This is a genomic window from Streptomyces sp. NPDC040622 (assembly GCF_055593965.1).
The window spans coordinates 57672-114289 of sequence record NZ_JBVIXD010000003.1; the positions used below are offsets into that span (position 1 = coordinate 57672).

At 71.8% G+C, this 56618-nt stretch carries 51 protein-coding genes and 2 pseudogenes (1 of these 53 only partly in view); 22 read left to right on the forward strand and 31 right to left on the reverse strand.

Going from position 1 to position 56618, the window contains the following annotated elements:
• The first annotated feature begins 186 nt into the window (after window positions 1-186).
• Window positions 187-1293: a DUF5937 family protein gene (locus ACZ592_RS08640; RefSeq protein ID WP_471580789.1), complete on the forward strand. Its 1107-nt coding sequence runs from the start codon at window positions 187-189 to the stop codon at window positions 1291-1293.
• A gap of 48 nt (window positions 1294-1341) precedes the next feature.
• Here the strand turns inward: ACZ592_RS08640 and ACZ592_RS08645 are convergent, their stop codons facing one another.
• The gene (locus ACZ592_RS08645) at window positions 1342-2013 is read right to left on the reverse strand and encodes a response regulator transcription factor (RefSeq protein ID WP_471580790.1); all 672 of its coding nucleotides are present in this window, start codon (window positions 2011-2013) and stop codon (window positions 1342-1344) included.
• Between the two features lie 52 nt (window positions 2014-2065).
• Window positions 2066-3268: a sensor histidine kinase gene (locus ACZ592_RS08650; RefSeq protein ID WP_471580791.1), complete on the reverse strand. Its 1203-nt coding sequence runs from the start codon at window positions 3266-3268 to the stop codon at window positions 2066-2068.
• Window positions 3269-3374: 106 nt separating this feature from the next.
• Between ACZ592_RS08650 and ACZ592_RS08655 the strand changes: the two genes are divergently transcribed.
• Window positions 3375-4406 carry an SAM-dependent methyltransferase gene (locus ACZ592_RS08655; protein WP_471580792.1) on the forward strand — a complete coding sequence of 344 codons (1032 nt, stop codon included), beginning with the start codon at window positions 3375-3377 and terminating at the stop codon, window positions 4404-4406.
• Here ACZ592_RS08655 and ACZ592_RS08660 read toward each other — a convergent pair.
• Entirely contained in the window at window positions 4371-5534 is a 1164-nt protein-coding gene (locus ACZ592_RS08660; RefSeq protein WP_471580793.1) for an NADH-quinone oxidoreductase subunit D, read from the reverse strand. The two genes, ACZ592_RS08655 and ACZ592_RS08660, sit on opposite strands and share 36 nt — an antisense overlap.
• Before the next feature lie 85 nt (window positions 5535-5619).
• Here ACZ592_RS08660 and ACZ592_RS08665 point away from each other — a divergent pair, with 85 nt between their 5' ends.
• On the forward strand, window positions 5620-6129 hold the full coding sequence (locus ACZ592_RS08665; protein WP_471580794.1) for a PH domain-containing protein: 510 nt from the start codon (window positions 5620-5622) through the stop codon (window positions 6127-6129).
• A complete protein-coding gene (locus ACZ592_RS08670; protein ID WP_471580795.1) occupies window positions 6126-7511 on the forward strand; it encodes a PH domain-containing protein in 1386 nt (461 codons plus the stop codon). The genes ACZ592_RS08665 and ACZ592_RS08670 overlap by 4 nt, the downstream gene beginning before the upstream one ends.
• Before the next feature lie 366 nt (window positions 7512-7877).
• Here the strand turns inward: ACZ592_RS08670 and ACZ592_RS08675 are convergent, their stop codons facing one another.
• The 4 genes from ACZ592_RS08675 to ACZ592_RS08690 form a co-directional block, all read right to left on the reverse strand.
• A complete protein-coding gene (locus tag ACZ592_RS08675; protein ID WP_471580796.1) occupies window positions 7878-8942 on the reverse strand; it encodes a hypothetical protein in 1065 nt (354 codons plus the stop codon).
• 262 nt (window positions 8943-9204) lie between these two features.
• Window positions 9205-10179: an ABC transporter substrate-binding protein gene (locus ACZ592_RS08680; RefSeq protein WP_471580797.1), complete on the reverse strand. Its 975-nt coding sequence runs from the start codon at window positions 10177-10179 to the stop codon at window positions 9205-9207.
• Window positions 10180-10229: 50 nt separating this feature from the next.
• A complete protein-coding gene (locus ACZ592_RS08685) occupies window positions 10230-10898 on the reverse strand; it encodes an ABC transporter permease (protein WP_471580798.1) in 669 nt (222 codons plus the stop codon).
• Window positions 10895-11623 (reverse strand): ABC transporter permease, encoded by a 729-nt coding sequence (locus tag ACZ592_RS08690; protein WP_471580799.1) that lies wholly within the window; start codon window positions 11621-11623, stop codon window positions 10895-10897. The genes ACZ592_RS08685 and ACZ592_RS08690 overlap by 4 nt, the downstream gene beginning before the upstream one ends.
• Before the next feature lie 158 nt (window positions 11624-11781).
• On the opposite strand from ACZ592_RS08690, the gene ACZ592_RS08695 reads away from it, so the two are divergent.
• Complete coding sequence (locus ACZ592_RS08695; RefSeq protein WP_471580800.1) at window positions 11782-12939, forward strand: ABC transporter ATP-binding protein; 1158 nt, start codon at window positions 11782-11784, stop codon at window positions 12937-12939.
• A gap of 95 nt (window positions 12940-13034) precedes the next feature.
• Here ACZ592_RS08695 and ACZ592_RS08700 read toward each other — a convergent pair whose 3' ends face one another.
• Window positions 13035-14153, reverse strand: coding sequence for an alpha/beta hydrolase (locus tag ACZ592_RS08700; RefSeq protein WP_471580801.1), 1119 nt, complete (start codon window positions 14151-14153; stop codon window positions 13035-13037).
• Between the two features lie 251 nt (window positions 14154-14404).
• On the opposite strand from ACZ592_RS08700, the gene ACZ592_RS08705 reads away from it, so the two are divergent.
• The 6 genes from ACZ592_RS08705 (at window position 14405) to ACZ592_RS08730 (ending at window position 19501) form a co-directional block, all read left to right on the forward strand.
• Entirely contained in the window at window positions 14405-16225 is a 1821-nt protein-coding gene (locus ACZ592_RS08705) for a phosphatidylglycerol lysyltransferase domain-containing protein (RefSeq protein WP_471580802.1), read from the forward strand.
• Window positions 16226-16255: 30 nt separating this feature from the next.
• A complete protein-coding gene (gene folP, locus ACZ592_RS08710; RefSeq protein WP_471580803.1) occupies window positions 16256-17128 on the forward strand; it encodes a dihydropteroate synthase in 873 nt (290 codons plus the stop codon).
• Window positions 17125-17766, forward strand: a complete 642-nt coding sequence (locus tag ACZ592_RS08715; protein WP_471580804.1) for a nuclear transport factor 2 family protein — start codon at window positions 17125-17127, stop codon at window positions 17764-17766. The genes folP and ACZ592_RS08715 overlap by 4 nt, the downstream gene beginning before the upstream one ends.
• 224 nt (window positions 17767-17990) lie before the next feature.
• Window positions 17991-18350 (forward strand): dihydroneopterin aldolase, encoded by a 360-nt coding sequence (gene folB, locus ACZ592_RS08720; protein WP_150217102.1) that lies wholly within the window; start codon window positions 17991-17993, stop codon window positions 18348-18350.
• Window positions 18347-18958, forward strand: coding sequence for a 2-amino-4-hydroxy-6-hydroxymethyldihydropteridine diphosphokinase (gene folK / locus ACZ592_RS08725; protein ID WP_471580805.1), 612 nt, complete (start codon window positions 18347-18349; stop codon window positions 18956-18958). The genes folB and folK overlap by 4 nt, the downstream gene beginning before the upstream one ends.
• 57 nt (window positions 18959-19015) lie before the next feature.
• Entirely contained in the window at window positions 19016-19501 is a 486-nt protein-coding gene (locus ACZ592_RS08730; protein WP_471580806.1) for a DUF3180 domain-containing protein, read from the forward strand.
• A 76-nt stretch (window positions 19502-19577) separates the two neighbouring features.
• On the opposite strand, the gene ACZ592_RS08735 is transcribed toward ACZ592_RS08730, so the two are convergent.
• The 7 genes from ACZ592_RS08735 to dacB all read right to left on the reverse strand — a co-directional run bounded on the left by ACZ592_RS08735 (window position 19578) and on the right by dacB (window position 28534).
• Window positions 19578-20600, reverse strand: coding sequence for an aldo/keto reductase (locus ACZ592_RS08735; RefSeq protein WP_471580807.1), 1023 nt, complete (start codon window positions 20598-20600; stop codon window positions 19578-19580).
• Between the two features lie 100 nt (window positions 20601-20700).
• Window positions 20701-21306 carry a GTP cyclohydrolase I FolE gene (folE, locus tag ACZ592_RS08740; protein WP_471580808.1) on the reverse strand — a complete coding sequence of 202 codons (606 nt, stop codon included), beginning with the start codon at window positions 21304-21306 and terminating at the stop codon, window positions 20701-20703.
• 144 nt (window positions 21307-21450) lie between these two features.
• Window positions 21451-23472, reverse strand: a complete 2022-nt coding sequence (gene ftsH / locus ACZ592_RS08745) for an ATP-dependent zinc metalloprotease FtsH (protein ID WP_471580809.1) — start codon at window positions 23470-23472, stop codon at window positions 21451-21453.
• A 184-nt stretch (window positions 23473-23656) separates the two neighbouring features.
• Entirely contained in the window at window positions 23657-24217 is a 561-nt protein-coding gene (gene hpt, locus ACZ592_RS08750) for a hypoxanthine phosphoribosyltransferase (protein ID WP_471581396.1), read from the reverse strand.
• A 54-nt stretch (window positions 24218-24271) separates the two neighbouring features.
• Window positions 24272-25324, reverse strand: a complete 1053-nt coding sequence (tilS, locus tag ACZ592_RS08755; protein ID WP_471580810.1) for a tRNA lysidine(34) synthetase TilS — start codon at window positions 25322-25324, stop codon at window positions 24272-24274.
• A 234-nt stretch (window positions 25325-25558) separates the two neighbouring features.
• Entirely contained in the window at window positions 25559-26683 is a 1125-nt protein-coding gene (locus tag ACZ592_RS08760; protein WP_471580811.1) for a zinc-dependent metalloprotease, read from the reverse strand.
• Window positions 26684-27271: 588 nt separating this feature from the next.
• Window positions 27272-28534, reverse strand: a complete 1263-nt coding sequence (gene dacB, locus ACZ592_RS08765; protein WP_471580812.1) for a D-alanyl-D-alanine carboxypeptidase/D-alanyl-D-alanine endopeptidase — start codon at window positions 28532-28534, stop codon at window positions 27272-27274.
• 355 nt (window positions 28535-28889) lie between these two features.
• Here dacB and ACZ592_RS08770 point away from each other — a divergent pair, with 355 nt between their 5' ends.
• A complete protein-coding gene (locus ACZ592_RS08770) occupies window positions 28890-29381 on the forward strand; it encodes an inorganic diphosphatase (RefSeq protein WP_055701044.1) in 492 nt (163 codons plus the stop codon).
• Between the two features lie 119 nt (window positions 29382-29500).
• Entirely contained in the window at window positions 29501-31174 is a 1674-nt protein-coding gene (locus ACZ592_RS08775; protein WP_471580813.1) for a threonine/serine exporter family protein, read from the forward strand.
• 87 nt (window positions 31175-31261) lie between these two features.
• Here ACZ592_RS08775 and ACZ592_RS08780 read toward each other — a convergent pair whose 3' ends face one another.
• Entirely contained in the window at window positions 31262-31954 is a 693-nt protein-coding gene (locus tag ACZ592_RS08780) for a DedA family protein (protein ID WP_471580814.1), read from the reverse strand.
• Window positions 31955-32116: 162 nt separating this feature from the next.
• Between ACZ592_RS08780 and ACZ592_RS08785 the strand changes: the two genes are divergently transcribed.
• The gene (locus ACZ592_RS08785; RefSeq protein WP_471580815.1) at window positions 32117-32482 is read left to right on the forward strand and encodes a YbjQ family protein; all 366 of its coding nucleotides are present in this window, start codon (window positions 32117-32119) and stop codon (window positions 32480-32482) included.
• 55 nt (window positions 32483-32537) lie between these two features.
• Here ACZ592_RS08785 and ACZ592_RS08790 read toward each other — a convergent pair whose 3' ends face one another.
• From ACZ592_RS08790 to ACZ592_RS08820, 7 genes are all read right to left on the reverse strand, one after another.
• Entirely contained in the window at window positions 32538-33299 is a 762-nt protein-coding gene (locus ACZ592_RS08790; RefSeq protein WP_471580816.1) for a MerR family transcriptional regulator, read from the reverse strand.
• Between the two features lie 116 nt (window positions 33300-33415).
• The gene (locus tag ACZ592_RS08795; RefSeq protein ID WP_471581397.1) at window positions 33416-34195 is read right to left on the reverse strand and encodes an ABC transporter permease; all 780 of its coding nucleotides are present in this window, start codon (window positions 34193-34195) and stop codon (window positions 33416-33418) included.
• Between the two features lie 8 nt (window positions 34196-34203).
• Window positions 34204-35163, reverse strand: coding sequence for an ATP-binding cassette domain-containing protein (locus ACZ592_RS08800; RefSeq protein ID WP_471580817.1), 960 nt, complete (start codon window positions 35161-35163; stop codon window positions 34204-34206).
• A gap of 88 nt (window positions 35164-35251) precedes the next feature.
• The gene (locus tag ACZ592_RS08805; protein ID WP_471580818.1) at window positions 35252-35893 is read right to left on the reverse strand and encodes a PadR family transcriptional regulator; all 642 of its coding nucleotides are present in this window, start codon (window positions 35891-35893) and stop codon (window positions 35252-35254) included.
• A 71-nt stretch (window positions 35894-35964) separates the two neighbouring features.
• Window positions 35965-36513, reverse strand: a complete 549-nt coding sequence (locus ACZ592_RS08810) for a DinB family protein (RefSeq protein WP_471580819.1) — start codon at window positions 36511-36513, stop codon at window positions 35965-35967.
• Window positions 36514-36669: 156 nt separating this feature from the next.
• Window positions 36670-38127: an aldehyde dehydrogenase family protein gene (locus tag ACZ592_RS08815; protein ID WP_471580820.1), complete on the reverse strand. Its 1458-nt coding sequence runs from the start codon at window positions 38125-38127 to the stop codon at window positions 36670-36672.
• 78 nt (window positions 38128-38205) lie between these two features.
• Window positions 38206-39069, reverse strand: a complete 864-nt coding sequence (locus tag ACZ592_RS08820; RefSeq protein WP_471580821.1) for a helix-turn-helix domain-containing protein — start codon at window positions 39067-39069, stop codon at window positions 38206-38208.
• A 302-nt stretch (window positions 39070-39371) separates the two neighbouring features.
• Here ACZ592_RS08820 and ACZ592_RS08825 point away from each other — a divergent pair, with 302 nt between their 5' ends.
• Window positions 39372-39860, forward strand: coding sequence for an ATP-binding protein (locus ACZ592_RS08825; protein WP_471580822.1), 489 nt, complete (start codon window positions 39372-39374; stop codon window positions 39858-39860).
• Between the two features lie 273 nt (window positions 39861-40133).
• On the opposite strand, the gene ACZ592_RS08830 is transcribed toward ACZ592_RS08825, so the two are convergent.
• The 3 genes from ACZ592_RS08830 to rpmG all read right to left on the reverse strand — a co-directional run bounded on the left by ACZ592_RS08830 (window position 40134) and on the right by rpmG (window position 41410).
• Window positions 40134-40373, reverse strand: a complete 240-nt coding sequence (locus tag ACZ592_RS08830) for a DUF397 domain-containing protein (protein WP_471580823.1) — start codon at window positions 40371-40373, stop codon at window positions 40134-40136.
• A gap of 624 nt (window positions 40374-40997) precedes the next feature.
• Entirely contained in the window at window positions 40998-41243 is a 246-nt protein-coding gene (locus tag ACZ592_RS08835; RefSeq protein WP_471580824.1) for a type B 50S ribosomal protein L31, read from the reverse strand.
• A 2-nt stretch (window positions 41244-41245) separates the two neighbouring features.
• Window positions 41246-41410 (reverse strand): 50S ribosomal protein L33, encoded by a 165-nt coding sequence (rpmG, locus tag ACZ592_RS08840; RefSeq protein WP_471580825.1) that lies wholly within the window; start codon window positions 41408-41410, stop codon window positions 41246-41248.
• 94 nt (window positions 41411-41504) lie between these two features.
• Here rpmG and ACZ592_RS08845 point away from each other — a divergent pair.
• The 3 genes and pseudogenes from ACZ592_RS08845 to ACZ592_RS08855 form a co-directional block, all read left to right on the forward strand.
• Window positions 41505-41595, forward strand: a pseudogene (locus tag ACZ592_RS08845) (L28 family ribosomal protein); the annotation flags it as partial.
• Window positions 41571-41766: pseudogene (locus tag ACZ592_RS08850) on the forward strand (uS14 family ribosomal protein); the annotation flags it as partial. The pseudogenes ACZ592_RS08845 and ACZ592_RS08850, both read left to right, overlap by 25 nt.
• A gap of 384 nt (window positions 41767-42150) precedes the next feature.
• A complete protein-coding gene (locus tag ACZ592_RS08855; protein WP_471580826.1) occupies window positions 42151-42456 on the forward strand; it encodes a hypothetical protein in 306 nt (101 codons plus the stop codon).
• A 387-nt stretch (window positions 42457-42843) separates the two neighbouring features.
• On the opposite strand, the gene ACZ592_RS08860 is transcribed toward ACZ592_RS08855, so the two are convergent.
• Window positions 42844-45720, reverse strand: coding sequence for an FUSC family protein (locus ACZ592_RS08860; protein WP_471580827.1), 2877 nt, complete (start codon window positions 45718-45720; stop codon window positions 42844-42846).
• A 207-nt stretch (window positions 45721-45927) separates the two neighbouring features.
• On the reverse strand, window positions 45928-47079 hold the full coding sequence (locus ACZ592_RS08865; RefSeq protein WP_471580828.1) for a DUF2786 domain-containing protein: 1152 nt from the start codon (window positions 47077-47079) through the stop codon (window positions 45928-45930).
• A 277-nt stretch (window positions 47080-47356) separates the two neighbouring features.
• On the opposite strand from ACZ592_RS08865, the gene ACZ592_RS08870 reads away from it, so the two are divergent.
• Together ACZ592_RS08870 and ACZ592_RS08875 are read left to right on the forward strand one after the other, a co-directional pair.
• The gene (locus tag ACZ592_RS08870; RefSeq protein ID WP_471580829.1) at window positions 47357-48145 is read left to right on the forward strand and encodes an ABC transporter ATP-binding protein; all 789 of its coding nucleotides are present in this window, start codon (window positions 47357-47359) and stop codon (window positions 48143-48145) included.
• Complete coding sequence (locus ACZ592_RS08875) at window positions 48145-50394, forward strand: FtsX-like permease family protein (RefSeq protein WP_471581398.1); 2250 nt, start codon at window positions 48145-48147, stop codon at window positions 50392-50394. The genes ACZ592_RS08870 and ACZ592_RS08875 overlap by 1 nt, the downstream gene beginning before the upstream one ends.
• A gap of 931 nt (window positions 50395-51325) precedes the next feature.
• Here the strand turns inward: ACZ592_RS08875 and ACZ592_RS08880 are convergent.
• On the reverse strand, window positions 51326-52315 hold the full coding sequence (locus tag ACZ592_RS08880; RefSeq protein ID WP_471580830.1) for an EamA family transporter: 990 nt from the start codon (window positions 52313-52315) through the stop codon (window positions 51326-51328).
• 39 nt (window positions 52316-52354) lie between these two features.
• On the opposite strand from ACZ592_RS08880, the gene ACZ592_RS08885 reads away from it, so the two are divergent.
• The gene (locus tag ACZ592_RS08885) at window positions 52355-52891 is read left to right on the forward strand and encodes a MarR family winged helix-turn-helix transcriptional regulator (RefSeq protein ID WP_471580831.1); all 537 of its coding nucleotides are present in this window, start codon (window positions 52355-52357) and stop codon (window positions 52889-52891) included.
• Window positions 52892-52903: 12 nt separating this feature from the next.
• Here the strand turns inward: ACZ592_RS08885 and ACZ592_RS08890 are convergent, their stop codons facing one another.
• Window positions 52904-53746, reverse strand: coding sequence for a nitrilase-related carbon-nitrogen hydrolase (locus ACZ592_RS08890; RefSeq protein ID WP_471580832.1), 843 nt, complete (start codon window positions 53744-53746; stop codon window positions 52904-52906).
• Between the two features lie 623 nt (window positions 53747-54369).
• Between ACZ592_RS08890 and ACZ592_RS08895 the strand changes: the two genes are divergently transcribed.
• Window positions 54370-56094 (forward strand): bifunctional 3'-5' exonuclease/DNA polymerase, encoded by a 1725-nt coding sequence (locus tag ACZ592_RS08895; protein WP_471580833.1) that lies wholly within the window; start codon window positions 54370-54372, stop codon window positions 56092-56094.
• Between the two features lie 117 nt (window positions 56095-56211).
• Here ACZ592_RS08895 and ACZ592_RS08900 read toward each other — a convergent pair whose 3' ends face one another.
• Window positions 56212-56618: the final stretch of an AfsR/SARP family transcriptional regulator gene (locus ACZ592_RS08900; protein WP_471580834.1), read on the reverse strand. It continues 2968 nt past the right edge of the window; only the last 407 of its 3375 coding nucleotides appear in the window; the start codon falls outside the window, past its right edge; it ends in the stop codon at window positions 56212-56214.

Consider the following 56618-nt stretch of genomic DNA (forward strand, 5'->3'; position numbering starts at 1 on the left):
CGGCCTCGTGACCGGCCGGTCGGGAAGAAGGGCCGCTCGTGGTGGCGGTCCCTTCGGGCGACGGCGGCGCTGCCGGGCCTCCCGATGACCACCACCCTGCTCCCGTCGCCCCGGCCGCGTCGCGTCGATTGACGAGCGCAGTCAATCGACGGCCGCGCTGTCAGTGGGGCGGTGCACCATGGGGTCATGAGCGTGAGCATCGACATCACCGGGCTGCCGACCGAGCGGATCCACGTCGTGCCCTCGCCCCTCGCCGAGCTCGGCATGGCGCTGCACGCGCTGTCCGAGCCGGGTCACCACCCGGGGCTCCAGGGCTGGGCGACGGCCGTCTCCGCACGCCTGGACCCGTGCCTGGCGGACCGCATGTGCGAGGCCGACTTCCTGTGGCGTACGACGTTCTCGGACGTGTTCACGCCGTTCGCCGGCCTCCCCGGGCGAAACGCGCTCCCGGGGGCCACGCTCGCCGAGGAGCTCGACCAGCTCGACAAGCTGACCGACGAGCAGTTCGTGGACGCGGCCCTGGAGTTCACCTGCCAGTCGACGTACGCGGAGCCGAACCGCAACCTCCTGTCCGACCCCGCCGTGCAGCAGCGCGCGCTGGACCTGGCCGCCGCCCGCGGCCCGCTCCAGGTGCGCTTCACCAAGCGGCTGCTCGACGACCCGCCGGTGGTCCGCGCGTGGTTCCGCACGCTCCTGCGGGACTGCGACGAAGCCTTCTTCGCCGACACGTGGGCCCGGGTGAGCCACCAACTGGCCGCGGACGCCCGGCACAAGACCGAGCTGCTGCGCCGCAAGGGCCTGCCGGAGGCCCTCAAGGCCATCTCAGGGGCGGTGTCCCTGGACGAGAGCGGGCAGCTCATCACCGTCGACAAGATCAGCGTGGGCCGCACCGCCACCGGCTCGGGGGGCCTGGTGATCGTCCCGACCAGCCTCGGCTGGCCCCACCTGTGGGTCCTGCACCGCAAGGGCTGGCAGGCCTCGATCACGTACCCCGTCAGCGCCCCCGGCCTCACCGCCCCGCCCACCGTGGAGCAGCTGACCCGCCGCATGTCCGCGCTCGCCCACCCGGTGCGGATGCGCCTGTGCCGGCACCTCGCGCGCGGCGCGTACACGACCAGCGAGCTGGCCGACTCGCACGGCATGACGGCGCCGGAGATATCCCGGCACCTGACCGTCCTGAAGAAGGCCGGCCTGATCACCACGCGCCGCCGCGGCCGCTACGTCCAGCACCAGCTGGACATCAGCGTCGTCTCCCGCCTGGGCAGCGACTTCATCGAGGGCGTACTGCGCTAGGAGGCACTTCGCGCCGTCCCAGGAGCCACCTCGCGCCGTCCCGGCCCTTCAGGAGCCGCCCCCGGCCCGCACGATGCCCGTCTCGTAGGCCAGGACCACGACCTGCACGCGGTCCCGCAGGTCGAGCTTGGTCAGGATGCGTCCGACGTGCGTCTTCACGGTCGCCTCCGAGAGGACGAGGCGCGCCGCGATCTCCCCGTTCGACAGGCCCTGGGCGACCAGCACCATCACCTCGCGCTCACGGTCCGTGAGCCGCTCCAGGTGCTTGTGCTGCGGCTTCCCGCCGGTGTTCGGCAGCATCGGCGCGAAGCGGTCCAGGAGCCGCCGCGTGGTGGACGGCGCGACCACCGCGTCGCCGCTGTGCACCGAGCGGATCGCGGCGAGCAGCTCCGCCGGGGGCACGTCCTTGAGCATGAAGCCGGACGCGCCCGCCTTCAGCCCCGAGAAGGCGTACTCGTCGAGGTCGAAGGTGGTGAGGATCAGCACCTTGGGCGGGTTGGCGTCCTGGCAGACGCGCCGGGTCGTCTCCACCCCGTCCAGCTTCGGCATCCGGACGTCCATGAGGACCACGTCGACCTCCGAGGTGCGCAGCACCTCCAGGGCCTCGACGCCGTCACCCGCCTCCGCGACGACGTCCATGTCCGGCTGCGCGGCGAGCACCATCCGGAACCCGGTGCGCAGCAGTACCTGGTCGTCGACGAGCATCACGCGGATCGACATCAAGGAGTCCCTTCGGGGAAGTTCGGTGGCCGGTGTCGCAGTGTGGCAGGTGTCAGTGTGCGGGCTTGAGCGGCAGCAGCGCGCTGATCCGGAAGCCGCCCCCGGGGCGCGGCCCCGCGTCCAGCGTGCCGCCGACCATGCCGACGCGCTCGCGCATGCCGATCAGTCCGTGCCCGCTGCCGTCGGCCCCGCCGTCCTCGTACAGCTCGTGCGGGGCGCCCTTGCCGTCGTCCTCGACGAGCAGCCCGAGGCCGTCGTCGAAGTAGACGAGACGCACGCTCGCCCCGGCGTTCTCCCCGCCGTGCTTGCGGGTGTTGGTGAGCGCCTCCTGCACGATGCGGTACGCGGTGAGCTCCACGCCGCTGGGCAGCGGACGCGGGGTGCCCTCGACCTTGTAGTCGACGGGCAGGCCGGCCGTGCGCACCTGCTCGATGAGCTCGTCGAGCTGTTCGACGTCGGGCTGCGGGACGTACTCGCCGCTCTCCTCCGGCTCGCCGGTGCGCAGCACGCCGAGCAGCCTGCGCATCTCCGCCAGCGCCTGGCGGCCGGTGCCCGAGATGGTCTCCAGTGCCTTCCTGGCCTGGTCGGGGGCGGTGTCCATGACGTACGCGGCGCCGTCGGCCTGGACCACCATCACCGAGACGTTGTGCGCGACGACGTCGTGCAGCTCGCGGGCGATCCGGGCCCGCTCGGCCGCCACCGCGACCTTCGACTGGGCCTCGCGCTCCCTCTCCAGGCGGTCGGCGCGCTCCTCCAGCTGGGCGAGGTAGGCGCGCCGGGTGCGGATGGAGTCGCCGAGCACCCAGGCGAGGGCGAAGGGGACGATCTGGAAGATCGTGAAGAGCACGTTGCCGACGACGCTGGTGTTCTCCGAGGGCCAGCGCATCATCGAGAGCGGGGCCGCACACAGGCCGCCCACCAGCGCGAACCGTGAGGCCCACTGCTCCCCGACGGCCGCCGCGGTGTAGATGATCACCAGCATCGCGAAGTTCGACGGCATCGTCTCCACGTCGAGGACGAGCTGCAGGGCACCGATGACCGCGGCGAGCACCAGCATCTTCTCGGGCCAGCGCCGGCGCAGCGCCACCACGAGGGAGAGGCCCACGGCGACCGGGATCGAGGCGACGCGCGGGTCGCGGCCGTTTCCCTCGGCCATGGCCACCAGACCGATCCCGGAGATCCCGAGGAGGACGAAGGCCCAGAAGCCGTCGACCCATGTCGGGTGTCTGCGGAGGAAGTCGTAGAGGCGCTGCACGTAACCCAGCGTAGGCAGCCCCGCGGCACCCTTGGGTCAACCGAAGGTCCGATCCCTGTCGAGCACATGTACTCCCCAAGGTGGAGGCCCGCTTACCCTGCGGGCTGTGAAGAACGACGACGAAGGGGCGCGGCCGGGCGCTCCGCGCGGCTGGCGCGAGGCCACGGAGACGGCCCTGTACGGCCCCCAGGGCTTCTACCGCCGTCCCGAAGGACCCGCCGCCCACTTCCGCACCTCCGTGCACGCCTCGCCCCTCTACGCGGGCGCCGTGGCGCGGCTCCTGTGCCGCCTGGACGAGGAGCTCGGTCACCCGGACGAGGTGGCCTTCGTGGACATGGGCGCGGGCCGCGGCGAACTGACCGCGGGCGTCCTGGCCGCGCTCCCCGCGAAGACGGCGGCACGCGTGCGTGCGTACGCGGTGGAACGCGCGGAGCGCCCTGCGGGCCTCGACACGCGCATCGCGTGGCGGACCGCGCCGCCGGCCGGCGTCACGGGCCTGCTCTTCGCCAACGAATGGCTCGACAACGTCCCGGTGGACGTCGCCGAGGTGGCCGCCGACGGGACGCCGCACCGGGTGCTCGTGCGCGACGACGGCACCGAGTCGCCGGGCGGTCCCGTCGAAGGCCGGGACGCCGACTGGCTGGCGCGCTGGTGGCCGCTGGATCCCGAGCCGGGTCTGCGCGCAGAGATCGGGCGCCCCCGGGACGAGGCGTGGGCGGCGGCCGTGGCGACCCTGACCCGGGGCCTGGCGGTCGCTGTCGACTACGCCCACACGCGGGAGGCCCGCCCGCCCTTCGGAACGCTGACGGGCTTCAGGGCGGGCCGTGAGACGGCGCCCGTGCCCGACGGGGACTGCGACATCACGGCCCATGTGGCGCTGGACGCCTGCGCGCTGGAGGGGGCCCGGCACCTCACCCAGCGGGCGGCGCTCGGCGCGCTCGGCGTGCGCGGTGGCCGCCCGCCGCTCGCCCTCGCCTCCAGCGACCCGGCGGCGTACGTGCACGCCCTCTCCCGCGCGGGAGAGGCCGCGGAGCTCACCGCGCCCGGCGGCCTCGGCGACTTCGGCTGGCTGCTGCAGCCCGTCGGCGTCCGCGTGGGGTCCCTACTTGTCGATGTCGCCGACCACGAAGAACAGTGACCCGAGGATCGCCACCATGTCCGCGACGAGCTGCCCCGGAAGCAGTTCGGCCAGCGCCTGGATGTTGTTGTACGAGGCCGAGCGCAGCTTCAGGCGGTACGGGGTCTTCTCGCCCTTGCTGACGAGGTAGTAGCCGTTGATGCCGAGGGGGTTCTCGGTCCACGCGTACGTGTGGCCCTCGGGGGCCTTGAGGACCTTCGGGAGCCGCTGGTTGATGGGGCCCGGCGGGAGCTCGGCGAGCCGGTCCAGGCAGGCGTCCGCGAGGTCGAGGGCGTTGTGGGCCTGCTCCAGGAGGCACTCGAAGCGGGCCAGGCAGTCGCCCTCCTCGCGCGTGACGACCTTCAGGGTGTCCCGCAGTTCGGCGTACGCGAGGTAGGGCTCGTCACGGCGCAGGTCGAAGTCGACCCCGGAGGCGCGGGCGATCGGACCGCTCACTCCGTAGGCGTGCACCGCATCGGCCGAGAGGACACCGACACCGCGCGTGCGGCCACGGAAGATCTCGTTGCCGAGCACGAGCCGGTCGTACACGTCCATGCGGGAACGCACCGACGCGACCGCCGCACGCGCGCGGGTGGTCCATCCGGCGGGCAGGTCCTCCTTGAGGCCGCCGACGCGGTTGAACATGTAGTGCATGCGGCCGCCGGAGATCTCCTCCATCACGTTCTGGAGCTCCTCGCGCTCGCGGAACGCGTGGAACACCGGGGTGATTCCGCCCAGTTCGAGCGGGTACGACCCGAGGAACATCAGGTGGTTGAGGACACGGTTCAGCTCGGCGAGCAGCGTGCGCATCCAGACGGCGCGCTCGGGCACCTCCATGCCGAGCATCCGCTCCACGCCCAGTACGACGCCCAGTTCGTTCGAGAACGCCGACAGCCAGTCGTGCCGGTTGGCCAGCATCACGATCTGCCGGTAGTCCCGGGCTTCGAAGAGCTTCTCCGCACCGCGGTGCATGTAGCCGATGACCGGCTCCGCGTGCTGGATGCGCTCGCCGTCCAGGACCAGGCGGAGGCGGAGCACACCGTGCGTGGAGGGGTGCTGGGGGCCGATGTTGAGCACCATGTCGGTGCTCTCGGCCGCTCCGCCGATGCCGAGCGTGGTCTCCGTGGTGGTCTCCGTCGTGGGACTCATGGCCACAGTCTCTCGCACGCGCCGCGCTCCGTGGCCGCCCCTTCGTTCTCACGCGGCTGTCACAGGGCGTACGTAGGCTTGGGGCATGGAAACGGGGACGGCGGGGCCCGCAGGACCGGCGCAGGAGCAGGGCGAGCCGGTGTGGACCGGGCTGCCGCGGGGGCTCCTGAAGATGCGGCGGCTCCTGCTGGTGGGCTGGCTCGTGCCGCTCGCGGCCGGCGTCGGCGTGCTGCTCGGCCTGCTGGCAGGGCCCGTGTGGACCGCCTTCGCGCTGCTGCCGCTCGCCGTCGTGGCCTGGGGCTGGCCGATGCTCGGGCGCAACTGGCGCTCGTGGCGGTACGCGGAGCGGGCCGACGACCTGCTCATCAGCCGGGGCGTGCTCTGGCGCGAGGAGACCGTCGTGCCGTACGGCCGGATGCAGCTCGTCGAGGTGACGTCGGGTCCCGTGGAGCGGCGCTTCGGGCTGGCGAGCGTCCAGCTGCACACCGCGGCGGCGGCCACCGACGCGCGCATCCCCGGGCTGCTCCCCGAGGAGGCCGAGCGGCTGCGCGACCGCCTGACCGAGCTCGGCGAGGCCCGATCGGCGGGGCTGTGAGCGACGTACGGAAGGCGGACGACGCGGTCGCGGGCGCGACGGACCCGGCGGGTGCGGCGGGTGCGGCGGGTGCGGCGGGTGCGGCGGGTGCCGTGCCCGAGCGGCGGCTGCACCCCGTCACGCCGCTGCGCCGCGCGTGGGCGCCCTTCGCGATCCTGGTGGGCTGGGCGGTCCACGATCCGAACGGCACCCAGCAGCGCCTCTCCGAACTGACCGCCACCACGCTCCTCCTCGGCAGCATCGCGGTGATCGTCGGCGGTGCCCTCTACGGCTTTCTGAGCTGGTGGTTCACCCACTTCTCTGTCACCGACACCGAGCTGCGCATCCGTACCGGACTGTTCTTCCGGCGCACCGCCCACATCCGGCTCGACCGGCTCCAGGCCGTCGACGTGACGCGGCCGCTGCTGGCCCGCATCGCCGGGGTCGCCAAGCTCAAGCTGGACGTCGTCGGCGCGGAGAAGAAGGACGAGCTGGCCTACCTCGGCGAGCGGGACGCGGCGGAGCTGCGGGCCGAACTCCTCGCGCGGGCGGCCGGTTTCGCCCCCGAGGAGGCCCGCGAGGTCGGCGAGGCGCCCGTGCGGAACCTGCTGCACGTCGAGCCCCGCGTGCTCGCCTTCTCCCTGCTCCTGACGGGCGCACCCTGGGCGATGCTCCTGGCCGCGACCGTGGTGCCCGCGTTCCTCTGGGTCGCCACGCACAACGTGTGGACGGTCCTCGCGACCGCCCTGCCCATGCTGGGCGGCGCGTTCGCGAGCAGCGGCGGACGCTTCATCAAGGAGTACGACTGGACGGTGGGCGAGTCCCCGGACGGCATCCGCATCGACCACGGCCTGCTCGACAAGGTCCACGAGACCGTGCCGCCGGGGCGCGTGCAGACCGTGCACGTGGTGCAGCCGCTGCTGTGGCGGCGGCGCGGCTGGGTGCGGGTCGAGCTGGACGTGGCGGGGTCGGCCAACGGCGTCCTGGTGCCGGTCGCCCCGCGCGAGCACGCCGAGGCGGTGATCGGACGGGTCCTGCCGGGCGTGCGCGTGCCGGACGCGGCGGAGCTCGTACGGCCGCCCGCGCGCGCGGCGTGGTGCGTGCCGCTCTGGTGGAAGGGGTACGGCCTGGCGATCAGCCCCGAGGTCTTCGCGGCCCGCCACGGCCTGGTCCGCCGCCGCCTCTCCCTCGTCCCGCACGCCAAGGTGCAGAGCGTGCGCCTCTCGCAGGGCCCGTGGGAGCGCTACAAGGGCGTGGCCGACGTACGCCTGGACACGGGCGCCAACAAAACGGTGACGGCCCGCCTGCGCCCGACCGCGGAGGCGGCATCCCTGCTCCACGCCCAAGCGGACCGCTCCCGCACAGGCCGCAAGCAGGCCCGCCCAGACCGCTGGATGTCCTGACCCCCAGCCATGGCTCCACCACGGGTCACCCCAGGGACCACGGAACGGCACGGGCCGCAGCAGCCCCCTCAAGGGACACGGGCGGCACAGGCTGCGCTCAAGGGGCGCGGGGAACTGCGCGCCAAGCCACAAAAAACGCGCACCCAACAGCGCGAGGCCCACCCCCCAAGGGGCGCAGGGAACGGCGCAAAATCCCCCAACGAGCCCGCACCCACCCGACAACCGATCGGGAGCGATCCCCAGGGGCGCGGGGAACGGCGCAAAAAAACAACGGCCCCGCACCCGAAAGACCACAGGAAGCGAGACCCAGGGGGGTGCCGGGCCCCAGGCCCGGCACCCAGAAAACCGCCGAACCCAGCGGAGCGCTCACGCTCGGAGAGCAGTCCTCAACCCCGCCACATCAATCTGCTCCGTCTCATCATGAGCGGTGAGGTCGATGACCTGACCGGCACCCCGCGCCGCGTCCCCCTCGGGCGCGTCCTTGAACTCGCCCTCGGCCTCCGCCTTGTGGACTGCGAGAGCCTCCTCGCCCACGACGTCGGCGAGGTCCTCGTTCTGCACGGACTCCAGCGCCTCGGGCGCCACGTTCTTCGTGCCGAAGAAGTCGAAGCCGCCCTGGGGAACCTGACGTCGCGCCTGTGCGGGCGGCGCGACGGCGACCGCGCGCTCGTGCCCGCCGTATCCATCGGCCGCCCCGGGCTTCCCCCGCGACTCGTCCTCCGCTTTCGTCCCGTTCCCGGGCGCCGCTTCCGCCGGTGTCCGGGGGGCCGCTCCGGGGGTCATGCGATCGAGCGCCGCGTTGGCCCGCAGGAACAGCGAGGGAGTGGGACCGGCGCCGGGCCGGACCGCATTCTCCCGAGGCGCCGCGGAGGCCGAAGCACTCTTCGTACGAGCCCCGGAGCTCTCCGCACGAACGGCGGCACTCCCCTCCGTCCGCGCCGCGGGCACCGGGCCCTCCGTCCGCGCCGCGGGCGCCGGCACAGGCGCCCCCGCCCGCACCGCAGGCACCAGGTCCGCGGCGCCCGAACCCGCCCCCGCACCCGATCCGGCCGCCGGCAGCGCGGGGGCCGGGGAGGCCGCCTCTATGGCGAGCAGCCGACGTCCTTCGAGGGCGCTGGCCCGCTCCGTCTCGGCCGTCGCGTACCTCCGCAGGAGCGCGGCGTGTTCGTTGCGCAGCGCGGCCAGCTCGGAGCGCTTGGCGCGCAGCTTCGTCTCCAGCCTGGCGCGCAGCTCGCGGGACTCGTCGAGGTCCGACTCGGCCTCGGCAAGGCGTTCCTCGTAGCGCCACTCGTCGCTCGCGCGGGCCCGGCCGAGCTCGGCGACGCGCTTGCCGGCCGACTGGTCCCAGCGGCGCATGACGACCGAGCCGACGACGGCAGCGGCGGCCGCGGCCGCGACGAGCCCGCGGAGCACGATCGGTTCCGCGAACATCCAGGCGCCGCCGGCGCTGAGAATCGATACGCCTGCGACCGTCGAGGGAGGAAGCAGCCTGTGCAGGGGTGGGGAATGGCGGTGGCGTCCACGTGGCATGGCCAGAAACTTACCGCGCGTAGGCGAAGTCTGGTGCCCCGCCCGCCAAAAAGCAGGTTTCACGACCGTTTCCCGCCACAACTCCCCACCCCTCCTCCGCTTTGCTTCAGCGCTCAACTTCCGCTTCGATCACGGAACTTCCCGAACGCTTTCTTGATCAACTTCAGATCAGGCCCTTCGCCTTCAGATACTCCTGCGCGACATCCGCTTCCTTCTGGCGCTCCTCGTCGACCTTCCGGTTGAGTTCGATGAGGTCATCCGTCGTGAGCGTCTTGGTCAGCTTCGCGAGCGCGCCGGCTATCTCCTTGCCGCCGGCCTCCTCCGCGTTCACCACGGGGAGGATGTTGTCCGCGTTCTGCAGCTTCTTGTCGTCCTCGAGGATCACGAGGTCGTAGTTCTTCAGCGTCGCGTCGGTCGTCGTGGTCAGCACCAGCTGGTCCGTGCCGTTCTTCACGGCCTGCTTGGACTGCGTGGTGCCGACGCCCTTGGGGTCGATTCCGGTGACGTCGATGCCGTACTTCTTCTTCAGACCCGGCGCGCAGAACGGGCGGGACTCGCATTCGTCACCCGCCGCGATCTTGACCTTCTCACCCGACTTGCCGAGATCCGAGAGTGTCTTGAGCTTGTGCTTCTCCGCGTATTCCTTGGAGACCGCGAACGCGTTCTGGTCGACCGCCTCACCGGCCGGCAGCACCTTCAGGCCCTGCGGCTCGGCGAGCTTCTCCAGCGCGCCCACCGTGGCGTCCAGATCGCTGGAGGCGACGGTCTTCGCCTTCGGGCCGTTCTTCTCGAGGTTGAGGAATTCCGCGAGCGTCGCCGCGTATTCGGGCGCGACGTCGATCGAGCCCTTCTTGAGTTCGGGCTTGTAGATCTCACGGTTCTGCACGGTCTTGACCTGCGCGTCATAACCGGCGTCCGCCAGGACACCCACATAGAGCTCGGCGAGCACCTTCTGCTCGGTGAACCGCGCGGAGCCCACCACGAGCGAGCCCTTCTTGTCACCGCCCGCCTTGTCCGACCCCTTGCCGTCGTCCTCCAGGCTGTCCCCGCCGCCGCACCCGGCGAGACCCGCGGTCAGCGCCACGACGGCCGCGGCCGCCCCTGCCATCCGTCGCGCGCGACGCGTTGTGCTGTTCATTCGGTGAACCACCATTTCGAAAGGAAGGAATTCAGAACTGCTCTGCGGCCCTAGGGCCTGTGCCGCATCGGGTCGAAGAGCCGCCCCGCGGCCACCAGGACCCCCTCGACGAGCAGTGCGAGCAGCGCCACCAGGACGGCGCCCGCGACCACTTGCGGGGTGTTCTGCAGGTTGAAGCCGGCCGTGATGATCCGGCCGAGACCGCCCTCGCCCGCCATCGCGGCGAGCGTGGCCGTCGCGACGACCTGCACGCCCGCGGACCGGACGCCGGTCATGATCAGCGGGTACGCGAGCGGCAGCTCGACCCGCGCGAACAGCTGGCCGCCGCTCATCCCCATCCCGCGCGCGGCCTCCACCACCGACCGGTCCACCTCGCGCATCCCCAGGTAGGCGTTGGTCAGCAGCGGCGGCACGGCGAAGAGCACCAGCGCGATCAGCGTCGGGGCGTCGCCGTGCTCACCGAGCGGGGTGAGCGTGAGCAGGATCAGCAGGGCCAGCGTGGGGACCGCGCGGCCGACGTTGGAGATGTTGACCGCGAGGGCGCCGCCCTTGCCGATGTGGCCGAGGTACAGCGCGAGGGGGAGCGCGATGACACAGGCGACGGCGAGGCAGACCCCGCTGAAGTACAGGTGCTCGGTGAGGCGGTGCCACACCCCCTTCTCGCCCTGCCAGTTGTCGCCGGTGGTCAACCACTCGTACGCACCCGTGATCGCGTTCATGCAGGCTCAGCCACCTTGGCCACGGCCGCCTTGCGCGACGCCCGGTCCGTCCGTGTTCGATGGGCTCTCGTCCAGGGCGTCAGCCAGCGCTGGAGCGCGAGCAGCAGCAGGTCGGCGAGGACGGCGAGCAGTACGCAGAGCACCGATGCCGTGAGCACCTGTGCCTTGAAGGTCGTGTCGAGGCCGTCGAGGATGAGCGTGCCGAGGCCGCCGTAGTCGACGATGGCGCCGACGGTCGTCAGGGCGACCGTGGAGACCGTGGTGATGCGGACGCCGGCCAGCAGCGCGGGCAGCGCGAGCGGCAGCTCCACCTCCCACAGCAGCCGCACCGGGCCGTACCCCATGCCCTTGGCGGCGTCGCGTGCCTCCTCCGGGACGGCTTGGAGGCCGGCCAGGATGTTCCGCACGAGGACCGTCAGGGAGTACAGCACGAGGCCGGTGACGACCAGCGAGACGGAGAGCCCGAAGAAGGGCAGGAGCAGCGAGAACATCGCCAGCGAGGGGACCGAGTAGAGCACGGTCGTCACGCCGAGGATGGGGCCGGAGAGGAAGCGCCAGCGCCGCGCGAGCAGCGCGAGCGGCAGGGACACCGCGACTCCGATCGCCACCGAGACGAGCGTGATCCCCACGTGCTGAAGGGTCGCGTCGATCAACTCCTGGCTGCGGGAGCGGAGATATTCCCCGCAGATCCAGTCGTTCGTCACCAGACAGTTCTGCTCGGCCACGCGCCCCACCTCCCCCGAATCCCCGGACGTATGCCGTACACACGTCCCCCCGTGTCTGGCGACCCTAACGCGAGGCACTGACAATCGCAGAGACTCGTTGTACTGCCGCAACATGGCCTTTACGCAAAGCCCGCCACTGCCCTCCACAATGGGGAACCATGATCCGGTTCGAGCACGTCACCAAGCGCTACGCGGACGGCACCACGGCCGTCGACGATCTGTCCCTCGAGGTCGCCGAGGGGGAACTGGTCACGCTCGTCGGCCCGTCCGGCTGCGGCAAGACGACGACCATGAAAATGGTGAACCGGCTCATCGAGCCGAGCGAAGGCCGGATATTCGTCGACGGCGAAGACATATCCGGAATCGATCCCGTCCAACTCCGGCGCCGTATCGGCTATGTGATCCAGCAGGTCGGTCTCTTCCCGCACAAAACGGTGCTCGACAACACGGCGACCGTCCCGCATCTCCTGGGCGTCAAGCGTGGAAAGGCCCGCGAGCGCGCCGCCGAACTGCTCGACCTCGTCGGCCTCGACCCCGCCGTCTTCGGCGACCGCTACCCCGAGCAGCTCTCCGGCGGCCAGCGCCAACGCGTCGGCGTGGCCCGTGCCCTGGCGGCCGACCCACCGGTGCTCCTGATGGACGAGCCCTTCGGCGCGGTGGACCCCGTCGTCCGCGAGCACCTGCAGAACGAGTTCCTCCGTCTCCAGCAGTCCGTGCGCAAGACCGTGCTCTTCGTCACGCACGACATCGAGGAGGCGGTGCGCCTGGGCGACCGCATCGCCGTCTACGGACAGGGCCGCATCGAGCAGTTCGACACGCCCTCGACGGTCCTCGGCGCGCCCGCGACCGACTACGTGGCCGACTTCGTCGGCGCGGACCGCGGCCTGAAGCGGCTCTCCGTGACGCCGATCGAGGAGGGCGACCTGGAGCAGCCCCCCGTGGTCCACCTCGACGACCCGCTGCCCAGGGAGCTCGACGCCCGCTGGGCCGTGGTCCTGGACGGCGAGAACAACCTGCACGGCTGGCTCTCCGCGGAGCACGCGCGCGCGGGCGGCGGCACGGTCCGCGAGCACGCCCGCCGCATGGAGGCGTGGCTCCCGGTGGGCGCGAGCCTGAAGCAGGCGTTCGCGACGATGCTGCAGCACGACGCGGGCTGGATCGCGGTCATCGACAAGGACAGCGAGGGCCGTTTCCTCGGCGTGCTCACCCCGGCCCGGCTGCACGAGGCGCTGCGCCGCTCGACGGCGGCTGAGGCGCGTGACATCGCGCGCGCGGAGGTCGAGTTGGAGACGGTGACGGCCATCGCCTCGGACTGACCGGCCGGCCGCCACCGCTCCCGGCCGGCCGACGCGGGCCGCCGCTCGAACGGCTGGCGTCGACCGAACGGCAGACGTCGCCCGAACGGCAGACGTCAGTCGTCGCTCAGCCGACCGCTCATCCACTGGAGCGTCGCCGGGATCTCCCTGCGCCAGGTGTTGAAGTTGTGCCCACCGCTGTTGAGCGTGATCGACGAGACGCGCGTGGGCGCCTTCACCTTGTCGATGAACTTCAGGGTGTCCTGGTAGTTGTCCTCGCCCTTCTTGCTGCTGCTCACCAGGAGGGACGTCTTGGGCGGCGGCATGTGGTCGAGGGACCACATCAGGTCGGAGTGCCGCTCCAGCTCCTTGTCGCCGTGGAAGAGGTCTCCGGTGGTGACGTCGATGGGCGCCTTGTAGTACGCGGACAGGCCCGCGGCGGCGCCGTAGGTGCCGGGGTGGTGGATGGCGAGCTTCAGGGCGCAGTAACCACCCGTGGAGTCACCGATGACGCCCCAGTTCTGCGCCTTGACGCCGACCCTGTAGTGGTCCGCTATCGCCCCGGGCAGGTCCTTGGCGAAGAACGTCTCGGTCTGCGGGCCGCCGGGGATGTCCACGCACTCCGTGTCGCGCGGCGGCGCCACGGTCGGCCGCATCATGATCAGGATCATCGGCTGCATCTTGCCCGCGGCGGCCTGCTTGTGGGCGGTCTGCGGGTAGTGCAGCCCCTTGATGAGCGCCTCCGCGGTGCCCGGGTAGCCGGTGAGCACCACGGCCGCGGGGAACTTCCGGTTCTTGTACTGCGGCTGGAAGTACTCGGGCGGCAGGTAGACGTAGGCGGGGCTGGCGATGTCCGACTGCCGGCCGCCGACCTCGATCTTCTGGATCTGGCCGCCGATGGCGGGCCGGCCGCCGCCCGGCACGTTCACGGTCTGGGTGTCGACGACCTTGACGGGCCCTTCTCCTTTGGCCGGGTCGTGGTCGACCACCACTCCGGGGGCGGTCTCCTGGCCGAAGAGGTCGGCCCAGGTGGCGTAGAAGCCGAAGGCCTGGTTGGTCGCCAGGCCCACCGAGGCGAAGATCGCGACCTGGGTGGCGATGAGCAGCCCGACGCGGCCGGTGATCGCCTTCCAGCTGCGGCGGGCGAGCCGCGGCCAGAGCCAGATCGTGCCGACGAAGAGCAGTACGGCCAGCAAGACCGCAAGGGCGAGGACCTTGTTGCTCGTGAGACCCATGGGGTGTTCCTGCCTGCACTTTCTACCTGTGCCGGGCACCTGCCGCGGCGTGACCGGACCCGGGCCCGTGCCCGGCCGGCGCGTGCCGGGGGCCTTGCCAGAGCTTTTCCATCGGTTTCCGGTCGGGAATGAACCCGTTTCCCAGAAGGACCGTCCTAGAGGGCGCAATGTTGCCGGATGCCGTTTTGGCACCGGAATCAAGGTCTCTCGCAGAACTACGGGATGCGATGTCTGTCAGGATAGATGGGGAAATGTCGGGCGGGGTTCCGGACAGTGAGGTGCGCCACCGCGACAGCCGGCTCCACCGGATGCTGCGCGGCCCGCGCCCGGAGGCCGTGCCGACCCTCGTCGCCAGAGCCTGCGCCGTCGTCGGTCTGCTGAACGTCGCGGCAGGCGTCTTCCCCCGCTTCCGGCACAGCCGCATGCACGCCATCGCCGAGGTCCTGCCCGGCGCGCTAGGGCCCTTCGCCGCCGCCCTCGCGCTCAGCTCGGGCATCCTGCTGCTCCTGCTCGCGCACGGCCTGCGCCGCCACAAGCGGCGGGCCTGGCGGGCCGCCGTGGTGCTGCTGCCCGCGGGTGCCGTCGCGCAGTTCGCGTACCGGCACTCGATCATCGGCGTCGTCATCTCGCTGGCGCTCCTCGCGCTCCTGTTGCGCCATCGGAGTGAGTTCACCGCGCTGCCCGATCCGCGCAGCCGGTGGCGGGCGCTGGCCAACTTCGTCCTCCTGGGAGCCGGTTCGATCATCCTGGGCCTGGTGATCGTCAGCGTCCACCCGGGCAGGGTCATCGGCGACCCGAGCATCACGGACCGCCTGGAGCACGTCCTGTACGGCCTCTTCGGCATGGAAGGGCCCGTCGACTATTACGGACGCACGTCCTGGACGGTCGGTTTCTCCCTCGGCGCCCTCGGCATGCTCACCGCCCTCACCACCATCTACCTGGCCTTCCGCCCCGAGCACCCGGCCGCGCGCCTCACCGAGGACGACGAGACCAAGCTGCGCGCGCTGCTCGCCAAGCACGGTGGCCGCGACTCCCTCGGCCACTTCGCGCTCCGCCGCGACAAGGGCGCCGTCTTCTCCCCCAGCGGCAAGGCCGCCGTCACCTACCGCGTCGTCTCCGGAGTGATGCTCGCCAGCGGCGACCCGATCGGCGACGTCGAGGCCTGGCCGGGCGCGATCGAGCGCTTCATGGACGAGGCCAAGGCCCACTCCTGGACACCCGCCGTCATGGGCTGCTCCGAGACGGGCGGCGAGGTCTGGACCCGCGAGACCGGCCTGGACGCCCTCGAACTGGGCGACGAGGCGGTGGTGGACGTCGCGGATTTCTCCCTGTCCGGGCGTGCGATGCGCAACGTACGCCAGATGGTCAAGCGGATCGAGCGCAATGGCTACGAGACGCGCGTACGGCGCATCCGTGACCTGGGCGAACAGGAACTCGCCAAGATCCAGCGCGCCGCCGACGACTGGCGCGGCACCGACACCGAGCGCGGCTTCTCCATGGCACTCGGCCGCATCGGCGACCCGGACGACGGCGACTGCCTGATCGCCACCGCCCACAAGGCGGACGAGGAACCGGGCCCCTACGGCGACCTGAAGGCGGTCCTCCACTTCGTCCCGTGGGGCAAGGACGGCGTCTCCCTGGACCTCATGCGCCGCGACCGCGCGGCCGACCCCGGCATGAACGAGCTGCTCATCGTGGCCGCCCTGCAAGCCGCCCCGAAGCTCGGCATCGCGCGCGTGTCGCTCAACTTCGCGATGTTCCGCGCGGCCCTCGCCCGCGGCGAGAAGATCGGCGCGGGCCCCGTCCTGCGCGCCTGGCGGGGGCTGCTGGTCTTCCTGTCGCGCTGGTTCCAGATCGAGTCCCTGTACAAGTTCAACGCGAAGTTCCGCCCCCGCTGGGAGCCCCGCTTCGTCGTCTACCGCTCCAGCAAGGACCTCCCCCGCATCGGCTTCGCGGCCATGCAGGCCGAGGGCTTCGTGACCCTCGCGCTCCCCCGGTTCCTGCGCAGGGGCACCGCACAGCGCCGCCCCTGCCCGCACCGGAGCACGGAACGGGAGATGCAGGCGGCGTAGCGGTCCCCCGTCCGGGCCTAGGCTGGAGGTATGAGTACGTTGCGCGGGCGGGGATCGGTCCAGGGGCTGCCGGAGTGGGGCCGCTGTGCGGTCATGGGCGTGGTGAACGTGACGCCGGACTCCTTCTCCGACGGCGGGCGCTGGTTCGACACGACGGCCGCGGTCAAGCGCGGCATCGATCTGGTCGCCCAGGGCGCCGATCTCGTCGACGTCGGCGGCGAGTCCACCCGCCCCGGCGCCTCCCGCGTGGACGAGGACGAGGAACTCAAGCGCGTCGTCCCCGTGGTGCGGGGCCTGGCCGCCGAGGGCGTCACGGTCTCCGTGGACACCATGCGGGCCACCGTCGCCGAGCAGGCCCTCGCCGCGGGCGCCGTCCTCGTCAACGACGTCAGCGGCGGTCTCGCCGACCCGCGCATGGTCCCGGCGGTCGCCGCCGCGGACGCCCCCTTCGTGGTCATGCACTGGCGTGGCTTCCTCACCGACCTGCACGCCGAGCCGGTCTACGCGGACGTGGTCGGCGAGGTCGTCGACGAACTGCACGCACGCGTGGCGGCCGCCATCGAGGGCGGCATCGCCCCCGAGCGCATCGTGATCGACCCGGGCCTCGGCTTCTCCAAGGCGGCCGAGCACGACCTGGCGCTCCTGGCCCGCCTGGACCGGCTGCGCGAGCTCGGCCACCCGATCCTGGTCGCCGCCTCCCGCAAGCGTTTCCTCGGCCGGGTCCTCGCGGGCCCCGAGGGCGCTCCGCCGCCCGCCCGCGAGCGCGACGCGGCCACCGCCGCGGTCTCCGCCATCGCCGCCCACCAGGGCGCCTGGGCGGTCCGCGTGCACGAGGTGCGGGCGACGGCGGACGCGGTCCGTGTCGCCCAGGCCGTGACAGGCGCGGCCGGCGGCGACCTGTGACCGCCGCCAAGACCGACGTCGAGCAGGTCGAGCTCGCCAACACCGCCTTCTACGAAGCGCTGGAACGCGGCGACTTCGACGAGGTCTCCGACCTGTGGCTGGACTCCGAGGACGCGGCCCCTTACGAGGACACAGAAGACACAGAGGTCCCGGAAGACACGGAAAACGCGGAAGACACGGAAGACACAGAGGCCCCGGCCGGCGCCCACCGCACAGAGGACACCGACGACGGCCCGGAGGGTCCCGTCGGCTCCTCGGGCATCGCCGGAGGCAGCGAGAAGGCCGCCGGGGACGCGATCTCCTGCGTCCACCCCGGCTGGCCGGTCCTGCGGGGCCGCGGCGAGGTCCTCAGGTCGTACGCGCTGATCATGGCGAACACGGAGTACATCCAGTTCTTCCTCACCGATCTGAAGGTCGGCGTGGTCGGGGACACCGCCCTGGTGACGTGCACCGAGAACATCCTCAGCGGGGGCCCGCCGCCGGAGGGCGGCGGCGAACTCGGCCCGCTCGTGGGTCAGCTCGTGGTCGCCACGAACGTGTTCCGCCGCACACCCGACGGCTGGAAACTGTGGTCGCACCACGCGTCACCCGTGCTTGCCGAAACTGATGATGAAGAGGGCGAGGAGACACCCTCCTGAGTGGGTAGGGGCCAAGGAGTGGTTGGGATCACAGGCCGCCGGGTATGGGCGGCTACCAGCCAGGAGCCGCTGCGGGAACGCGGCTCGACCGGCCTGTGCCAAGGCGGTCAGCGGGCCCCGCGGGCGAGCACTGTCGGTGCTCGCAGGTAGATTCGACCGAGGCTGGTGTGCCGACCGCACTCGGTGCAGGCCTGCCGATACCGACGATTGCAGGAGTGATTCGCGTGGATCGTGTCGCGCTGCGCGGCCTCAAGGCCCGCGGGCACCACGGTGTCTATCCGCGGGAGCGCGAAGAGGGCCAGACCTTCATCGTGGACCTGGTGCTTGGTCTGGACACGCGAGCGGCCGCGGCCGACGACGACCTGGCGAAGACCGTGCACTACGGGGTCGTGGCCGAGGAGGTCGTGGCGGTCGTCGAGGGCGAGCCCGTCGACCTCATCGAGACGCTCTCCGAGCGCATCGCCCAGGCCTGCCTGAAGCACGACGGGGTCCTGGAGGTCGAGGTGTGCGTGCACAAGCCGGACGCCCCGATCACCGTCCCGTTCGACGACGTGACCGTCACCATTACCCGGAGCCGAGTATGACTGCGCCCTTCAAAGCGGGTCAGAGCGACCCCACCGTCCAGCCGGTGCCCACCTCCGTGGTCGCACAGGTGGATGCCGCGGACACGACCCTGTCCAACCCCAAGCGTGCCGTGATCTCCCTCGGCAGCAACCTGGGCAACCGTCTGGAGACGCTCCAGGGCGCCATCGACGCCTTGGAGGACACCCCGGGCCTGCGGGTCAAGGCGGTCTCCCCCGTCTACGAGACCGAGCCGTGGGGCGTCGACCCCGGCAGCCAGCCCTCGTACTTCAACGCGGTCGTCGTGGTGAAGACGACCCTGCCGCCCGCCTCGCTCCTGGAGCGCGCGCAGGCCGTCGAGGAGGCCTTCCACCGCGTCCGCGACGAGCACTGGGGCCCGCGCACCATCGACGTGGACATCGTGGCGTACGCCGACGTGGTCTCCGACGACCCGGAGCTCACGCTGCCCCACCCGCGCGCGCACGAGCGTGCCTTCGTCCTCGCCCCTTGGCACGACGTGGAGCCCGAGGCCCAGTTGGCCGGCCGCGGTCCGGTGGCGGAGCTGCTCGGCACGGTCACCCGCGAGGGCGTCGCGCCCCGCGTCGACCTGGAACTCCGACTGCCCGAGTAGTCGTTAAGAGTCGATACAGAAGGCGGTCGAGGTAAGCAAGCCGATGAAGGGTCACCCGTGAAGCAACTGCGCATCAGGACGCTGGCCGGCCTCTTTCTCGCGGCCGGAGTGCTGTCCTGGTCGGGCGCCCGGCTGTGGGACTCCGTGGGCACGCTGCCGCGCGTCCCGCTGGCCGCGCCCATCGTGCTCGCGGTCATCGCCGTCGTCCTCCTCGCGACCGCTCTCTCGATCCGGTCCCGCCTGCGCGCCCAGCGTGAGCGGCGGCCCGGCGCGAAGGGCGTCGAGCCGATGATGGCCGCCCGCGCCGTCGTCTTCGGCCAGGCCAGCGCCCTGGTCGCGGCACTGGTCGCCGGGATGTACGGCGGCACGGGCGCGTTCCTGCTCGAGTTCCTCGACGTACCGCCCCGCCGCGACCAGGCGGTGTACGCCGGGCTCTCGGTCCTGATGGGCATCGCGGTGATAGCGGCCGCCTTCTTCATGGAGCGGGTCTGCAAGCTCCCCGAGGACGACGACGAGAACGACGGGACGGCCCCGGCGGCGTAGGGACCCGCCCGCACCGGAGAGCCGCCCCGGCCGCTCCAGTGGCCTCAGCAGCCCCCTCAGTGGCCCTCAGCGGCCGCTACAGCAGCGTTCCGCCCTCCACCTGCGTCTCGCCCAGGATCCGCTCCAGGCGGGCCAGGACGTCCGCCTCCAGCTTCACGTGCGCCGCCGCGAGGTTCTCCTCGATGTGCCGGGGCGTACGGCTGCCGGGGATCGGCACCACGTTCGGGTCCTGGTGCAGCAGCCAGGCCAGCGCGAGCTGGGCCGGGGTGACGTCCAGCTCCTCCGCGATGCCCCGCACGGGCGCGAAACGGTCGTTGTTCGCCTTCAGGTTGGCCGCGTCGAAGCGCGGCGCGTTCTGCCGGAAGTCGCCCTCCTCGACCCGGCCGACCGTGCCGGTCAGGAACCCGGCGCCCAGCGGCGACCAGGGCACGAGCCCGACCCCCAGCTCGCGCGCCGTCGCGAGCATCTCCGGCTCGGCGGGCTTCCACATCGACCACTCGATCTGCACCGCCGCCACGGGGTGCACGGCGTGCGCGGCCCGCAGCTGGTCGGCCGTCACGTTCGAGAGCCCCAGGTACCGCACGAGGCCGTCCTCGACGAGCTCGGCGACCGCGCCGACGGTCTCCTCCAGAGGTATCCGCGGGTCCGGGAAGTGCGGGTAGTACAGGTCGATGTAATCCGTCCCCAGACCCCGCAGGCTCGCCTCGGCGTAGCCGCGTACGTGCCGGGGGTCGGCGTTGACCGCCAGCTCACCGAACGCGTACCCGATGGGGAAGGGGTGCGGCTCCACACCGTCGGGAAGCCGGAAGCCGAACTTGGTGGCTATCGCGACCTGGTCCCTGCGCCCCTTCAGGGCCCGGCCGATGAGCTGTTCGTTGTGCCCGTCGGTGCCGTAGCCGTCGGAGGTGTCGATGATCCGGGCGCCCGCGTCGACCGCGGCGCGGACCGCCCGCTCGCCGCGCTCGTCGTCGACCTCGCCGTACACCCCCGGGGAGAGCACCATGGCGCCGTAACCGAGGGCGGAGACCTCCAGGCCGCCCAGCGTGCGGGTGGGCAGCGCACGCCGCTCCGCGGAAGACTGCTCGCTTCTATTCGTCATACACGCAGTCTTTCGGCCACCACCGGCACTCGTCGACCGGTTCAGGCCAACGCGCGATCACCCACCGGGAGTTGGGAGGATCATCCGATACGGACCCGGCTCAGCGGGCCATGATCAGACTCATCGCCTCATTGCGCGTCGCCGGGTCGCGGAGCTGGCCGCGCACCGCGGAGGTGATGGTCTTGGCGCCGGGCTTGCGCACGCCCCGCATCGTCATGCACATGTGCTCGCACTCCACGACCACGATGACGCCCCGCGGTTCCAGTATCTCCATCAGGGAGTCGGCGATCTGCGTCGTCAGGCGCTCCTGGACCTGGGGCCTGCGCGCGTACACGTCCACGAGCCTGGCGAGCTTGGACAGGCCCGTGATCTTGCCGTCGGAGGACGGGATGTACCCGACGTGCGCGACGCCCACGAACGGCACCAGATGGTGTTCGCACGAGCTCATGACCTCGATGTCCTTCACCAGGACCATCTCGTCGTGCCCGAGGTCGAACGTCGTCGTCAGGACGTCCTCCGGCTTCTGCCAGAGCCCTGCGAATATCTCCTTGTACGCCCGCGCCACGCGCCCCGGAGTCTCCCTGAGACCTTCGCGGTCGGGGTCCTCCCCCACGGCGATCAGCAGCTCACGCACGGCGTTCTCGGCCCGCTTCTCGTCGAACTCACCGATCGAGCCCTCGCCGTCGAGCGTCACGGGGTCGGTCATCTGTGCCTCGTTCCTGTGCGTTCCCGCGTCTGCCTGTCCGCGGGGGTGAGCGTGCCTATGGCGGGCGTACAAAACAAGCCGCGCCCCCCAGGCTAGAACCAGGGGGGCGCGGCATCCATTCCGGGCCTGCTGAGGCAGGCGGGGTCAGCTCTCGGGGCGGTCCTCGGGGGCCACCTCGATGGGCTGCTCCGTGCCCGCGGTCACCGCGGGCGTGGCGCCGTTCGCACCGTTCGTCAGCGACAGCTCCTTGGGGGAGAGCACCGGCGGGCGGGTGGAGGGCGTGCGCCGGGAGGAACCGGTCCACGCCGGGCGGGCCGGGCGCTTCACGATTCCGGCGAAGACCTCGGCGATCTGCTCCTTGCCCAGGGTCTCCTTCTCGAGGAGCTGGAGAACCAGGTTGTCGAGGATGTCGCGATTCTCGACGAGGATCTCCCACGCTTCGTTGTGCGCGGTCTCGATGAGCTTCTTGACCTCTTCGTCGACCAGGGCCGCGACCTCTTCCGAGTAGTCCCGCTGGTGACCCATCTCGCGCCCCAGGAAGGGCTCGCTGTTGTCACCGCCGAACTTGATCGCGCCGAGCCGCTCGGTCATGCCGTACTGCGTGACCATCGCGCGGGCCGTACCCGTGGCCTTCTCGATGTCGTTCGCCGCGCCCGTCGTCGGGTCGTGGAAGACGAGCTCCTCGGCCGCGCGCCCGCCCAGCATGTACGCCAGCTGGTCGAGCATCTCGTTGCGCGTGGTCGAGTACTTGTCCTCTTCGGGCAGGACCATCGTGTAGCCGAGGGCCCGGCCTCTGGAGAGGATCGTGATCTTGTGGACCGGGTCCGAGTTCGGTGAGGCCGCCGCGACCAGGGCGTGTCCGCCCTCGTGGTACGCGGTGATCTTCTTTTCCTTGTCGGACATGATCCGGGTGCGCTTCTGCGGGCCCGCCACGACGCGGTCGATCGCCTCGTCCAGCATGGAGTTGTCGATCAGCTTCAAGTCGCTGCGCGCGGTGAGCAGCGCCGCCTCGTTGAGCACGTTGCTCAGGTCGGCGCCGGTGAAGCCCGGCGTGCGCCGCGCGACGGCCGACAGGTCGACGTCCGGGGCGACCGGCTTGCCCTTCTGGTGAACCTTGAGGATCTCCAGACGGCCCTGCATGTCCGGGCGGTCGACGGCGATCTGCCGGTCGAAACGGCCCGGGCGCAGCAGCGCCGGGTCGAGGATGTCGGGCCGGTTCGTGGCGGCGATCAGGATGACGCCGCCCTTCACGTCGAAGCCGTCCATCTCGACGAGCAGCTGGTTCAGCGTCTGCTCGCGCTCATCGTGGCCACCGCCGAGACCGGCACCGCGGTGGCGACCCACCGCGTCGATCTCGTCGACGAAGACGATCGCCGGGGCGTTCGCCTTGGCCTGCTCGAAGAGGTCACGGACACGGGAGGCACCGACACCGACGAACATCTCGACGAAGTCGGAACCGGAGATCGAGTAGAACGGCACCCCGGCCTCGCCGGCGACGGCGCGCGCGAGAAGCGTCTTACCCGTACCGGGCGGACCGTAGAGGAGCACGCCCTTGGGAATCTTGGCGCCGACGGCCTGGAACTTCGCCGGCTCCTGCAGGAACTCCTTGATCTCGTGGAGCTCCTCGACGGCCTCGTCGGAACCCGCCACATCGGAGAAGGTCGTCTTCGGGGTGTCCTTGGTGATGAGCTTGGCCTTGGACTTCCCGAAGTTCATGACCCGGGAGCCGCCGCCCTGCATCTGATTCATCAGGAACAGGAAGACAACGACGATGAGGACGAAGGGGAGCAGGGAGAGCAGAATGCCGACGAAGGGATTCTGCTTCGACGGGGAGACGGTGTAACCGTCCGGGATGTCCTTGCTCTCGTACTTGGCCTGCAAGGACTTGGCGAGGTCGACGCCCTGGTCGCCGATGTAGCTCGCCTGGATCTTGCTGCTGTCCTTGACCTTCTGGCCGTCCTTGAGCTCGACCTTGATGATCTGCTCGTCACCGGTGGTGAGCTTGGCCGACTCGACCTGGTTCTTGTCGATCGCCTGAACGACCTGGCCGGTGTCCACCGTCTTGTAGCCGCCGGACGAGCCGACGACCTGCATCAACACGACCACGGCAAGGACGGCCAGCACGATCCACATGACTGGCCCACGGAAGTATCGCTTCACGTCCATCCATACGGAGCGATGACGCCCCGTCCCTCCTGCCATAGTGAGTTTGATAAAGACTGTTCTTCGGACGGTACCCCAGCATTGTCACCCGAAGCCGCCCGGGACTGCTGGCAATCCCGCCTTCGCATGCTTCAACGGCGGGAAACGGGTGAGGGTTCCCCGGCGCCGTACACGGTGTTACGGAACGTCAGCCACCGTAGACATGCGGGGCGAGCGTTCCGACGAACGGGAGGTTGCGGTACTTCTCCGCGAAGTCGAGGCCGTAACCCACCACGAACTCGTTCGGAATGTCGAAGCCGATCCACTTCACGTCGATCGCGACCTTCGCCGCCTCCGGCTTGCGCAGCAGCGTGCACACCTCGAGCGAGGCGGGCTCGCGCGAGCCGAGGTTCGACAGCAGCCAGGACAGCGTCAGGCCGGAGTCGATGATGTCCTCGACGATCAGGACGTGCTTGCCCTTGATGTCGGTGTCCAGGTCCTTGAGGATCCGCACGACGCCGGACGACTGGGTGCCCGCGCCGTACGACGACACGGCCATCCAGTCCATCGTGACGGGGGTGGACAGCGCACGCGCCAGGTCCGCCATGACCATCACCGCGCCCTTGAGGACGCCGACGATCAGCAGGTCCTTGCCCGCGTACTCCGCGTCGACCTTCGCGGCCAGCTCAGCCAGCTTCGCGTCGATCTCTTCCTTGGTGATGAGCACCGACTTGAGGTCGGTGCCCATGTCTTTCGCGTCCACCAGCATCACTTTCGGTCGTCCCACCGGCCGACAGGGCCCGCGACGAACGCGGGCCTCTCGTCAGCCTTGCCGGATCACCAGTCTGCCACCCTGCCGCTGGGCCACGACTTTGCCCGGGAGATTGATGGCCCCCTGGCCGCGCCAGCCGGTGATCAGGCGGTCGACCTCCTCGATGTGCCGGGAGAACAGCGAACCGGCGGGTGCCCCGGCCTCGATGGCCGCCCTGCGCACGATGCGACGGCGCACGGCGGGCGGCAGGGCGTAGAGCTTGGCGCACTCCAGGAGTCCCGCGCCGTCGCGCACGGTCGCCTCGGCCTGCGCGGCCCACCAGTCGAGGGCGTCGGCATCGTCCCGGGACAGTTGGGCCGTGCGGGCGAGTGCCTCGACGACTCCTTTGCCGAGCGCCTTCTCCAGGGCGGGCAGGCCCTCGTGACGCAGCCGGGAGCGGGTGTAGGCGGGATCGGCGTTGTGCGGGTCGTCCCAGACGGGCAGCGACTGGACCATGCAGGCCTTGCGGGCGGTCTGCCGGTCGATGTGCAGGAAGGGACGGCGGTAACGGCCGGCGGCCCCCGAGGTCGCCGCCATTCCGGACAGGGAGCGGATCCCGGAGCCGCGGGCGAGACCGAGCAGGACGGTCTCGGCCTGGTCGTCGCGGGTGTGCCCGAGCAGGACCGCCGCTGCTGAATGCCGTTCGGCGGCGGCATCCAGGGCGGCGTAGCGGGCGTCGCGGGCGGCGGCCTCGGGGCCTCCGTCGCGGCCCACGTCCACGGCGACCGCCTCGACCGGAGCCAGGCCGAGCGCGGTGAGCCGCACGACGACCTCGGCGGCCCGCAGGTCCGACCCGGGCTGCAGGCCGTGGTCGACGGTGACGCCGCCGGCGCGGATACCCAGCTTGGGGGCTTCGAAGGCGAGGGCGGAGGCGAGCGCCATGGAGTCGGCGCCGCCCGAGCATGCGACGAGCACGAGCGGCGGGGCCTGCTCGTGGGGGGAGTGTGGGGGGTCGTTCTCGGTGCTGCGCTGGACCTCGGCGCTGCGCTGTACGTCGGTCAGTACGTCGTGGAGTACGCGGCGGACCGCCAGGCGTATCGCCGCGACCGCAGGATGGGGACCCATGTCCGGTTCCCTTCATGAAGTTCGGGGGGTGAGCCTCGGATCAGTCACTCAGGACCCACTCGGGACATCCGGACCCAGTGGAGTCCTTCTTTCCCTCGAGTTCGGTCACTCAGAGTGTGTCGATGGTGACAGAGCCGAGCCGTTCCCCGAGCATTGCACGCCTACCCATCGCCTACGGTCCCTCGGACGGGTGATTGCGGGGGCGTTCTCCTGCCATCGGCCGCATCCGGTCCCTCAGTCTCCCTTACGGTGCACCCGCGCGACCCAGTCCGCCGGTTTGGCGATCTCCGCCTTCGTGGGCAGGGTGTTCGGCGAAGTCCACACGCGGTTGAAGCCGTCCATACCGACCTCGTTCACGACCGCGCGCACGAAGCGCTCGCCGTCCCGGTACTGGCGCAATTTCGCGTCAAGGCCGAGGAGCTTGCGCAGGGCCTGGTCGAGGCGGCTCGCGCCACGCGCCCGCCGCTCCTTGAACTTCTCGCGGATCTCGCCGACGGACGGCACGACGGCCGGGCCGACGCCGTCCATCACGAAGTCCGCGTGCCCCTCCAGGAGGGACATCACCGCGGTCAGACGGGCGAGGATCTCGCGCTGGGCGGGGGTCTGCACCAGCTCGACCAGGGAGCGGCCCTCGTCGGCGGCCTCGTCGCCCGCCGGTTCGCCGCGCCCGCCCGCGAGCGACTGGGCGGCCTCCCTGATGCGCTCCAGGACCGTCATCGGGTCGACCTCGGTCTCGCCGAGGAAGGACTGGATCTCGCCTTCGAGGTGGTCGCGCAGCCAGGGCACGGCGGTGAACTGGGTGCGGTGCGTCTCCTCGTGGAGGCAGACCCAGAGGCGGAAGTCGTGCGGGTCCACGTCCAGTTCGCGCTCGACGTGCACGATGTTCGGGGCGACCAGGAGGAGCCTGCCCGCGCCGTTCGCCCCCGCGGGGAGCTCACGGGTGGCCGGGGCGAACGTCTCGTACTGCCCGAGGACACGGGAGGCGAGGAAGGACAGGAGCATGCCCAGCTCCACGCCGGTCACCTTGCCGCCGACCGCGCCGAGGACGGCGCCGCCGGGGCCGCGGCGGTCCTGCATCTTGTCGAGGAGGGGCTTGAGGATCTCGCGGAAGCCCGCCACGTTGGCCCGGACCCAGCCGGCCCGGTCGACCACGAGGACCGGGGTGTCGTGGGTCGCCGCCGTCCCCATGCCCGTGAAGGAACGGACGTGTTCCTCCGAGGACTTGGCGTGCCGTCGGAGCTCGGAGACGACGGCACGCGCCTCGTCCCTGCTCACCTCTGGACCCGGCCGTACGAGTCGGGTCGCGGTCGCCACCGCGAGATTCCAGTCGACCATCTCCGCACCACCGATGCTCGTCATGCGTCAACGGTACGTGCTCGCTCCCTCTCGTGGAGGGGCTTGCACCCCTGACTTGCCCCGGTGCGCGGGCCGCGTCGCCCCTAGGGGGCAGGAGCGTTCCTCGTTCGGCCGCGGGGCGGGTGGGGCCGGGCGCGCAGTTCCCCGCGGGGCGGGTGGGGGCCGGGCGCGCAGTTCCTCGCGCCCCTGGGGACCCTTCGGCTCGGCCCGACGCCGAGTTCCGCCAAGAGGCGGGAGCGTTCCTCGTTCGGCCGCGGGCCGGATGAGGCCGGGCGCGCAGTTCCCCGCGCCCCCAGGGACCCTTCGGCTCGGACCAACACCGAGTTCCGCCAAAGGGCGGGAGCGTTCCTCGTTCGGCCGCGGGGCGGGTGGGGGCTGGGCGCGCAGTTCCCCGCGCCCCTGGGGACCCTTCGGCTCGGCCCGACGCCGAATCCCGCCAGGGGGAGGCTGCCCGTTCGGCCGCGGGCCGGATGAGGCCGGGCGCGCAGTCCCCCGCGCCCCCAGGGACCCTTCGGCTCGGCCCAACACCGAGTTCCGCCAAAGGGCGGGAGCGTTCCTCGTGCCCCTGGTGCGCCCGCCGCGCCCGTCCCGTCAGCGGCAGCCGCAGTTCGCCACGGTGGATGCCATGTGGTCCAGGGTCGACTGGGCCGCCCCGGGGTCCGTCGTTCCCGTCGTCATGAAGGCGAAGACCAGGAGGCGGCCGTCCGCGTCGACCACCGTGCCCGCCAGGCTGTTCACGCCCGTCAGCGTGCCGGTCTTGGCGCGGACGACTCCGGTGCCGGGCGAGTCCTTGGGGTAGCGGTCGACGAGCGTGCCGGTGAAGCCCGCGACGGGCAGGCCCGTCACCACGGAGCGCAGTTCGGGGCGGGACGGGTCGGCGGCGCGGTCCAGGAGCGCGGCGAGCAGTTCGGCGGAGATCCGGTCGGCCCGGTCCAGGCCGCTGCCGTCGGCGAACTTCGTGCCCGGGAGCGGGAGGCCGAGCTTGTCGAGCCGGGCGCGGACCGCCCGGCCCGCGCCGTCGAAGCTCGCCGGCTCCTTCGCGGCCACGGCCGCCTGGCGCGCCAGCGCCTCGGCGATGTCGTTGTCGCTGTGCGTCAGCATCCGCTCGACCAGGGCGGCCAACGGCGGCGACTCGACCTTGGCAAGGGATTCGGCGCGCTCCGAGGCCTTGGAGGGGCCTGGGTCCGCCTTGGTCTTGATGCCGTGGTCCTTGAGGAAGCCCGCGAACTTCTTCGCCGCGTCGCCCGCCGGGTCCCCCGCGCGCGGTGCGGGCCCGCTGGAGGAGTCGTCGAGCCGGCCCTCGTCGGCCATCAGGGCGCTGACCGGCGTGATGTTCTCGTTGGGGCCGATGGGGTGCTGTGCCGGTCCGGAGTACAGCGACGTGTCGTACGAGAGCGTCACCTCGTCGATGTCACGGTTCTTCAGGGAGCGGGCCGTGTCCTTGGCGAGCGTGCGCAGGCTGGCCGCGGTGTCGGTGTAGCGGCCGTCCTTGCGGGCGGTGAGCGTGGGGTCGCCGCCGCCGACCAGGACGACGTCGTGCGCGTCGGAGTCGGGCTCGATGACCGTCTTCGTGGCGATGCGGTGGTCCGGGCCCGCCGCGGAGAGCGCCGCGACCGCCGTGGCGATCTTGATGGTCGACGCGGGGGTGAGGCCGTCGCCCGCGCCCTTGCCGTAGACCCGCTTCCCGGAGGCCGCGTCGAGGACGACGGCCGAGCGCTCCGGGCCGAGCGCCGGATCCTTCATGAGCGGATCGAGTACTTCCGCCAGGGCACCGTCCGTGGGCGAGGGCGCCGTGCCCGCGGGCGCGCCGAGGCCGGCGAGCACAGAAGGGGCGCTCGGTGCCGATTCGGGCACGCTCCCCGGCGCACGACCAGCGTGATCTGCGCCACCCCAAGCCTCCTGGGAAGCGGCCCGGTCCCGCTCCGCCGTACGCTGCCCTGAGGAGTCCCACGGGCCGGCCGCGGCCACCGCCCCGGCCGCGATGACCAGGCCGAAGGCGGCGGCACCAGCCGTGAGCTGCAAGGTCGTGAGCTTCCCGGAGAACCCGGGGAGCTTGCCGGCGGAGGGCTTGGACAGCTGTCTCAAAAGCTGTGCAGGCCGCTGCCAAGGCTTGAGCTCCGGCACGACGACCAGCCCCTTTCGCGATCACACATCTGCGTGAGGGACACTTAATCACCCGAAGTATGTGCTGATCATGGAGGAGCCACCCGTGGAGTTCGACGTCACCATCGAGATTCCGAAGGGTTCGCGGAACAAGTACGAGGTGGACCACGAGACCGGCCGGATCCGTCTGGACCGTCGCCTCTTCACGTCGACCAGCTACCCCGCGGACTACGGCTTCGTCGAGAACACCCTCGGCGAGGACGGTGACCCGCTGGACGCCCTGGTCATCCTGGACGAGCCGACCTTCCCGGGCTGCCTGATCAAGTGCCGCGCCATCGGCATGTTCCGGATGACCGACGAGGCGGGCGGCGACGACAAGCTGCTCTGCGTGCCGGCCTCCGACCCCCGCGTGGAGCACCTCCGGGACATCCACCACGTCTCCGAGTTCGACCGCCTGGAGATCCAGCACTTCTTCGAGGTCTACAAGGACCTGGAGCCCGGCAAGTCCGTCGAGGGTGCCGACTGGGTCGGCCGCGCGGACGCCGAGGCCGAGATCGAGCGTTCCTACAAGCGCTTCAAGGACGAGGGCGGCCACTGAGCCACTCGCCCCGGACGGGCCGTGCGACCCAACGGGGGTCGCGCGGCCCGTTCGTGTATCTGTGCCCATACTGGCCATACGGAGGGTGCGTACGAGACGTATGAAATGTGAGGGCATCAGTGGCCGAGCAGGAGGCCGAGGACCGTAAGCCTCAGTCGGACGAGGCCCGCAGCGCCTTCGTGCAGCCCAGCGGGGTGGTGGCGCAGCCACCGGCTCCTGAGGACGAGTCCCAGACGACGTCCGAGTTCGCCCTCCCCACGGGCTTCGCGACGCCGTCCTCGACGACCCAGGAGACCGAGAAGTCGGCGTTCACCACGCCGCACACCTACAGCTCCCGCAACGCCCCGCAGGCCTTCACGCCCGCGCAGGGCATCCCTCTGGTGAAGCTCACCAAGGAAGTGCCCTGGCAGGACCAGATGCGCACGATGCTGCGCATGCCGGTCGCCGAGCGGCCCGCGCCGGAGGCCGCGCAGAAGCAGGAGGACGAGACAGGGCCCGCCGTACCGCGCGTGCTCGACCTGACGCTGCGTATCGGCGAGCTGCTGCTCGCGGGCGGTGAGGGTGCCGAGGACGTCGAGGCGGCGATGTTCGCCGTCTGCCGCTCCTACGGCCTGGACCGCTGCGAGCCGAACGTCACGTTCACGCTCCTGTCGATCTCGCACCAGCCCTCCCTGGTGGACGACCCCGTCACGGCCTCCCGCACGGTGCGCCGCCGGGGCACCGACTACACCCGTCTGGCGGCCGTCTTCCACCTGGTGGACGACATCAGCGACCCGGACATCGACGTCTCCCTGGAGGAGGCCTACCGCCGTCTCGCGGGCATCCGGCGTAATCGTCACCCCTACCCCGGCTGGGCGCTCACGGCGGCCAGCGGGCTCCTCGCGGGCTCCGCCTCCGTGCTGGTCGGCGGTGGGGCGCTGGTCTTCGTGGTGGCCGCGGTCGGCGCGATGCTCGGCGACCGGCTCGCCTGGCTGTGCGCGGGGCGCGGGCTGCCGGAGTTCTACCAGTTCGTGGGCGCCGCGATGCCGCCCGCCCTGATGGGTGTGGCGCTCAGCTTCGTCCACACGGAGTCCTCGATGGCCTCCGCGGTCATCACCGGTGGGCTCTTCGCGCTGATCCCGGGGCGGGCCCTGGTGGCCGGTGTGCAGGACGGCCTGACCGGCTACTACATCACCGCCGCCGCACGTCTCCTGGAGGTCATGTACCTCATCGTGGGCATCGTCTGCGGTGTGCTGCTCGTGCTGTCGCTCGGCGTGATGCTGGACGCGACGAACCTGACGCCGGAGACGAAGTTCGGCGTGACCTCCTCGCGGCCGGTCATCCAGATCCTGGCGTCCATGGCGCTGAGCCTGGCGTTCGCGATCCTGCTCCAGCAGGAACGTCACACCGTGGCGATCGTGACCCTCAACGGCGGCATCGCATGGGTCATGTTCGGGGCTCTCGCGCAGACGCCGCTGGCGCTCTCCCCCGTCGCCGCGACGGCCCTAGCGGCAGGGCTCGTGGGGCTGTTCGGGCAGCTCTTCTCGCGCTACCGGTTCGCGTCCTCACTGCCCTATGTGACAGCTGCGATCGGCCCGCTGCTGCCCGGTAGCGCCACGTACTTCGGGCTGCTCGCTCTGGCGCAGAACGACCTGAACACAGGCATCAACTCGCTCACCAAGGCCGTCGCGACGGCTCTGGCCATCGCGATCGGCGTGAACCTGGGGAGCGAGGTCTCCCGGCTGATCCTGAAGGTGCCGGGCGCGGCCTCGGCGGCGACCCGCCGCGCGGCCAAGCGCACGCGCGGCTTCTAGCTTCCAGAGGCACCGGGCTCCAGAGGCACTGAGCTCCGGAGGCACCGGGACCGGCCCCGGTCCCGGCAGCGGGTCCCGGCGGGGTGGTCAGCGCTTGGCGTGGCGGCCGCGCTGCTGCGCCGGGGGCGTGCCCGGGGCGCTCTCCACGGCGACGGCCTTCTTGGACTTGCTGCGCGCCCGCAGGAACTCGATGGCGATCGGGACCACCGAGACGAGGACGATCAGGATCAGGATCGCCTCGATGTTCTTGTGCACGAACTCGATGTTGCCGAGCCAGGCGCCGAGCAGCGTGACGCCCGCGCCCCACATGACGCCGCCGATGATGTTGAACGTGATGAACGAGCGGTACCGCATGCCGGAGACGCCGGCGATGATCGGCGTGAACGTCCGCACGATCGGCACGAAGCGGGCCAGGACCAGCGACTTGGGGCCGTACTTCTCAAAGAAGTCGTGCGCCTTGACCACGTTCTCCTGCTTGAAGAGCTTGGAGTCCGGGCGGTTGAAGAGCGAGGGCCCGACCTTCTTGCCGAAGAGGTAGCCCGCCTGGTCGCCCAGGATCGCGGCGAGGCAGATCAGCACGCAGGCCAGCCAGAGCGGCGTGTCCAGCTTGTTCGTGGTGATCAGCAGGCCGGTGGTGAACAGCAGCGAGTCGCCCGGCAGGAAGAAGCCGATGAGCAGCCCCGACTCGGCGAAGACGATCAGCAGGAGGCCCCAGAGGCCGAACTGGTTCAGGAGGTAATCCGGATCCAGCCAGCTTGGTCCGAGCGCAAGCGTCGTCACGGTTCCGGGCTCCTGAGGGTGAGGGGGCGGTGCGGCCGCGGGTGCAGCCGCCCAAAGTTATCAACGCGGAGCCGTGCGGGCAGGTTCCACCATCGCTCTCCCGGCGGGCACCCCGCTCTTCTCAGGGTGCACTCCTCACCAACCAGGACAAAGCTGTGCGGCATGGGAATCGAAGATTTCGGCGGCGGCCTCCAGCCCGGCTCGGACGTCCTGGTCGTGACGACGAACGACGTGCCCGGCCACCGCGTGCAGCAGGTCATCGGGGAGGTCTTCGGCCTCACCGTGCGCTCCAGGCACCTGGGCAGCCAGATCGGCGCGGGCCTGAAGTCCATGATCGGCGGCGAGCTGAAGGGCCTCACCAAGACGCTCGTGGAGACCCGCAACCAGGCCATGGAGCGCCTCATGGAGCAGGCACGCGCGCGGGGCGCCAACGCCGTCCTGATGTTCCGCTTCGACGTGACGGAGGCGCTGGACGGGGCGGCCGAGGTGTGCGCGTACGGCACGGCGGTGGTCCTGGCCCCGGAATGAGCCGCTGGGCCCGCACATGTCGGGCCGGGCGGCGCACGGGGCCGGGACCACCGCTTCAGGAACGGGCGCGCGCCGCGTTCGCCAGGATCGCGTCCCGCAGGTACACCGCGAGGCCGGCCCTGATGGCCTCGTAGAAGGCCGTGAACCGCTCGTCCGAGACGTACATCTCACCGAGGCAGGTGTGCAGCTCGTGCGAGCACTCGTAGTGGTGCGCGCAGATGAAGCGGCGGTGCTCCTCCGCCGCGTCCATGGCCTGCTCGGAGCCGGCCGGGACGTCACGGGCCAGCAGGTCGCCCACGCGCGCGTGGACCGCCGCGAACTCCTCGTTGATCCGCTTCCAGTCGTCCTTGGTGTACGAGGCCGACCTGCGCTGCGACTCCCGGTAGGCCTCGGTGTCGCCCCAGCGCCGCTCGACCTCCTCGGCGTACTGGTCGGGGTCGTGGTCCCCGAAGACCTCGAACTTCTCCTCGGGCGTGAGGTTGATGCCCATCTTCTTCGCCTCCATGGCGGTCTCGACGGCGGCGGCCATCTTCTGGAGCCTCTCGATCCGGGCGGTCAGCAGGTCGTGCTGGCGGCGCAGGTGCGCGCGCGGGTCCGTGTCCGGGTCGTCCAGCAGGGCGGCCACCTCGTCGAGGGGGAAGCCGAGCTCCCGGTAGAACAGGATCTGCTGCAGCCGGTCCAGGTCGGCGTCGCTGTAGCGCCGGTGTCCCGCGCGGCTGCGCCCGCCGGGCGCGAGCAGGCCGATCTCGTCGTAGTGGTGCAGCGTGCGCACCGTCACTCCGGCGAAACCGGCGACCTGTCCCACGGAATAGCTCATGGCTTCCGCCCTCCTTCTTTCGGTACGCGCCTCAGCCTGCGTCCTCACGTCGCGTGAGGTGCAAGCCCGCATGCGTGTGCGGCTCGGCGCGGCCCGCCCGCAGGCCGCGGGGCGCCCTACTTGCTCAGCGCCGAGAACCTGCGCACCGCCAACGGCAGGAATACCCCCACCAGCACCACGGGCCAGAGCACCGCGAGGAGCCCCGCGTGTTCCGCGGCCCAGGAGGTGCGCACCGCGCCCGGGTCGTTGCCGAAGAGGTCGCGGACCGCGGTGGCCGTCGCCGACATCGGGTTCCACTCGACGGCGGTGCCCAGCCAGTCCGGCATGTTCTGCGGGACGGTGAAGGCGTTCGAGAAGAACCCGACCGGCCAGACGAGGATCTGCACGGCCGTCACCAGCTCGGGCCTGCCCGCGACCATCGCGAGGTGGATGCCGAGCCAGAGCATCGCGAACCGGAGCAGCAGGAGCAGTCCGAGCGCGCCGAGCGCGGCGCCGAACGAGCCGTGCCAGCGCCAGCCGATGGCGAGCCCGACGGCCACCATGATGAGCAGCGAGACGAAGGACTGGAGCATGTCGGCCACCGAACGCCCCACCAGGACGGCGCCGTTGGTCATCGGCATCGAGCGGAACCGGTCGATGACGCCCTTGTTGAGGTCCTCGGTGACCGCGACCATCGTCGCGTCCAGGCCGAAGGCCATGGTCAGCGCGAACATGCCGGGCACCAGGAACTCGGCGTAGTCCCCCGCGATGCCCTTGCCGCCGCCGATCAGGTAGTTGAACATCAGCAGCAGCATCACCGGGAAGGCGAGGCCGACCACGACCTGCACGGGTTGGCGCGCCCAGTGGGCCAGTTCGCGCCGCGTCATGGTCCAGGAATCCGTCACGGCCCAGGTCATCGGCGTACTCACACGGCCTCCTTCGTACGGCCCCGGGGCGCTTCGTCGGTGCGCCCGGTCAGGGTCAGGAACACCTCGTCCAGCGTGGGCCTGCGCAGGGCCACGTCCTCCGCCTCGATGCCGGCGTCCCGCAGGGCCCGTACGACGCCCGTGAGGGCCTCCATGCGGTCCGTGACGGGCGCGGAGGCCATCCGGCGGTCCGGGTCCACCGCGGCGCCCTCAGGCAGCAGCCCGGCCGCGCGTGCGAGGTCGGCCGCGTCCCGCACCACGACGTCGATCCGGTCGCCGCCCAGCCGGGCCTTGAGGTCGTCCGCCGTGCCCTCCGCGACGACCCGGCCCCCGTCGATCACCGACATCCGGTCGGCCAGCTGGTCGGCCTCCTCCAGGTACTGCGTGGTCAGCAGCACGGTGGTGCCGGCGCCGACCAGTGAGCGCACCGAGTCCCACACCTCTGCGCGGCCCCGCGGGTCCAGGCCCGTGGTGGGCTCGTCCAGGAACAGCACCTCGGGGTCCGTGATGAGGGAGGCCGCGAGGTCCAGGCGGCGCCGCATGCCGCCGCTGTACCGCCCGACCGCCTTGCGCCCGGTCTCCGCGAGGCCGAACCGCTCCAGGAGCTCGTCGGCCCGCACGCGCGCGTGGCGGGCGCCCAGGTGGTACAGCCGCCCGAACATGTCCAGGTTCTGCCGGCCGCTCAGCTCCTCGTCCACCGCGGCGTGCTGACCGAGCAGCCCGATGCGCCTGCGCACCTCGTCGGGCCTGCGCCGCACGTCGTGCCCCGCGACCTCCACGCGCCCCGCGTCGGCCCGCAGCAGGGTGGCGAGCACCCGTACCGCCGTGGTCTTGCCCGCGCCGTTCGGCCCGAGCACCCCGTGCACCGTGCCTCGGCCGACCCGCAGGTCGAGGCCGTCCAGTGCCTTCTTCTCCCCGTACGCCTTGTGCGCACCCTCGACGACGATCGCGTCCGCCATCCGGCTCCCTCCAGCCCAGAGTTCCCATCTAGTCAATTTTGACTAGGCGGGGAAAGGTATCCCCGGCTTTCCGATTCGTCAAACTTGATTAGCCGTGACTCTCGGTGCGCTGCTCGCCCGCCGCGTAGGGGTTCTCCTCGCCGTCGGCGAGGATGCCGACGAACGGCTCGCCCTCACCGGCGAAGGTGTAGGCGCCGCCCTCGATCCGCCCGATCAGGCCGCGCGCCCACTCGACGCCGCCGTCGGCCGTGTGCACCCAGTAGTTCATGATCTCGCCGATGTGGCCGAGCTGCCCGGGGCCTTCCGCGGGCGTGTAGTACTCCGTGACGGACCTGCGCCACTCCTCCATCGCGCGCACCCGCTCCCGCAACAGCGAGAGCGCCTCCTCGCGCGGCAGGTCGACGATGAAGCCCAGGGCGGACGTGAGCATGTCGGGCCGCTGGTCGTACGTGGCGAGGGCGTCGCGCAGGAGCGTCAAGTACTCCTCGGTGCCCTTCTCCGTGATCTCGTACTCCGTGCGCGGCGGCCCGCCCGCGGTGGACGGGGCGATCTCGTGCTCGTACAGGAATCCCTGCTTCGCCAGCTGCTTCAGGGCGTGGTAGATCGAGCCGGGCTTGGCGTTGGACCACTCGTGGGCGCCCCAGTACTCCAGGTCGTTGCGGACCTGATAGCCGTGGGCGCGGCCGTGCTGGCGCACGGCCCCCAGAACCAGCAGCCGGATCGCTGACATGCACCGCGCCCTTCCGTCGCCCCCGGTCATCAACTTTGACTAGGGTACGGGCCGTTCCGCCCCCGGGCCCGTCACCCCCAGGACTCGCCCCGCTCCAGCGCCACCAGCTCGAAGGCCGTCTTGCCGTCCAGGGACTCGCGGACGATGTCGGCGTGGCCCGCGTGCCGGCCGATCTCCTCCACCAGGTGCAGCATCAGCCAGCGCATCGACACCACGCCCTCCTTCGGGAACCACGGCGCATCGGGGAGCGGGAAGGTGTCGTCGAGGCTCGGGACGCCGCGCACGAACTCCTCGGTCTCGCGGGCCACCCCGTCCCAGAACGCGAGCATCCCCGCGACCGTCTCGCCCTCCACGAGGCGGAAGCTGTCGGCCCAGGTCTCCTGCGTGCGGGCCTTCTCGTTGGGCTTCTGCTGGGCCATGCGCAGCCAGTTCAGCTCCGTCTCGGCGACGTGCTTGACGAGGCCGCCCAGGGTCAGCTCACTGGCGCTCGGACGGGCGTTCGCCTGCTCGTCGCTCAGGCCGATGACCGAACGGCGCAGGCCGCCCCGCTGGGCCTCGACGAAGGCGATCAGGGCGCCGCGCTCGTCGCCGTGGGCTTCCGCGCTGACGTGGGTGACCATGGTGTCCGCCTCTCTTGGGCCCGCTCCCGCGGGCTGTCCGGCGGGCCGTCCCCGCCGGGCCTCTCCGACACCACAGACGCTACGGAGCCTTGCGGTCAGGTTCTGTCCGCAAGGCTCCGCCGAAGAATGCGGGGAGATCAGCGAGAGGGGTACCGATCAGAACGGGAAGCGCGACCTGCCGTGCTGCACGGAGATCCACTTCTGGGTGGTGAAGACGTCCACCGTCGCGTCGCCGTTCAGCCGGCCGATGCCCGAGTGCTTCTCGCCGCCGAACGGCACGATCGGCTCGTCGTGCACCGTGCCGTCGTTGATGTGGATCATCCCGGTGTCGATGCGCTTGGCGAGCCGTACGCCGCGCCCGACGTCGCCGGTGTGCAGGGCACCGCTCAGGCCGTAGGGCGTGTCGTTGGCGATGCGTACGGCCTCTTCCTCGCCGTCGAAGGGCAGCACGATCGCCACCGGGCCGAAGACCTCCTGGCGCAGCACCGGGGAGTCGGCCGGCAGGTCCGTCAGGACCGAGGGGGCCACCAGGTTGCCGTCCGTGCGCCCGTGCAGCAGCGCCGTCGCCCCCGCGGCGACCGTCTGCTCCACGAGGGTCGAAACGGCCTCCGCCTGCGAGGAGTTGATGAGCGGGCCGATGTGGGTGGCCGGGTCGGCGGGGTCGCCCACCTTCAGCGTCGCGACCTTGGCGACGAACTTCTCGGTGAACTCCGCCAGCACGGAACGGTCCACGAGGATGCGGTTGGCGGCCATGCAGACCTGGCCCTGGTGCACGAAGCGGCTGAAGACGGCCGCGTCCACCGCGTAGTCGATGTCGGCGTCGTCCAGGACGATCAGGGCGCTGTTGCCGCCCAGTTCGAGGATCGAGCGCTTGAAGTTCGCCGCGCAGACCGTGGCGACGTGCCGGCCGACCGCGTCCGAGCCGGTGAAGGAGATGACGCTCGGCACCGGGTGCTCGATGAGCGCGTCGCCGATCTCGGCGATGTCCGTGATGACGACGTTCAAAAGGCCGCCCGGCAGGCCGGCGTCCTCGAAGACCTTGGCGACCAGGCTGCCGCCGAGGACGGGGGCGTTCTGGTGGGGCTTGAGGACCACGCCGTTGCCCAGGGCGAGCGCCGGGGCGACCGACTTGATCGACAGCAGGAAGGGGAAGTTGAAGGGGCTGATGACGCCGACCACGCCCACCGGGACGCGGTACAGGCGGTTCTCCTTGCCGTCGTCCGGCGACGGCAGGATCCGGCCCTCCGGGCTCAGCGCGAGATGGACCGCCTCGCGCAGGAACTCCTTGGTGAGGTGGATCTCGAAGGCGGCCTTGAGCCGGGTGCCGCCCAGCTCGGCGATGATCGCCTCGGTTATCTCTTCCTCGCGGTCCTCGACGATCCGCAGCGCGCGCTCGAACACCGCGCGCCGGGCGTAGGGGCTGGTCGCGGCCCAGTCCGTCTGCGCACGCTCGGCGGCACGGTAGGCCTGGTCGACCTCGTCGGCCGTCGCGACCGTGATGGACGCCAGCTTCTCCCCGTCGTACGGATTGAAGTCGATGATGTCCCAGGAGCCCGACCCGGCCTTCCACTCCCCGTCGATGTACTGGTGAGCCAGGTCAGCGAAAAAGGACATGAGACGGACCCCTTGCCGCGGCAGCAGACGGCCGCAAACGGAAGCAGACACCTGATCTCACGTCATAGTACTTATGTTTCAGGTGAGTTGGAGTAGACCACGCAGAAGATCCCGGCTTCCGACCGGATCGGGGCTGTCCTTGTGCAACTGGGCCACCACGCGCTCGTACTGGGCGACTTCCTCGGCCTTGTCGAGGTAGAGCGCGCCGGTGAGCTGCTCCACGTACACGACGTCGGAGAGGTCGGACTCCGGGAAGCTCAGCATGGTGAAGGCGCCGCTCTCGCCCGCGTGCCCGCCGAAGCTGAACGGCATGACCTGGAGGGTGACGTTCGGCCGCTCGGAGATCTCGATGAGATGTTGGAGCTGACCCCTCATCACTTCCCGGTCGCCGTAAGGGCGTCGCAGCGCCGCCTCGTCCAGGACGCAGTGGAAGCGGGGCGCGTGCTCGGAGATGAGGAGCTTCTGGCGCTCCAGGCGCAGCGCGACGCGGCGCTCGATCTCGGCCTTGCTCGCGCCCTTCATGCCGCGCGCCACGACGGCGTGGGCGTACGCCTCGGTCTGCAACAGGCCGTTGACGAACTGGACTTCGTAGACGCGGATGAGCGAGGCCGCGCCCTCCAGGCCGATGTAGGTCTGGAACCAGCCCGGCAGGACGTCCGAGTAACTGTGCCACCAGCCCGTGAGGTTGGCCTCCTTCGCCAGCGAGAGGAGTGCGCCGCGCTCGGTCTCATCCGTGACCCCGTAGAGCGTCAGGAGGTCTTCGACGTCCCTGGACTTGAAGCTCACCCGTCCCAACTCCATGCGGCTGATCTTCGATTCGGATGCGCGGATCGAGTACCCGGCCGCTTCGCGGGTGATGCCTCGGGACTCCCTGAGCCGCCTCAGCTGCGAGCCCAAAAGGATGCGCCGTACCACCGAGCCGCTCGACTCGCCTGCGGTCACTTCGCTCAATCCTCCCCATCGACTGGAAGCCAGCAGTCTGCCATTAAACGCTCCGGGCCGTACACGTCCGGTTACAGAAACGGAAAGCCTTCGAAAGCGCCCCACAAGAAGTCGTAGGAAGAAATGGGCAAGAAGCGGCACGGGAGCGCCCAAGTCCGGCGCGTGCACGTGCATCTGCCCTTGCATCTGCTGTACGCATTCGGAACCATGGTCCGCGCGCCACCGCTGCACCGACCGCACCATCGGCGACCGACCGCGCCACCGCTCCATCGCTATGACCGCGAAACCGGGGAGTGCCTCGCATGGGGACGAATGGATCGACCATGCTCGAGCCGTTACGGCAGGGGCTACCCCCGATCGACCCCTCGGCAGTCTCCGACGCGGCATCCGTCGCCCTCCCCGCCCGCTACGAAGCGGTGGGCAGCGCACGGCAGTTCACCCGGAACACGCTCGGCCAGTGGGGCATGGAGGAGAGATTCGACGACATCGCGCTCGTCGTCTCCGAACTCGTCACCAACGCGCTGCGTCACGCGCTGCCCGCGGACACGCCGCGCGACCGCCAGGAGCCGCCGGTGCGGCTGCACCTGATGCGCTGGGCGTCCCGTCTGGTGTGCGCGGTGCGCGACCCCAGCGACGACAGCCCGGTCACCCGCGAAACCGACGACGACTTCTCGGCGGAGTCGGGCAGAGGCCTGTTCCTCGTCGACTCCTTCAGCGACAGCTGGGGGTGGCACCCGCTCGCCGGCGCGCTGCGGGGCAAGGTCGTGTGGGCGCTGTTCCGGCTGGGGTGAGGCGGGGCTTGTGTGGCGGGGCCTGTGTGGCGGGGTTTGTGAGCCGGGGCCTGTGAGGTGGGACTTGTGAGCCAGGGCTTGCGAGGCGGGCTGGTGGGGCGGGGTTTGTGTGGCGCGGCCGGGTCAGGGGTCGCGCGGGCCAGCTTCGCCTGGGGTGAGTCTGCGCGCGGGCGAGCTTTGCCGGGGTGAGTCTGCGCGCGGGCCAGCTTCGCCCGGGGTGAGTCTTCGCGCGGGCTGCGGTGCGGCGGCCGTCGGCGTGTGCGAGGGCGGTGGCTATCCGCCCACCAAGTGGTCGAACTCCCCGTCCTTCATCCCCAGCAGCATCGCCTCGATCTCCGCCCGCGTGTAGACGAGCGCCGGGCCCTCGGGAAACCGCGAGTTGCGTACGGCGACATCGCCGCCCGGCAGCTTCGCGAACTCCACGCACGAGCCCTGCGAGTTGCTGTGCCTGCTCTTCTGCCAGACCACACCGTGAAGCTCCGTGGCCGCCATGCCGTTAAACGCGTGGTGCACAGGTCGCTCCCCGGTCGTGCAGTGCCAAGTGTGGCCTTAGATGCAGTGGTCAACTGTCCCGGATCATAGCTGTGTTCACATGCGGATGCATGGGCAGATGCACGTGCACGCGCGGTGTTCCCTTGGTTACAGGCTTGTCAGCACCCGTGCCCGTAGCCGCCAAGAGCCGTACGTGGGCCGGTCAGAGACCGCGCGGCGGTCCGGCCGGAATCCGACCCACAGGCCCGTCGGCGCCTGCCCGCGCCTGCCCCAAAGTCCGTATGACATGCGAACACCGACCCCCGTCCATGATCTTCCGTGCCGTCGTCCGCGCCGGACCGTCCGGATCGAAACCCTCGTGTACCAGGAAGAGACGCGTACCGCGCCCCAGGTGTTCCCTCGTCCATGTGATCGTCCGGTCGGCAAAGTTGGCCGGATCGGGGTCGCCGGGTGCGCGGGTGCGGGTGCGCGGTTGCGCGGGTGCGCGGGCCATACGACGGGACCGGCCTCCCGCGGCACCTTGCGGTGCTTCGGGAGGCCGGGTTCGGGGGGGCGGGTTCGGGGGGCCGGGTTCGAGGGCCCCGACTCGGGGGCGGCGAGGTCTCGGTCAGCGGGGTGGGAGAGGGCCGGACCGCCGCGCCGCCGTCAGCGCTTGCCGAAGCGGCGTTCGAAGCGCTCTACGCGGCCTGCGGTGTCCATCACGCGGGCCGTCCCCGTGTAGAAGGGGTGGCTCGCGGACGACACCTCGACGTCGATGACGGGGTACGTACGGCCGTCCTCCCACTCGACCGTCTTGCCGCTGGTCGCGGTGGAGCGGGTGAGGAAGGCGAAGCCCGCGGCCTTGTCGCGGTAGACGACGGGACCGTACGGCGGGTGGATGTCGTTGCGCATGGTCAGCGCTCCTCTCGGAAGTCGACGTGGCGCCCGGCCGCGGGGTCGTACTTGCGCAGCGTGAGGCGGTCGGGGTCGTTGCGGCGGTTCTTGCGGGTCACGTACGTGTGGCCCGTGCCGGCGGTGGACCGGAGCTTGATGACGGGGCGGAGTTCGTTGCGAGCCATGTGGTCAGTATATGGAAATGACTCCCATGTTCAATAGGGAGTGCCGTTCGTCGACCGAGATGTGCGTCACCTTGTCCGCCCACCGGCGGGTTTCCGTCGCTTCGACCCCGACGTCCGGCGCAGGCGGTACTGGCTGCCGGGCGAGGGGCGGTACGTGCGGTTGCGGCTCAGCGCGAAAGGGGTCAGGGCCCGGTACGCCGTGCGGCGGGCCGAACTGATGGCAGCCGTTCGCCGGCCCGGCACTCCTGACGTCGAACGGCTTGCCCTGCTGCGGGAGTTGGCTTGGAGGCCGCGCGAAGCCAGCGCGACGCGAGTTACGCAATCGGGACGGCGTCGACGGGCGTCCGCGCGGATACGGGGGGTCGGGCTGTCGAGGGTGTAGTTGCGTGAGCAAGTCCCCCTGGTAGCTTGGCGCGCGATTTGACCGGGGCAGGGCACCGGCAACGCCAGGCTTTCTAGGGGGACTTCAAGTGCGTACGTACGTCCGTCGTATCCGTCACGTCCGTAGTGTCCGTCGTGTTCCGCGTCTGCGGGCCGGAGCCGCCGTGGTGGGGCTCGCGGCGGTGCTCGCGCTCGCCGGGTGCAGCAGTGACGACGGTGACGGTGGGAGCGGGGGTGGGAGCGGGGGTGGGGGCGGTGGCGGTGGCGGCAAGAAGGACCGTGGGGTCGCCGGTTCCGGTGGCTCCGACGCGTCGGATTCGGGCGGTTCGAACGGAGGATCCAGTGCGAAGGGCGGCAGCTTGGAAGGTACGTGGGTCGCTACGGCCGACGGGAAGCCGCTCGCTCTCGCCATCACCGGGACGACGGCCACGCTGCTCGGCGAGGACGTGCTCTGCAACGGCACCGCGGGCGGCAAGGCGGGCTCGCGGATGCTCGACCTGACGTGCCCGAAGGGGAACTCGGACCGTACGACGGGGCGGGTCGAGTCCGTGGACGGCAAGTCGATGAAGGTCGCCTGGGAGGGGGCCGGTCAGGACGAGTTCTTGAAGACGGAGGGCGGGAAGCTGCCCGAGGGGATGCCGACGGCGGGGATGCCGCAGTCCTGAGCTTGGGGGCGTCCGGCGGGTCGTCTTGGGCCGGGGCGCCTTTTGTTCGGCTGTGGGGGCGGGGTCGCGGGGGTATGTACGTACTCGCTATCCCTGCGCCACGCCTCAAGAACAAAGACGCCACAGCCCGCTCAGTGCTCCGTGCGCACATACCCCCGCGCCCCCTCCGGCGCGTACGCGGGTGCGGCCCGGTGGGGCCAGCGGGGCTGGGGCCTCGGTGGTGGGACTTCGGCGGTGCGGCCTCGGTGGTGGGGCCTCGGTGGTGGGGTTTCGGTGGTGGGGCCTCGGTGGTGGCGGGTGCCCTGGGGCTGGGCGAGTGCGGCCCGGTGGGGCGATGCGCTGTGGCCGATGGCCCCCGGCCTGGGCGGGTTCGCTGCGTCGGGGCTCTCAGCGGGGTGCGGGGCCCTTTGGGTTCTGCGGGTCGTCCTTCGTGTCCGGGGCCTTGGTCGAGCCCTTTGCCTCTGAGCCGTCCACCAGCATCGGTGGGGGTGTCGTGTCCAGGGCGTCGGACAGTTCGCCGAGGGTCTCCAGGAGCAGGCCCGCTCCCCTGCGGACCACCCGGTCGGGGACGCCCTCGCCGTCCCACTCGTCCAGGGCCGTGCGGACCGCCTCCCACTTGGGCACGCGGCGTTCGCGTACCGCCTTCGCGCCCTGCTCCGTCGACTTGCGCAGCGCCTCCGCGAGGCGGGCCGCGGCCGGTACGGGGGTCGCGCCGCGTTCCGGCAGGTGGGCCTCCATGAGCATGGCGACGCGGCCCAGTTGGGCGAGCGCCTCCTCCGCGTCGGCCGCGGCGGCGCGGGAGACGCCGCGGTGGCGCACCGGCTCGTTCTCGGCCCGGCTCGCCGCCTCCTGCCAGGCGACCCTGGCGTCGCGGGCCTCCAGCAGCGCCTCCCGCACGTCGGGGCAGGCCTTGCCCGCCGGGTGGGCGTAGTGGTCGACGACCGCCGCGGCGTAACGGCCGTCCGCGACCAGCCAGTCGGCGAGGCGGGTGCGCAGGCGCGGGGTCTCCCAGGCGGGATAGACGGCGTACGCGATCATCGCGAGGATGCCGCCCACCAGGGTCAGGACGACGCGCTCGGGGACGGTCTGTGTCCACTGTTGCCCGCCCATGCCGAGCAGGAACACGACGTACGCGGCCACGCAGGCCTGCGCCGCCACCTGGCCGGTGCGCATCAGCAGGTACATCAGCCCGGCGCAGAGCACGGCCAGCGCGGCGGACAGGCCTGTTCCGGGGTCGGCCAGCTGGACCAGGCCCGTGGCGAGCGCGACTCCGACGAGGGTGCCGCCGAAACGGGCGACGGCGCGGGAGTACGTCTGGGAGAAGTCAGGGCGCATCACCATGACCGAGGCCATCGGCGCCCAGTAGCCGTGGCCCAGTGGAAGCAGGGTCCCGAGGAGATAGCCCGCGGCGGCCACGGCGGTGACACGGATCGCGTGCCGGGTGACCGGCGAGTCGTGCCGGAAGTCGGCGCGGACGGCACGGAGGGCGGCCGGCACGAGCGCGAAGAGGGTGGGGCGGAGGAGGGGGATGGGGGCAGGGATGGGGGCGGGGGTGGTGGGCGTGGGCGTGGGCGTGGGCGTGGGCGTGGTGGGCGTGGGCGTGGTGGGCGTGGGCGTGGTGGGCGTGGGCGTGGTGGGCGTGGGCGTGGTGGGCGTGGGCGTGGGGGTGGGATGGGTTTCGGGTCCGGTGTCGGGCTGGGGCGGGGGTGGGGTGCTGGGTCGGGGGTGGATGGGGGTGTCCTGGGGCTCGAACGGCCGGGTGGGGGTGGATCCGGGCCTCGCCCTCTCGTCGTCGGCTTCAGCGTTCGCCGGAGCGGTGCCGGCTTCTCCACCCGATGGGGTGGGGGCGGCTTCTGCTCCTGCCGGGGCAGAGGCACGTCCGGTCCCCGAGAGGGCGTCGGCGCCCGCACGGCCCGGCCCGGCAGCTGCTTCGGCGTCGTCGTCGGCTCCAGTACCCCGCCGGATGTCCGCGGCTTCGGCACCCCGCCAGCTGTCCCCGGCGTCAGACCTCACCAGGGGCACGGCCGCCTCGGCGCCGGTCGGAGGCGGGGGCGGGGTCGGCTCGGCGCCGGGCAGCGGTGGGGCTGCCTCGGTTTCCGGCTGAGGCACGGCGGCCTCGGTCCCAGGCACACCGGTCCGCTCCGCACCGGTCCCCTCCGCACCGGTCCGCTCGGCTCCCGGCCGGGACGTGGTCGGCCCTTCCTCCGGCGGGGTCGCCGCCCCGGGCCCCGGCATGTCCGACCCCAGCGGCGTCGCCGTGTCGTGCGTCGGTGCGTTCTGCGTGTTGCCCGCTGTCTCCAGGACGTCTCTGAGGAGTGCGCCCAGGCGGGTCGCCGCGCGGTACGCCGGGCCCGTCAGGATCGCGCCCGTGTCCGGGGTCTTGAGCGCGGCCAGCGCCGCCGGGGGGATCTTGACCGGTTCGCCGTGCCGGATCGCCCGGGCCGCCGCGTCCAGGACCGCGCCCGCCGCCGCGAGGAGTTCGCGTACGCGGTCGCGCTCCTTGCCCTCCGGCGGGACGCCCACCGCCGGGTCGGCCAGGGAGGCGAGGACCGGGCGGATGCGTTCGGCGACCCCTCGCGCGCCGTGCAGTTCCGCGGGGCGGCGGCGGGCCTGGCGCGGGGTGATCGTCGCCGCGTCGCGCGCCGCCATCAGGGGTTCGGGGTCGAAGGGGGCCACCGGGTCGTGGCGGAGCCTGCGGGCGTAGTCCGCCTCGGCAGCCAGGGCGTCGGCCAGGGCGTCCCGGTGGGCGCCCCATCTGCGTACCGGAAAGAGGATCACCAGCGCCGCCTGGACGCAGCCGCCGACGATCATCATCGCCGCGTGGCCCGCCGCCGCGCCGACCGACGTGGGGAGCGTGACCGTCACCAGCATGATCGCGACGTTGGACGACGCGATGATGCCGACCGTCGGGCCCGCCGCCCAGCTCAGTCCCGCCAGGAAGGTCCAGAGGCAGAGGAGGGCGAGGAAGAGGAGCAGGTGGGCGCCGGTGAGGTAGCCGAGGAAGGTCGAGACGGCGAGGCTCGTGCCGGAGGCCAGGGCGAGTTCCGGGCGGGGGCGCCAGCTGCGCTGGAACGTGGCGATGGCCGCCTGGAACGCGCCGAACGCCGAGCTCGCGGCCACCGCGGGGCCGAAGAGGGTGAGGCTGACGCCGATGATGATGGCGAGGCCTGCGGCGCCGCGCAGGGCGACCAGGGGTTCCAGGCGTTTGCGCTCGACGGTCAGACCCGAGCGAGCTGTCTCTTTCAGCGCGCGGAGCCAGGTCACTCTGTGATGATACGGGGCATATCGGGCGGGGTGGCGTCGGGGGAAGCGGAAGCTGGAGCTTGGAGCTTGGAGCTGGAGATCTAGAGGGCTCCGGGGCTCCGGGGGTTTTCGGGCTCGGGGGTTTCGGGGCTCTGGGTGTTTCGCGGCCGCGGGGTCCCAGGGGGCGCTGGGGCGCTCACGTCGACGCGATGCGCCGCCCGCGTGCCCTCAGGGCAGTGCCGGGCCCCGCCTCCCAGGGGCGACCCGTGCCCGGTCCGCCGCCGCCGTGCCGTGGGCCCAGCCCTCGCCGTCCGTCACGCCCCGCACCCGTGTCGTGGTCGTCTCGGGGAACATCCGCTCGGCGCGGTCCGTGACGGCGACATCGCGTGCGGCCAGGACGGGGAGCAGGGATGCCGTGTCCCGCGCCTCCCGGCCCGCCTCCGCCACCGCGTGGTCGCCGGCCTCGGCCAGGCGGCCGCCGATCCGGTGCGCGTACGCCATCAGGAACGACTGCCGGAACGTCTTCGTGCGCTTGCGGCCCGCCGCGCGCTGCCCCGCCTCCGCCTTGGTCATCGCCGCCGTGCCCTGCACCAGGAGAGAGGTGTGGAGGAGTTCGACCGACTCCAGGTCCGCCTCGAAGCCGACCACGGTCGAGAAGCCGTACGCCTCGTTCCAGACGGCGCGGCAGTGGTTCGCCCCGGCGACGGCGTCGAGGAGGATCGCCTTCGCCGTCTCGTACGGGGCGTCCACGCCGATACGGCAGGCGCCCGGCACGTCCTTCGCGTGCGTGCGGGCCGCGAGCAGCGCCTCGTCCAGGGAGTGGCGGGCCATCAACTCCTGCGCCTTGGCGGTGAGCGCCTCGGCCTCCTCCGGGTAGCCGGTCGCCTCGGCCTTGGCGAGGAGAGCGCGGATGCGGGTGAGCGTGCGGGGCTCGCCCTCGGCGGGGGCGGGCACGGTGTCGCCGGGCGGTGGGCCGACCGGTTCGATCGGGGGAAGGCGCAGGAGCACGCGGTACAGCTGGAGGTGGACGGTGGCCCGGGTGAACCGGTCCTGGCCCGCCACCGGCTCCTCCCCGGCCTCGATGTCCGTCAGCTGGGCCGCCCAGCGCGGCGGCAGGTGGGCGTAGCCGCCGGTCTCCGTACGGATCAGGGACGCGGTCAGGCGTAGGTGCGGGTCCTCCAGGTCACGGCGTACGAGACGGATCACGTCGGCGGGCTGCCAGCCGTGCCGCCAGGCGCGACGGAGGTACTCCTCACCGCGCAGGCGCAGGTCCCCGTCCGCCTCGGGGGCGGCCGCGAGCAGGGACGCTCCGGTGTCCAGGCCGTCGTCACCGTCGCTGTACAGCGCCGCCGCGAACGCCTTGTCGATCACCGAATCCATGGGACAAGGGTATGAGGCGCGGGTGGGTACGAGGTGCGGGTGGGTACGAGGTGCGGGTGGGTACGAGGTGCGGGGCCCGTCCGGTCGCCCCCGTTCCCCGTCCGGTCCCGCCCGTTCCCCACCCGTTCCCCGCCCGGTCCCGTCCGGTCCCGTCCGGCCGCGGTGCCCGATCGTTGTCGGACGGGCCCCGGGGTGACCCCGGGGGTATGGCTGGCCCTACCCCCTTACGCCCTCCAGTGGTCGTGTGCGCGTCGAGGCGCGGCGGTTGGGTTGGGGCATGAGCGAAACCGCCGAAGCCGAACCTTCGTCAACTGCCGTACGCCTCACCGGTGTCCGCCGCCTCTACCGCGACGTCGCTGCCCTCGACGGCGTGGATCTCGACGTGCGGGCCGGGTCCTTCGTCGCCGTCATGGGCCCCTCCGGGTCCGGGAAGTCCACGCTGCTGCAGTGTGCCGCCGGGCTCGACCGGCCGACGTCCGGGTCCGTGGTGGTCGGCGGGACCGAGCTGATGGAGCTGGGCGAGCGGCGGCTCACGCTGTTGCGGCGGGACCGGATCGGGTTCGTCTTCCAGGCGTTCAACCTGCTGCCCTCGTTGACCGCCGCCCAGAACGTCGCGCTCCCCCAACGGCTCGCCGGGCGCCGGGTCTCGCGCACGGAGGTCCGCGAGGCACTCGGCCGGGTGGGGCTCGCCGACCGTGCCAGGCACCGGCCCGGCGAACTGTCGGGCGGGCAGCAGCAGCGGGTCGCCCTCGCGCGGGCGCTGGTCAGCCGCCCCGCCGTCCTCTTCGGCGACGAGCCGACCGGGGCGCTGGACACGGAGACCAGTCGTCATGTCCTGCTGCTTTTGCGGGAGTTGGTGGACGGCGAGGGGCAGACCGTCGTGATGGTCACCCATGATCCGGTGGCCGCCGCGTACGCGGACCGGGTCGTGTTCATCGTCGACGGGCGGGTGGCGAGCGAGCTGGGGGCGCCGGACGCGCGTGAGGTGGCGGCGCGGATGGCGGAGCTGGCGGCGCGGGGGCGCACGGCGGGGCGGGGCCGCGTGTCGGAGGTGGCGGGGCGATGATGATCCTTCTTGCCTCTCTCCGGGCCCGGTGGAGGAGCCTCCTCGGCGCCTTCGTGGCCGTCACCCTCGGCGTCGGCCTCACCGCCGCGATGGGGCTCGGGCTCGACGCGAGCCTGTCGGCGCCGGAGCGGGCGCCCGTGCGGTTCGCCGGGTCGCCCGTCGTCGTGATGGGGCAGGACACGCTGACCGTCCCGGTCCGGCGCGGCCCCGACGTCATCCGCGTATCGAAACCGCTCGTTCATCCACAGCCTGTGGATACCGAACTCCTGCGCGAGCTCCGGCGGCTCGGTCCCGTGCGGATCGACGGTGACGCGCGGGGCGGGCAGGGTGCGCGGGGCGGGCAGGGTGCGCCGGACGCCGTCGGGGTGGACGCTCCCGCGCGGGTCGTACGCGAGGTGGTCGGCGGGCGGGCCCGCGTCCTGACCGGTGACGACCGCAGGCTCGCGGACCCGGGAACGGCACGGGACGCCGAGGCGCTGGTGGCCGTCAACTCCTTCCTCGGCACGGCGGGCGGAGTGGCCGCCTTCGTGTCGGTGTTCGTCACCGCGTCGACGTTCGCCTTCGTCGGGGCGCTGCGGCGGCGGGAGTTCGGGCTGCTGCGGATGGCGGGGGCGACGCCGGGGCAGGTGCGCAGGCAACTCCTGGGCGAGGCCCTCGTGGTGGGGGTCGCGGCGTCCGTCGCCGGGTGCGCGCTGGGGGCGTGGGGCGGACCCGTGCTCGCCGACGCGCTGGTGGCGGCGGGTGTCGCGCCGGACTGGTTCGAGGTGACCGGCACGGTCTCGCCGCTCTCCTGGCCCTGCCAACTCGCCTTCTGGACCGGCCCGTTCGTCGCCCTTGCCGGAGCCTGGGCCGCCTCGCTGCGGGCCGGACGCGTCAGCTCCGTCGAGGCGTTGCGCGACGCGTCCGTGGACAGCGGGGTCATGCCGTGGAGCCGGCGGATCGTGGGGGCCCTGCTGCTCGCGTGCGGCATCGGGCTGCTCGTCCGGGCGCTGGGCACGGACCCGTCCGCCCTCCTGAAGCGCAAGACGTACACGACCCAGCCGATGATCCTGATCACCGCGGCCGCCGCGCTCGCGCCCCTTCTCGTACGTCCCCTCGTACGCGCCCTGCGGCTGCCGGGCGCAGTCGGCTCGCTCATCCGCGAGAACTCCGCCGCCTCCGTGCGCCGCACCGCCGCCGTCGCCGCACCGGTCCTGGTCACCGTCGCCCTCGCGGGCAGCCTGCTCGGCTCGGCGCAGACGGTGAGCGGCGCGAAGGCCGCCGAGGCCCGGCAGCACGTCCGCGCCGACCTCGTCGCCACGGGACCGGACCTGGGGAAGGTGCGGGTCCGGGACGTGCCGGGGGCCGCGGCCGTCTCCCCTTCCGCCTCCACCGCCGTGTTCGTACGGGAGGAGGGCAGCGCCCTCGTACGCTCCGAGGCACGCGCGGTGAGCGACCCGGCGGCGCTGGTGGCCACGTCCCGGCTGCCGGTGGTCGCGGGCGACGTGCGCGACCTGGACGACCGGTCGATCGTCGTCAACGAGGAGTGGGAGGAACGGCGGGTCGGCGAGCGCGTCGACGTGTGGCTCGGCGACGGCCGGCCCGCCCGGCTGCGGATCGTGGCGGTCCTCGCGCGCGGGACGGGGGACAACGGTGCGTACGTCACCGCCGCGAACGGGCGGGCGGCTCCGGTGGACCGGATCGACGTACGCCTGACGGACGGGGCCCGCGCCGACGCGACGTCGGCGGCACGGGCCTCTGCCGCACTCGCGTCCGCCGCGCATTCGCCCGCCGCGCATTCGCTCGCCTCGAACGCATCCGCCTCGAACGGCGGCGAGGTGCGCACCGCCGAGGAATGGCTGGCCGCCACGCACCCGAGCACCAAGGCCCAGACGCGCCTGGGCCTGCTCATGCTCCTCGACATCTCCCTGGTCTACACGGGCATTTCGCTCGCGAGCACCCTGCTGATGTCCCTGTCCGTACGCCGCACCGAACTGCGCTCACTGCGGCTCGCGGGCGCCACGGGCGGACAGGTGCGGCTGGTCGTGGCCGGCGAGGCGCTGGTGGCCGTGACGGCAGGCGCACTGCTCGGCCTGTCCGTCACGGCACTCAACCTCGGCGCACTCTCCGCGGCCCTGGCGCGCCTCGCGGTGCCGACGGGGGTGTCGATCCCGTGGGACGCGCTCGGGGTGAGCGCGGGGGCGTGTGCGGTGGTGGCGGTGTGGGCGGCGGTCTGGGGAGTGGGGGTGAGGGACGGCAGGCGGGGGTGAGGGCGCAGGGAGGAGAGGGTGGAGGGGCATGGCGGGCGGGTGCGGACGCGGTTCGAGAGGCGAGGGCTCCGGCCAGCGGAGCGCTCGCGGGTGGTGGGGCGGCCGCGTCGAGCCTGCGCACGGGCTGCTGGGTGAGTGTCGGCGGGGAGAGGGGGCTCGGGGCGGCCGGGTATCGGTGGCGAGACGGTTCACTGGCGGATGGCCACCGGCGGCAAGACAAGTCCCGGCCGCCGGACACCGGCAACGAGACGATCCACGGACCGCCGGACACCGACGCCGAGACGAACCACGGGCCGCCGGACGTCGGCGGAGAGACGAACCACAAGCCGCCGGACACCGACGCCGAAACGAACCACGGGCCGCCGGACACCGGCAAAGAGACGAACCACAAGCCGCCGGACACCGACACCGAAACGAACCACGGGCCGCCGGACACCGGCAAAGAGACGAACCACAGGCCGCCGGACACCGACGCCGAGACGAACCACGGGCCGCCGGACACCGGCAAAGAGACAGATCCCTGGCAGCTGGGCGTCGGCGGAGAGGAGTCGCGAGGTGGGTGGCCACGGCGGAGAGGCAGGTCACGAGCCGCTGGCCGCCGGCGGAGGGGCTGGGCGCGGAGGCCGGGCGCCCTCAGAGAGACAGGCCCGGTCAGCCGGTTGCCGGCGGAGAGGCTGGACGGCGGCGGCCGGGCGTCGACGGTCAGGCCGAGCGAGGGCGGCCAAGTAGCCCTGAAAAAAGCCTTCGGGGGACGAACACCCACGACCGGCTGCCTGCATCTCGGGCGGCCGGGCACCCGCCACCGACTGGCTGCCGGACATCCGGCCACCCTGCAAACCCGCGACCACCGGCCACCGGCCACCGACCACCGGTCAGCCGGACACCCACGAACCTTCGACCCTTTCGACCCTTTCGGCCCTTCGACCACCGGTCAGCCGGACGACCGCGACCCTTCGACCGCCGAGCGGACAGGCTGTGGCGCCTCTTCGGTTGCCGAACGGGCGCCGCATGCTCGCCTCCCGGAGGCCCCGAGGTGAGCCGATGTCCGCGACCGGGCCGCGCTCGGGCGACCGAGGAGGATGCCCGCCAACACCAGTGCGAGACCCAGCAGTTGGCGCCAGGTGAGGGACTCGGCGGCCAGGAAGGTTCCCAGCAGGACGCCAGTCACCGGGTTGAGGAGACCGACGAGTCCCACCGTTCCCGCGGGGAGGCGCCGCAGGCCCGCGAACCAGGCGGCGAAGGCCAAGGCCGTGCACACCACGGCGACGTAGACGAAGGCGAGCACGGCGGGGGCGTCCAGAGCCGGTGGCCGCCCCTCCACCAGGACGGCCGCGGGCATCAACACCAGGCCACCAGAGACAAGTTGCCACGATGTCGAGGCGAGCACCGGGACGCCGGAGCTCCACCGCTTGGCGAGCACGTACCCGAGGGACGACATGAGCATCGCGGCGGCCGACGCGAGGATGCCGAGCGGGTCGGCCGCCGCGCCGGTGAGCAGCATGAGACAGACCCCGCCGAGCCCGACGCCCGCTCCCGCCAGGTGCGCCGGGCGGGGGCGTTCGGCCAGCAACGGCCAGGCGATCACCATCATGACCAGTGGCGCGGTAGCCATGACGGTCGACGCGAGACTCGTCGGGAGCAGCTGGGCGGCAACGTAGACGAGCGCGAAGAAAGCACCCATGTTCAGGATGCCGAGGACGAGGGACTTCCACCACCACGAGCCGTGCGGCAGCCGCCGGGCCACGGCGAGGAGCAGCAGACCGGCCGGGAGGGCCCTGATCGCCGCGCCGTAGAGGGGGCTATCGGCGGGCAGGTACTCGTGCGTGACGTAGTAGTTCGTACCCCAGCCGACGGGGGCGACCGCCGTGATCAGCACCCACCGGAGAGCGGGTGCGGGAATCGCACGCGGATTAGCTTCCATGGAAGCTACTATGCCTTCCATGGAAGCTAAAGTGAACCCATGACCGATCCCTCAACCGACGCCGGAGCGTCGCCGCACCCCGACCACGTGGCCCGCATCCAGGCCGAATGGGCCAGGGAACGACCCGACGTCGACGTACGTCCACAAGGCACCATCGGGCGTCTGCACCGGCTCGGCGCGCTGCTCACCGAGCAACTCTGCGTGGTCTACCGGAGGTTCGGCCTGAGCGAGGGCGAGTTCGACGTCCTCGCGGCGCTGCGGCGCGCGGGCGACCCGTACGAGCGGGCGCCCGGCGAACTGGCCGCGCACACCATGGTCACGACCGGCGCGATGACCAAACGCATCGACCGCCTGGAACGCGCGGGCCTCGTCACGCGCCGCCGAGCGGCCGAGGACGGACGGGGCAGGGTCGTCGGACTCACCGAGGCGGGGCGGGAATTGATCGACCAGGCGTTCACCGAGCACATGCGCAACGAGCGGCGCCTGCTCGACGCGCTGTCCGCGCCGGAGGCGGCGCAGATCGAGGCGCTCCTGACGACGTGGCTGGGTCGGGTGGAATCACCGCCCCGCACGTGAACGCCCAGCGCCTCAGCTGTCGCCGCCCTCGTCGATGAGCCGCCGCACCTCGCGGTCGACCAGGCCGAGGCGGGCCTCGGCGACCAGCGGCACGGCGCGGCGCTGGCGGCGCGCCTCGTGCACGTCGATGTCGACCGTCACCAGTCCCGGCTCCCACTTGGGTGCCTGCGCGACGACCGTGCCGCGCGGGTCGACGACGCGTGAACCGCCCCAGAACGAGGCGCCGTTCTCGTTGCCGACCCGGTTCACGAAGATCACCCAGCACTGCAGCATGCGGGCGGTGTACGACAGCAGCGTCTCCCAGTACAGGCCCGTGTCCATGGCCTCCGGATCCAGGCTCGCCGCGCTGTTCGTCGGTACGACGATGACCTCGGCGCCGTCCTGCACGGCGAGCCACGGCAGCACGGGCTGCCAGGCGTCGTTGCAGATCAGGGTGGCGGCGCGGCCGTGCCCGCCGGGCAGGTCGTACGCGCGCAGGTGCTGCCCCGGACTGACGTGCTTGCGCTCCTCCCACGCGAGGTAGTTGGGGAGGTACAGCTTGCGGTGGGCGTGCAGGAGGCGGCCTTCCGCGAAGAACGCGGCGGTGTTGTACGCGCGCAGGCTGGTGTGCTCGTGGAGGCCGACGAGTGCGGCGGGGCCGTCCGGCTCCGTCAGGCGGAGCAGCCGCGGGTCGTCGCTCGTGATCGCCGCGTCTTTCTCCAGGCCGCCCAGGTGGTAGCCGTGCAGGCTCAGCTCGGGGAAGACGACGAGGTCGGCGCCCTGGGTCTTGGCCTGGGCGATCTGGTCCCTCGCGGTGTCCAGGTTCTGCCCGACGTCGCCCAGGGCGCAGTCGGTCTGCGCCAGCGCCACTCGCATGTGCCCGAGCCTGTCAGCGCGACCTCTGCCCCGCATCGCGGGGCCGCCCATCCGGGCGGGGGCTGCGTGGGTCCGCCTTGCCGTGCGGGTCCGCCGTGGCCGTTCGCGCAGTTCCCCGCGCCCCTGCAGACCCACCCACCGCTGGGGGACCGCACGCTTTGCGGGTGCGGGTCCGTCGTGGCTTGTCGCGCAGTTCCCCGCGCCCCTAAAAGCAACAGCCCGCCGCCCCCGCTCAAAGCGACACCCGCCGGCTCCGCACGAAGCGACACCCGCCGTCCCCGCCCAAAGCAGCAGCCCGCAGCGCACCCTCTCAATGCGACAGCAGGCCGCCCCCGTACCTGCAGAGCGACAGCCCGCCGCCCCCGTACCTACCCCTGAAGCACTCGCCCCTGCGAGCGGGGCTTGTCCACCACAGATGACCGGCAGCCGCACGCGCGCCCGAGGGGGCGCGGGGGTATGTGCGCACGGAGCACCGAGGAAACAATGGCGTCTTTGTTCGTGCAGCGGGGCGCAGGGATAGCGAGTACGTACATACCCCCGCGACCCCGCCCCCACAGCCGAACCCCAGGCGAGTCCGCCCCAGGCGCCCCGCCAGTGTCAGTGGTCGGTGCGAGACTCGCCGTATGGGTAGCCACCGGTGGATCATCGCGCCCGGAGAGGGGCAGGGCGTGGAGCTCGTCCCCCTCGGGGACGACGGGCTGCCCGCGGGCGGTGTCGTGCGGGAGCCCGACCTCGCCGAGGCCGTCCGCACGCGCCCGGACACGGCCCGGTGGGTCTGGCGGTCCACCGCCGGGATCTACCCCCGCCTCCTCGCCGCCGGCGTCCACGTAGACCGCTGCTACGACATCGAGGCCGCCGAGCTCCTCCTCCTCGGCCACGAGGGCCGCCTGGGGGAGCCCCGCTCCGCCGCGGCCGCCCTCGCCCGCCTCCGCAACGCCCCCGTACCCCCCGACCCCCCGCCCCGCGCCGCCGAGCCCGGCACCCAGGACTCCCTCTTCGAACCCCGCCCCGGCGGCACCGACGTGTCGGTCTCCGACCTCGTCGAGGTCCACGCCGACCAGCAGCGAAGACACGACGCCACCGACCGCCCGGGCCGCATGCGCCTGCTCACGGCGTCCGAGTCCGCCGGCATGCTCGTGGCCGCGGAGATGAACGCCTCGGGCCTGCCCTGGCGCGCCGACGTCCACCGAGACCTCCTGAACGAACTGCTCGGCGAGCGGTACGCGGGCCGCGGCGAGCCCCGCCGCCTCGCCGAGCTCGCCGACGAGGTGTCCGCCGCGTTCGGCCGCCGCGTCCGCCCGGATCTGGCCGCCGACGTCGTGAAGGCCTTCGCGCAGGCCGGCATCAAGGTGAAGTCGACCAGGCGCTGGGAGATCGAGGGGGTCGACCACCCCGCGGTGAAGCCCCTCATCGAGTACAAGAAGCTGTACCGGATCTGGACGGCGCACGGCTGGAGCTGGCTCCAGGACTGGGTGCACGACGGCCGCTTCCGCCCCGAGTACACGCCGGGCGGCTCGGTCAGCGGCCGCTGGACGACGAACGGCGGCGGCGCGCTGCAGATCCCCAAGGTGATCCGCAGGGCCGTCGTGGCCGACCCCGGCTGGCGGCTCGTGGTCGCCGACGCCGACCAGATGGAGCCGAGGGTGCTCGCCGCGATCTCCCGCGACCGGGGCCTGATGGAGGTCGCGGGCAGCGAGGAGGACCTGTACACGCGCCTGTCCGACCGCGCGTTCTCCGGCGACCGCGAGCACGCGAAGCTCGCGCTGCTCGGCGCGGTGTACGGGCAGACGTCGGGCGACGGCCTGAAGAACCTGGCCGCGCTGCGCCGCCGCTTCCCGCTGGCCGTCGCGTACGTCGACGACGCGGCGAAGGCGGGCGAGGAGGGCCGGCTCGTACGGACGTGGCTGGGCCGGACGAGCCCGCCCGCGGCGGGTTCCGGGGAGTACGACGAGGCGGGCATCCCACAGGAGGGACCGCCGACGGCCTCGGGCGGGGGTGCCGGACCGGCCGCGGCGGAGAACGAGTTCACTCCCGGGTACGCCTCGTCCAACGCCCGCGCCCGGGGCCGGTTCACGCGCAACTTCGTGGTGCAGGGCAGCGCGGCGGACTGGGCGCTGCTGATGCTGGCCGCGCTGCGGCGGTCGATCACGGAGGGCGGTCTGCGGGCCGAGCTCGTGTTCTTCCAGCACGACGAGGTCATCGTGCACTGCCCGGCCGAGGAGGCGGAGACGGTGGCGCTCGCCGTGCGCGAGGCGGGGGATCTGGCGGGCCGGATCGCGTTCGGCGAGACGCCGGTCCGCTTCCCGTTCACGACGGCGGTCGTGAAGTGCTACGCCGACGCGAAGTGAGACACGTCAGGCGCCGACAGCGGGGCACCGGAACACCGGGGTGAAGCACCGGAGCACCCACCGGCCACCGGCCACCGGCCACCGGCCACCGAGCCCACAAGGCCGGACGCCCGCCTCCTACTTCCCGTACTCCGCCAGCAACGCCCTCAGCTCCCCCACCACCTTGCTGTCCGTGCCGGCCAGCGCCCGCAGCGCCGCGCTCCACTGCTCGTACGCCTGCTCCTCGCACCCCGCCGAACGGAGCAGGAGCCCGCGCTGGTGACCGGCGAGGCCCGTCATGTGGGTGTCGCCGCGCTGTTCGGCGCGGTCGAGGAGGGCCACGCACTCCCGCGTCGCATCCCCGTCGCGGGAGAGCCCGCGCAGGGCGCGGACCAGGCCGAGGCGGGCCTGGGACGAGCTGTGCCAGTCCTCGTACTCGCCGTGCAGGCGCAGGCTCTCCTCGAAGTGCGCGAGCGCTGCGGCGGCTTCGCCGAGGGTGAGGTGGGCGTAGCCGATGTTGCAGTGGGCCGACTGGCGGATGACGG

Coding starts and splice junctions, on each gene's coding strand:
- ACZ592_RS08665 (WP_471580794.1), top strand. CDS start 5,620: ATGGAAACGGGGACGGCGGGGCCCGCAGGACCGGCGCAGGAGCAGGGC.
- ACZ592_RS08835 (WP_471580824.1), bottom strand. CDS start 41,243: ATGCGCAACGACATCCACCCGCCGTACGGTCCCGTCGTCTACCGCGAC.
- ACZ592_RS08675 (WP_471580796.1), bottom strand. CDS start 8,942: ATGTTCGCGGAACCGATCGTGCTCCGCGGGCTCGTCGCGGCCGCGGCC.
- ftsH (WP_471580809.1), bottom strand. CDS start 23,472: ATGGACGTGAAGCGATACTTCCGTGGGCCAGTCATGTGGATCGTGCTG.
- ACZ592_RS08875 (WP_471581398.1), top strand. CDS start 48,145: ATGATCCTTCTTGCCTCTCTCCGGGCCCGGTGGAGGAGCCTCCTCGGC.
- ACZ592_RS08760 (WP_471580811.1), bottom strand. CDS start 26,683: ATGACGAGCATCGGTGGTGCGGAGATGGTCGACTGGAATCTCGCGGTG.
- ACZ592_RS08810 (WP_471580819.1), bottom strand. CDS start 36,513: ATGGTCACCCACGTCAGCGCGGAAGCCCACGGCGACGAGCGCGGCGCC.
- ACZ592_RS08685 (WP_471580798.1), bottom strand. CDS start 10,898: ATGAACGCGATCACGGGTGCGTACGAGTGGTTGACCACCGGCGACAAC.
- folP (WP_471580803.1), top strand. CDS start 16,256: ATGAGTACGTTGCGCGGGCGGGGATCGGTCCAGGGGCTGCCGGAGTGG.
- tilS (WP_471580810.1), bottom strand. CDS start 25,324: ATGGGTCCCCATCCTGCGGTCGCGGCGATACGCCTGGCGGTCCGCCGC.
- ACZ592_RS08700 (WP_471580801.1), bottom strand. CDS start 14,153: ATGGGTCTCACGAGCAACAAGGTCCTCGCCCTTGCGGTCTTGCTGGCC.
- ACZ592_RS08870 (WP_471580829.1), top strand. CDS start 47,357: ATGAGCGAAACCGCCGAAGCCGAACCTTCGTCAACTGCCGTACGCCTC.
- ACZ592_RS08890 (WP_471580832.1), bottom strand. CDS start 53,746: ATGCGAGTGGCGCTGGCGCAGACCGACTGCGCCCTGGGCGACGTCGGG.
- ACZ592_RS08680 (WP_471580797.1), bottom strand. CDS start 10,179: ATGAACAGCACAACGCGTCGCGCGCGACGGATGGCAGGGGCGGCCGCG.
- ACZ592_RS08640 (WP_471580789.1), top strand. CDS start 187: ATGAGCGTGAGCATCGACATCACCGGGCTGCCGACCGAGCGGATCCAC.
- ACZ592_RS08785 (WP_471580815.1), top strand. CDS start 32,117: ATGGGAATCGAAGATTTCGGCGGCGGCCTCCAGCCCGGCTCGGACGTC.
- folK (WP_471580805.1), top strand. CDS start 18,347: ATGACTGCGCCCTTCAAAGCGGGTCAGAGCGACCCCACCGTCCAGCCG.
- ACZ592_RS08795 (WP_471581397.1), bottom strand. CDS start 34,195: ATGACCTGGGCCGTGACGGATTCCTGGACCATGACGCGGCGCGAACTG.
- ACZ592_RS08825 (WP_471580822.1), top strand. CDS start 39,372: ATGGGGACGAATGGATCGACCATGCTCGAGCCGTTACGGCAGGGGCTA.
- rpmG (WP_471580825.1), bottom strand. CDS start 41,410: ATGGCTCGCAACGAACTCCGCCCCGTCATCAAGCTCCGGTCCACCGCC.
- hpt (WP_471581396.1), bottom strand. CDS start 24,217: ATGCTGGTGGACGCGAAAGACATGGGCACCGACCTCAAGTCGGTGCTC.
- ACZ592_RS08735 (WP_471580807.1), bottom strand. CDS start 20,600: ATGACGAATAGAAGCGAGCAGTCTTCCGCGGAGCGGCGTGCGCTGCCC.
- ACZ592_RS08815 (WP_471580820.1), bottom strand. CDS start 38,127: ATGTCCTTTTTCGCTGACCTGGCTCACCAGTACATCGACGGGGAGTGG.
- ACZ592_RS08865 (WP_471580828.1), bottom strand. CDS start 47,079: ATGGATTCGGTGATCGACAAGGCGTTCGCGGCGGCGCTGTACAGCGAC.
- ACZ592_RS08800 (WP_471580817.1), bottom strand. CDS start 35,163: ATGGCGGACGCGATCGTCGTCGAGGGTGCGCACAAGGCGTACGGGGAG.
- ACZ592_RS08805 (WP_471580818.1), bottom strand. CDS start 35,893: ATGTCAGCGATCCGGCTGCTGGTTCTGGGGGCCGTGCGCCAGCACGGC.
- ACZ592_RS08695 (WP_471580800.1), top strand. CDS start 11,782: ATGATCCGGTTCGAGCACGTCACCAAGCGCTACGCGGACGGCACCACG.
- folE (WP_471580808.1), bottom strand. CDS start 21,306: ATGACCGACCCCGTGACGCTCGACGGCGAGGGCTCGATCGGTGAGTTC.
- ACZ592_RS08895 (WP_471580833.1), top strand. CDS start 54,370: ATGGGTAGCCACCGGTGGATCATCGCGCCCGGAGAGGGGCAGGGCGTG.
- ACZ592_RS08885 (WP_471580831.1), top strand. CDS start 52,355: ATGACCGATCCCTCAACCGACGCCGGAGCGTCGCCGCACCCCGACCAC.
- ACZ592_RS08645 (WP_471580790.1), bottom strand. CDS start 2,013: ATGTCGATCCGCGTGATGCTCGTCGACGACCAGGTACTGCTGCGCACC.
- ACZ592_RS08660 (WP_471580793.1), bottom strand. CDS start 5,534: ATGAGTCCCACGACGGAGACCACCACGGAGACCACGCTCGGCATCGGC.
- ACZ592_RS08790 (WP_471580816.1), bottom strand. CDS start 33,299: ATGAGCTATTCCGTGGGACAGGTCGCCGGTTTCGCCGGAGTGACGGTG.
- ACZ592_RS08880 (WP_471580830.1), bottom strand. CDS start 52,315: ATGGAAGCTAATCCGCGTGCGATTCCCGCACCCGCTCTCCGGTGGGTG.
- ACZ592_RS08705 (WP_471580802.1), top strand. CDS start 14,405: ATGTCGGGCGGGGTTCCGGACAGTGAGGTGCGCCACCGCGACAGCCGG.